This is a genomic window from Fictibacillus enclensis, assembly GCF_001457035.1.
Lineage (GTDB): Bacteria > Bacillota > Bacilli > Bacillales > Fictibacillaceae > Fictibacillus_C > Fictibacillus_C enclensis.
Window position 1 is genome coordinate 1,826,504 of the sequence record NZ_KQ758617.1, and the last position, 56,477, is coordinate 1,882,980.

Annotated in this window: 64 protein-coding genes, 1 tRNA gene and 1 riboswitch (2 of these 66 running past the window's edge); of the genes, 10 read left to right on the plus strand and 55 right to left on the minus strand. The window is 45.5% G+C overall.

Translation table 11 applies throughout. The features are described 5' to 3' along the window. From AS030_RS09400 to AS030_RS09425, 6 genes are all read right to left on the minus strand, one after another. Positions 1–492, minus strand: the start of a protein-coding gene (locus tag AS030_RS09400; RefSeq protein WP_061970908.1) for a thiamine pyrophosphate-dependent dehydrogenase E1 component subunit alpha. It extends 501 nt beyond the left edge of the window; only the first 492 of its 993 coding nucleotides appear in the window; its start codon is at positions 490–492; the stop codon falls past the left edge of the window. Positions 493–511: 19 nt separating this feature from the next. Further along, a complete protein-coding gene (gene lpdA, locus AS030_RS09405; RefSeq protein ID WP_061970910.1) occupies positions 512–1,933 on the minus strand; it encodes a dihydrolipoyl dehydrogenase in 1,422 nt (473 codons plus the stop codon). A 19-nt stretch (positions 1,934–1,952) separates the two neighbouring features. Continuing rightward, the gene (gene buk / locus AS030_RS09410; protein ID WP_061970913.1) at positions 1,953–3,059 is read right to left on the minus strand and encodes a butyrate kinase; all 1,107 of its coding nucleotides are present in this window, start codon (positions 3,057–3,059) and stop codon (positions 1,953–1,955) included. A 25-nt stretch (positions 3,060–3,084) separates the two neighbouring features. Continuing rightward, on the minus strand, positions 3,085–4,185 hold the full coding sequence (gene bcd, locus AS030_RS09415; RefSeq protein ID WP_061970915.1) for a branched-chain amino acid dehydrogenase: 1,101 nt from the start codon (positions 4,183–4,185) through the stop codon (positions 3,085–3,087). A gap of 11 nt (positions 4,186–4,196) precedes the next feature. Continuing rightward, a complete protein-coding gene (gene yqiS, locus AS030_RS09420; RefSeq protein ID WP_061970918.1) occupies positions 4,197–5,102 on the minus strand; it encodes a phosphate butyryltransferase in 906 nt (301 codons plus the stop codon). Between the two features lie 138 nt (positions 5,103–5,240). Continuing rightward, positions 5,241–7,295: a sigma-54 interaction domain-containing protein gene (locus AS030_RS09425; protein ID WP_061970920.1), complete on the minus strand. Its 2,055-nt coding sequence runs from the start codon at positions 7,293–7,295 to the stop codon at positions 5,241–5,243. A gap of 136 nt (positions 7,296–7,431) precedes the next feature. Here AS030_RS09425 and AS030_RS09430 point away from each other — a divergent pair, with 136 nt between their 5' ends. Further along, entirely contained in the window at positions 7,432–7,668 is a 237-nt protein-coding gene (locus tag AS030_RS09430; protein WP_061970922.1) for a DUF2627 domain-containing protein, read from the plus strand. Positions 7,669–7,766: 98 nt separating this feature from the next. Here the strand turns inward: AS030_RS09430 and spo0A are convergent, their stop codons facing one another. The 26 genes from spo0A to AS030_RS09560 form a co-directional block, all read right to left on the minus strand. Further along, positions 7,767–8,573, minus strand: a complete 807-nt coding sequence (gene spo0A, locus AS030_RS09435) for a sporulation transcription factor Spo0A (protein ID WP_061970925.1) — start codon at positions 8,571–8,573, stop codon at positions 7,767–7,769. Between the two features lie 259 nt (positions 8,574–8,832). After that, on the minus strand, positions 8,833–10,134 hold the full coding sequence (gene spoIVB, locus AS030_RS09440; RefSeq protein ID WP_061970927.1) for a SpoIVB peptidase: 1,302 nt from the start codon (positions 10,132–10,134) through the stop codon (positions 8,833–8,835). 141 nt (positions 10,135–10,275) lie between these two features. Then, complete coding sequence (recN, locus tag AS030_RS09445) at positions 10,276–11,985, minus strand: DNA repair protein RecN (protein WP_061970930.1); 1,710 nt, start codon at positions 11,983–11,985, stop codon at positions 10,276–10,278. A gap of 51 nt (positions 11,986–12,036) precedes the next feature. Continuing rightward, positions 12,037–12,486, minus strand: coding sequence for a transcriptional regulator AhrC/ArgR (ahrC, locus tag AS030_RS09450; protein WP_061970932.1), 450 nt, complete (start codon positions 12,484–12,486; stop codon positions 12,037–12,039). Between the two features lie 163 nt (positions 12,487–12,649). Continuing rightward, complete coding sequence (locus AS030_RS09455; RefSeq protein ID WP_061970934.1) at positions 12,650–13,477, minus strand: TlyA family RNA methyltransferase; 828 nt, start codon at positions 13,475–13,477, stop codon at positions 12,650–12,652. Then, entirely contained in the window at positions 13,474–15,375 is a 1,902-nt protein-coding gene (gene dxs / locus AS030_RS09460; protein ID WP_061970936.1) for a 1-deoxy-D-xylulose-5-phosphate synthase, read from the minus strand. The genes AS030_RS09455 and dxs overlap by 4 nt, the downstream gene beginning before the upstream one ends. A 21-nt stretch (positions 15,376–15,396) precedes the next feature. Further along, positions 15,397–15,996 (minus strand): hypothetical protein, encoded by a 600-nt coding sequence (locus AS030_RS09465; protein ID WP_061970938.1) that lies wholly within the window; start codon positions 15,994–15,996, stop codon positions 15,397–15,399. A gap of 730 nt (positions 15,997–16,726) precedes the next feature. Then, positions 16,727–17,605, minus strand: a complete 879-nt coding sequence (locus AS030_RS09470) for a polyprenyl synthetase family protein (RefSeq protein WP_061970940.1) — start codon at positions 17,603–17,605, stop codon at positions 16,727–16,729. Next, the gene (locus AS030_RS09475) at positions 17,606–17,842 is read right to left on the minus strand and encodes an exodeoxyribonuclease VII small subunit (RefSeq protein ID WP_061970942.1); all 237 of its coding nucleotides are present in this window, start codon (positions 17,840–17,842) and stop codon (positions 17,606–17,608) included. Beyond that, the gene (gene xseA, locus AS030_RS09480; RefSeq protein WP_061970944.1) at positions 17,835–19,184 is read right to left on the minus strand and encodes an exodeoxyribonuclease VII large subunit; all 1,350 of its coding nucleotides are present in this window, start codon (positions 19,182–19,184) and stop codon (positions 17,835–17,837) included. Before xseA ends, AS030_RS09475 begins: the two co-directional genes overlap by 8 nt. A gap of 12 nt (positions 19,185–19,196) precedes the next feature. After that, entirely contained in the window at positions 19,197–19,592 is a 396-nt protein-coding gene (gene nusB, locus AS030_RS09485) for a transcription antitermination factor NusB (protein ID WP_061970946.1), read from the minus strand. A 143-nt stretch (positions 19,593–19,735) separates the two neighbouring features. Next, the gene (locus tag AS030_RS09490; RefSeq protein WP_061970948.1) at positions 19,736–20,143 is read right to left on the minus strand and encodes an Asp23/Gls24 family envelope stress response protein; all 408 of its coding nucleotides are present in this window, start codon (positions 20,141–20,143) and stop codon (positions 19,736–19,738) included. Between the two features lie 17 nt (positions 20,144–20,160). Continuing rightward, on the minus strand, positions 20,161–21,522 hold the full coding sequence (accC, locus tag AS030_RS09495; RefSeq protein ID WP_061970950.1) for an acetyl-CoA carboxylase biotin carboxylase subunit: 1,362 nt from the start codon (positions 21,520–21,522) through the stop codon (positions 20,161–20,163). Positions 21,523–21,533: 11 nt separating this feature from the next. Then, positions 21,534–22,034 carry an acetyl-CoA carboxylase biotin carboxyl carrier protein gene (gene accB, locus AS030_RS09500; protein WP_061970953.1) on the minus strand — a complete coding sequence of 167 codons (501 nt, stop codon included), beginning with the start codon at positions 22,032–22,034 and terminating at the stop codon, positions 21,534–21,536. 265 nt (positions 22,035–22,299) lie between these two features. Beyond that, positions 22,300–22,842 (minus strand): SpoIIIAH-like family protein, encoded by a 543-nt coding sequence (locus AS030_RS09505; protein ID WP_061970955.1) that lies wholly within the window; start codon positions 22,840–22,842, stop codon positions 22,300–22,302. Between the two features lie 3 nt (positions 22,843–22,845). Continuing rightward, on the minus strand, positions 22,846–23,499 hold the full coding sequence (gene spoIIIAG, locus AS030_RS09510; RefSeq protein WP_061970957.1) for a stage III sporulation protein AG: 654 nt from the start codon (positions 23,497–23,499) through the stop codon (positions 22,846–22,848). Beyond that, a complete protein-coding gene (gene spoIIIAF / locus AS030_RS09515) occupies positions 23,483–24,121 on the minus strand; it encodes a stage III sporulation protein AF (RefSeq protein ID WP_061970960.1) in 639 nt (212 codons plus the stop codon). The genes spoIIIAG and spoIIIAF overlap by 17 nt, the downstream gene beginning before the upstream one ends. A gap of 12 nt (positions 24,122–24,133) precedes the next feature. After that, positions 24,134–25,300, minus strand: coding sequence for a stage III sporulation protein AE (gene spoIIIAE / locus AS030_RS09520; RefSeq protein ID WP_082635755.1), 1,167 nt, complete (start codon positions 25,298–25,300; stop codon positions 24,134–24,136). A 42-nt stretch (positions 25,301–25,342) separates the two neighbouring features. Beyond that, positions 25,343–25,732 carry a stage III sporulation protein AD gene (gene spoIIIAD / locus AS030_RS09525; protein WP_061971686.1) on the minus strand — a complete coding sequence of 130 codons (390 nt, stop codon included), beginning with the start codon at positions 25,730–25,732 and terminating at the stop codon, positions 25,343–25,345. 14 nt (positions 25,733–25,746) lie between these two features. After that, entirely contained in the window at positions 25,747–25,953 is a 207-nt protein-coding gene (spoIIIAC, locus tag AS030_RS09530) for a stage III sporulation protein AC (RefSeq protein ID WP_061970965.1), read from the minus strand. Between the two features lie 17 nt (positions 25,954–25,970). Then, positions 25,971–26,483, minus strand: coding sequence for a stage III sporulation protein SpoIIIAB (spoIIIAB, locus tag AS030_RS09535; protein ID WP_061970967.1), 513 nt, complete (start codon positions 26,481–26,483; stop codon positions 25,971–25,973). After that, positions 26,480–27,427, minus strand: coding sequence for a stage III sporulation protein AA (spoIIIAA, locus tag AS030_RS09540; RefSeq protein ID WP_061970970.1), 948 nt, complete (start codon positions 27,425–27,427; stop codon positions 26,480–26,482). Before spoIIIAA ends, spoIIIAB begins: the two co-directional genes overlap by 4 nt. A gap of 124 nt (positions 27,428–27,551) precedes the next feature. Next, positions 27,552–28,109, minus strand: coding sequence for an elongation factor P (efp, locus tag AS030_RS09545; RefSeq protein WP_061970972.1), 558 nt, complete (start codon positions 28,107–28,109; stop codon positions 27,552–27,554). A gap of 19 nt (positions 28,110–28,128) precedes the next feature. Continuing rightward, positions 28,129–29,202, minus strand: coding sequence for a M24 family metallopeptidase (locus AS030_RS09550; RefSeq protein WP_061970975.1), 1,074 nt, complete (start codon positions 29,200–29,202; stop codon positions 28,129–28,131). Positions 29,203–29,228: 26 nt separating this feature from the next. After that, complete coding sequence (aroQ, locus tag AS030_RS09555; protein ID WP_061971688.1) at positions 29,229–29,657, minus strand: type II 3-dehydroquinate dehydratase; 429 nt, start codon at positions 29,655–29,657, stop codon at positions 29,229–29,231. A gap of 67 nt (positions 29,658–29,724) precedes the next feature. Beyond that, a complete protein-coding gene (locus AS030_RS09560; RefSeq protein ID WP_061970977.1) occupies positions 29,725–30,225 on the minus strand; it encodes a YqhR family membrane protein in 501 nt (166 codons plus the stop codon). Positions 30,226–30,411: 186 nt separating this feature from the next. Between AS030_RS09560 and AS030_RS09565 the strand changes: the two genes are divergently transcribed. Beyond that, a complete protein-coding gene (locus AS030_RS09565; protein WP_061970979.1) occupies positions 30,412–31,362 on the plus strand; it encodes a DUF1385 domain-containing protein in 951 nt (316 codons plus the stop codon). Between the two features lie 12 nt (positions 31,363–31,374). After that, positions 31,375–31,734, plus strand: a complete 360-nt coding sequence (locus AS030_RS09570) for an SA1362 family protein (RefSeq protein WP_240482246.1) — start codon at positions 31,375–31,377, stop codon at positions 31,732–31,734. On the opposite strand, the gene AS030_RS09575 is transcribed toward AS030_RS09570, so the two are convergent. From AS030_RS09575 to AS030_RS09590, 4 genes are all read right to left on the minus strand, one after another. Further along, the gene (locus AS030_RS09575; RefSeq protein ID WP_338082311.1) at positions 31,731–32,657 is read right to left on the minus strand and encodes a patatin-like phospholipase family protein; all 927 of its coding nucleotides are present in this window, start codon (positions 32,655–32,657) and stop codon (positions 31,731–31,733) included. The genes AS030_RS09570 and AS030_RS09575 overlap by 4 nt on opposite strands. A gap of 81 nt (positions 32,658–32,738) precedes the next feature. Continuing rightward, complete coding sequence (gene mntR, locus AS030_RS09580) at positions 32,739–33,167, minus strand: transcriptional regulator MntR (protein WP_061970987.1); 429 nt, start codon at positions 33,165–33,167, stop codon at positions 32,739–32,741. Positions 33,168–33,310: 143 nt separating this feature from the next. Then, entirely contained in the window at positions 33,311–35,869 is a 2,559-nt protein-coding gene (locus AS030_RS09585; protein ID WP_061970990.1) for a vitamin B12-dependent ribonucleotide reductase, read from the minus strand. Positions 35,870–36,206: 337 nt separating this feature from the next. Further along, positions 36,207–37,043: a lipoate--protein ligase family protein gene (locus AS030_RS09590; protein WP_061970992.1), complete on the minus strand. Its 837-nt coding sequence runs from the start codon at positions 37,041–37,043 to the stop codon at positions 36,207–36,209. A 151-nt stretch (positions 37,044–37,194) separates the two neighbouring features. On the opposite strand from AS030_RS09590, the gene AS030_RS09595 reads away from it, so the two are divergent. Beyond that, complete coding sequence (locus AS030_RS09595; protein ID WP_061970994.1) at positions 37,195–37,572, plus strand: rhodanese-like domain-containing protein; 378 nt, start codon at positions 37,195–37,197, stop codon at positions 37,570–37,572. Between the two features lie 52 nt (positions 37,573–37,624). On the opposite strand, the gene gcvPB is transcribed toward AS030_RS09595, so the two are convergent. From gcvPB to gcvT, 3 genes are read right to left on the minus strand one after another with little or no spacing between them, the layout of a single operon-like run. Further along, positions 37,625–39,082, minus strand: coding sequence for an aminomethyl-transferring glycine dehydrogenase subunit GcvPB (gcvPB, locus tag AS030_RS09600; RefSeq protein ID WP_061970997.1), 1,458 nt, complete (start codon positions 39,080–39,082; stop codon positions 37,625–37,627). Beyond that, positions 39,082–40,422 carry an aminomethyl-transferring glycine dehydrogenase subunit GcvPA gene (gene gcvPA / locus AS030_RS09605; protein WP_061970999.1) on the minus strand — a complete coding sequence of 447 codons (1,341 nt, stop codon included), beginning with the start codon at positions 40,420–40,422 and terminating at the stop codon, positions 39,082–39,084. The genes gcvPB and gcvPA overlap by 1 nt, the downstream gene beginning before the upstream one ends. Positions 40,423–40,449: 27 nt before the next feature. Beyond that, positions 40,450–41,547 (minus strand): glycine cleavage system aminomethyltransferase GcvT, encoded by a 1,098-nt coding sequence (gene gcvT / locus AS030_RS09610; RefSeq protein WP_061971001.1) that lies wholly within the window; start codon positions 41,545–41,547, stop codon positions 40,450–40,452. A 207-nt stretch (positions 41,548–41,754) separates the two neighbouring features. Continuing rightward, positions 41,755–41,840, minus strand: a riboswitch (glycine riboswitch). Positions 41,841–42,004: 164 nt separating this feature from the next. On the opposite strand from gcvT, the gene AS030_RS09615 reads away from it, so the two are divergent. Both AS030_RS09615 and AS030_RS09620 read left to right on the plus strand, forming a co-directional pair. After that, the gene (locus AS030_RS09615; protein WP_061971003.1) at positions 42,005–43,693 is read left to right on the plus strand and encodes a DEAD/DEAH box helicase; all 1,689 of its coding nucleotides are present in this window, start codon (positions 42,005–42,007) and stop codon (positions 43,691–43,693) included. After that, positions 43,662–44,456 (plus strand): YqhG family protein, encoded by a 795-nt coding sequence (locus AS030_RS09620; protein ID WP_061971005.1) that lies wholly within the window; start codon positions 43,662–43,664, stop codon positions 44,454–44,456. The genes AS030_RS09615 and AS030_RS09620 overlap by 32 nt, the downstream gene beginning before the upstream one ends. Positions 44,457–44,483: 27 nt before the next feature. Here the strand turns inward: AS030_RS09620 and moaA are convergent, their stop codons facing one another. From moaA to comGA, 10 genes are all read right to left on the minus strand, one after another. Further along, positions 44,484–45,503, minus strand: coding sequence for a GTP 3',8-cyclase MoaA (gene moaA, locus AS030_RS09625; protein WP_061971008.1), 1,020 nt, complete (start codon positions 45,501–45,503; stop codon positions 44,484–44,486). An 83-nt stretch (positions 45,504–45,586) separates the two neighbouring features. Beyond that, the gene (locus AS030_RS23560; RefSeq protein WP_162264544.1) at positions 45,587–45,763 is read right to left on the minus strand and encodes a YqzE family protein; all 177 of its coding nucleotides are present in this window, start codon (positions 45,761–45,763) and stop codon (positions 45,587–45,589) included. A 17-nt stretch (positions 45,764–45,780) separates the two neighbouring features. Next, positions 45,781–46,308 (minus strand): shikimate kinase, encoded by a 528-nt coding sequence (locus tag AS030_RS09630; RefSeq protein WP_061971010.1) that lies wholly within the window; start codon positions 46,306–46,308, stop codon positions 45,781–45,783. After that, positions 46,305–46,679, minus strand: coding sequence for a competence type IV pilus minor pilin ComGG (comGG, locus tag AS030_RS09635; RefSeq protein ID WP_061971012.1), 375 nt, complete (start codon positions 46,677–46,679; stop codon positions 46,305–46,307). The genes AS030_RS09630 and comGG overlap by 4 nt, the downstream gene beginning before the upstream one ends. Next, complete coding sequence (locus tag AS030_RS09640; RefSeq protein ID WP_061971015.1) at positions 46,676–47,116, minus strand: ComGF family competence protein; 441 nt, start codon at positions 47,114–47,116, stop codon at positions 46,676–46,678. Before AS030_RS09640 ends, comGG begins: the two co-directional genes overlap by 4 nt. Further along, positions 47,074–47,403 (minus strand): type II secretion system protein, encoded by a 330-nt coding sequence (locus AS030_RS09645; protein WP_061971016.1) that lies wholly within the window; start codon positions 47,401–47,403, stop codon positions 47,074–47,076. Before AS030_RS09645 ends, AS030_RS09640 begins: the two co-directional genes overlap by 43 nt. Continuing rightward, on the minus strand, positions 47,387–47,830 hold the full coding sequence (gene comGD, locus AS030_RS09650; RefSeq protein ID WP_061971019.1) for a competence type IV pilus minor pilin ComGD: 444 nt from the start codon (positions 47,828–47,830) through the stop codon (positions 47,387–47,389). Before comGD ends, AS030_RS09645 begins: the two co-directional genes overlap by 17 nt. Next, on the minus strand, positions 47,814–48,119 hold the full coding sequence (gene comGC / locus AS030_RS09655; protein WP_061971021.1) for a competence type IV pilus major pilin ComGC: 306 nt from the start codon (positions 48,117–48,119) through the stop codon (positions 47,814–47,816). Before comGC ends, comGD begins: the two co-directional genes overlap by 17 nt. 13 nt (positions 48,120–48,132) lie before the next feature. Further along, on the minus strand, positions 48,133–49,173 hold the full coding sequence (gene comGB, locus AS030_RS09660) for a competence type IV pilus assembly protein ComGB (RefSeq protein WP_061971024.1): 1,041 nt from the start codon (positions 49,171–49,173) through the stop codon (positions 48,133–48,135). Beyond that, entirely contained in the window at positions 49,170–50,231 is a 1,062-nt protein-coding gene (gene comGA / locus AS030_RS09665; protein WP_074440497.1) for a competence type IV pilus ATPase ComGA, read from the minus strand. Before comGA ends, comGB begins: the two co-directional genes overlap by 4 nt. A 123-nt stretch (positions 50,232–50,354) precedes the next feature. On the opposite strand from comGA, the gene AS030_RS09670 reads away from it, so the two are divergent. Together AS030_RS09670 and AS030_RS09675 are read left to right on the plus strand one after the other, a co-directional pair. Next, positions 50,355–50,429, plus strand: a tRNA-Gln gene (locus AS030_RS09670). A gap of 132 nt (positions 50,430–50,561) precedes the next feature. Beyond that, complete coding sequence (locus AS030_RS09675; RefSeq protein ID WP_061971029.1) at positions 50,562–50,804, plus strand: DUF2626 domain-containing protein; 243 nt, start codon at positions 50,562–50,564, stop codon at positions 50,802–50,804. A 206-nt stretch (positions 50,805–51,010) separates the two neighbouring features. Here the strand turns inward: AS030_RS09675 and AS030_RS09685 are convergent, their stop codons facing one another. Together AS030_RS09685 and AS030_RS09690 are read right to left on the minus strand one after the other, a co-directional pair. Continuing rightward, the gene (locus AS030_RS09685; protein WP_061971034.1) at positions 51,011–52,090 is read right to left on the minus strand and encodes a class I SAM-dependent methyltransferase; all 1,080 of its coding nucleotides are present in this window, start codon (positions 52,088–52,090) and stop codon (positions 51,011–51,013) included. 1 nt (position 52,091) lies between these two features. Beyond that, positions 52,092–52,721 carry an MBL fold metallo-hydrolase gene (locus AS030_RS09690; RefSeq protein WP_061971036.1) on the minus strand — a complete coding sequence of 210 codons (630 nt, stop codon included), beginning with the start codon at positions 52,719–52,721 and terminating at the stop codon, positions 52,092–52,094. A gap of 72 nt (positions 52,722–52,793) precedes the next feature. Between AS030_RS09690 and AS030_RS09695 the strand changes: the two genes are divergently transcribed. Next, positions 52,794–53,276, plus strand: coding sequence for a hypothetical protein (locus AS030_RS09695; protein WP_061971037.1), 483 nt, complete (start codon positions 52,794–52,796; stop codon positions 53,274–53,276). Positions 53,277–53,401: 125 nt separating this feature from the next. Further along, a complete protein-coding gene (locus AS030_RS09700) occupies positions 53,402–53,584 on the plus strand; it encodes a DUF2759 domain-containing protein (protein WP_061971038.1) in 183 nt (60 codons plus the stop codon). A gap of 54 nt (positions 53,585–53,638) precedes the next feature. Here the strand turns inward: AS030_RS09700 and AS030_RS09705 are convergent, their stop codons facing one another. From AS030_RS09705 to AS030_RS09720, 4 genes are all read right to left on the minus strand, one after another. Then, complete coding sequence (locus tag AS030_RS09705) at positions 53,639–53,944, minus strand: MTH1187 family thiamine-binding protein (protein WP_061971039.1); 306 nt, start codon at positions 53,942–53,944, stop codon at positions 53,639–53,641. Between the two features lie 150 nt (positions 53,945–54,094). Further along, the gene (locus tag AS030_RS09710; RefSeq protein ID WP_061971040.1) at positions 54,095–55,285 is read right to left on the minus strand and encodes a M14 family metallopeptidase; all 1,191 of its coding nucleotides are present in this window, start codon (positions 55,283–55,285) and stop codon (positions 54,095–54,097) included. 119 nt (positions 55,286–55,404) lie between these two features. Next, a complete protein-coding gene (locus AS030_RS09715) occupies positions 55,405–56,382 on the minus strand; it encodes an ROK family glucokinase (RefSeq protein WP_061971042.1) in 978 nt (325 codons plus the stop codon). 27 nt (positions 56,383–56,409) lie between these two features. Continuing rightward, positions 56,410–56,477: the 3' portion of a YqgQ family protein gene (locus AS030_RS09720; RefSeq protein ID WP_061971045.1), read on the minus strand. It continues 124 nt past the right edge of the window; the window shows 68 of its 192 coding nt (coding positions 125–192); the start codon falls outside the window, past its right edge; its stop codon occupies positions 56,410–56,412.

Consider the following 56,477-nt stretch of genomic DNA (forward strand, 5'->3'; position numbering starts at 1 on the left):
CTCGTGAAAGTCTCCCTGATTGGATGATCCTTCTCCAAAGGTTGTAAAAGTGACAAGGTCTTTTCCTTCCAGTTTACCGCCAAGCGCCATTCCGACCGCATGAGGAACCTGAGTCGTTACCGGGGACGATCCTGTAACGATGCGGTACTTCTTGCCGCCAAAATGCCCCGGCATCTGCCGGCCGCCGCTGCTCGGATCTTCGGCTTTGGCAAAACCGGAAAGCATGAGGTCTCTGGCCGTCATGCCAAACCAAAGAACGACTCCCATGTCACGGTAATAAGGAAGGACATAGTCTTTTTCACGGTCAAGCGCCATTGCTGCTCCCACTTGGGCAGCTTCCTGACCCTGGCAGGAAATGACGAACGGAATCTTGCCCGCTCGGTTGAGCAGCCACATGCGTTCGTCAATCTTCCTTGCCAAGAGCATTGTTTTATACATTTCGAGGACATTTTCGTCCGTTAATCCTAATCTTTCATGTCGGTTTTCACCCATGATAGCTTCCCTCCTGTTTTTAGAAATGAATCGCCTTTCCATCCACAGCCAATGCCGCCTCTCCAAATACTTCGGACAGCGTTGGGTGAGGATGAACCGTTTGGGCAACCTCCCAAGGTGTAGCGTCAAGCACCCTTGCAAGCCCCGCTTCTGAGATCATATCAGTGACATGAGGGCCTATCATGTGGACGCCGAGCAGATCATCAGTTTTTTCATCCACAACCAGCTTGACAAACCCATCCGACTCACCGTAGACAAGTGCCTTCCCGATGGCTTTGAACGGAAACTTTCCAACCTTGACGCTATATCCTTTTTCTTTGGCTTCTTTCTCAGTATATCCAACACTGGCCATTTCAGGATTAGAGTAGATGCATTTTGAAACCATGGAATAATCCAGCTTGTGAGGCTTCTCGTTGGAGAGATGCTCAACAGCAATCATTCCTTCGTGCGAAGCCACATGAGCCAACTGGAGGCCACCGATTACATCACCAATCGCATAAATATGGCTTTCTGCGGTTTGAAAATATTCATTCGTTTCGATGAAGCCTTTTTCCAACTTTATACTGGTGTTCTCAAGGCCGATGCCTTCCACGTTGGCCTGTCTTCCGACAGAAACAAGTATTTTATCCGCACTGAAGGTTTTCTGACCGTTTTTATGTTCGGCCTCAATTTGCAGGCCGCCTTCTTTTTTCAGTGTTTCAGGCAGAACTTTGGCACCCGTAACCAGTTCAATTCCTTTTTTCTTCAAAATGCGCGCAGCTTCTTTGGAAATTTCCTCGTCTTCAGTAGGCAGAATGCGGTCCGCGTATTCCACCACCGTAACCTCGACGCCAAAATCATTCAGCATTGAAGCCCATTCAATTCCAATGACGCCTCCCCCAATAATGAGGATGCTGGCTGGGAGCTCTTCCATTTTGAGTGCATCATCGGAGGACATGACATGTGTTCCGTCAAGGACCAGACCCGGAAGGTTGCGCGGCCTTGAGCCGGTCGCAATGATAACATTTTGCGGAATAAGCATCTCGTTTTCATCACCGTTGTTTAATTCCACCGAAACGGTTCCCGGCATCGGAGAAAAAATGGAAGGACCCAAAATACGTCCAATGCCTTCATACACCTCAATTTTCCCTTTTTTCATCAGATGTTTGACACCGTTATGAAGCTGGTCCACGATTTTTTGTTTACGCTCCTGGACTTTCATAAAATCAAGCGTAACACCCTCAATGGATACACCGTATTCTGCTGCTTTCTTTGAAGTAGAATACACTTCGGCACTTCTCAGCAGGGCTTTGCTTGGAATGCATCCTTTATGAAGGCAGGTACCGCCAAGCAGCCCTTTTTCAACCACTGCTACTTTTTTCCCAAGCTGAGCGGCGCGAATGGCGGCCACATATCCGCCTGTTCCGCCTCCAAGGATGACTAGATCAAAATCAGTTGCCATACAGTTCTCCTTTGTATCGTTAGTTTGGACTTAATACACCTGTTGCGCCGTATTCTTTGGCTTGTTCCTCGCCTCTCAGGACACGGAGTCCTCCTTCAGCGAGCGCCTGAAGTTCGTTTTCTCCTGGCTGTACAATGACATCCGCTATCCATTCTACACGTTCCATAATTTTTTTCACAAATTCTTTGCCATAAGCAAGTCCCCCAGTGATAATGATGGCGTCCACTTTACCGCCAAGAACTGTGCTTTGAGCTCCTATTTCTTTCGCTACCTGGTAAGCCATTGCGTCATAGATCAATTTGGCCTGTTCATTTCCGCCAGCAATCATTTCTTCTACTTTTACCGCATCATTGGTACCCAGATAGCCGACCAGTCCGCCTTGTCCCACAAGTTTTTTCAGCAGTTCTTCTGCATAGTATTCCCCGGAGAAGCACAGCTCTACCAATTCACCGATCGGCACCGTTCCTGCGCGTTCCGGTGAAAAAGGGCCTTCGCCGTGAAGGCCGTTATTTACATCGATGACTTTGCCCAGCTCATGGGCGCCAACAGTAATGCCACCACCCATATGCGTAACAATTAAATTCAGATCATGGTAGGAACGTCCAAGCTGTGCAGCCACTCTTCTGGCCACGGCTTTTTGGTTTAAAGCATGGAAAATACTTTTACGCTCAATATCCGGGATTCCGGAAATCCTTGCGACTGGCTGGAGCTCATCGACAACAACAGGGTCAACGATCAAGGCAGGAATGTTTAGTCCTGAAGCGATCTCAAAGGCAAGAATGCCGCCCAGATTGGATGCATGCTCGCCTGCGTATCCCTCCCTCAGATCAGCAAGCATAGTCTCATTCACATGATAGGTACCGCCTTCAATCGGCCGAAGCAGCCCGCCGCGGCCAACCACGGCATTCAGCCTGGAAATATTGATCCCTTCATGATCAAGAGTTTCCAGTATCGTTTGTTTGCGAAAAGTATACTGGTCAATAATTTGTTCAAATAAAGCAAGACAATCGCTGTCATGGCGAATTGTTTTTTCAAATACGGCACGTTCATTGTCGAAAATCCCGATTTTGGTAGAGGTTGATCCCGGATTAATGACAAGCAGACGATGTTCTTTCAAAGGCACCATATAAACCTCCAATTCACTAACGCGATTAACGAGTTCTGCTGGACAAAATATGACGTTCATTGAGAAGGAACTGGCTTCTTGAATTGCGCATTCTCTCAATGCGTTCCTCGGCCAGACGGTCTGCCGCCAGATAAGTCGGAATGTGATCGCGCTTTGAGATTTCGATAACTTTGGCAATGTTGTCATAAATGGTTTCTACTTTTTTCATTGCACGGTCCCGGTTGTATCCGTTCAGTTCATCTGCTACGTTAATTACTCCTCCCGCATTGATCACGTAATCGGGTGCATAGACGATTCCCATTTCATGTATGGCATCCCCGTGGCGTGTTTCACGCAGCTGGTTGTTTGCCGCACCTGCGATCACCTTTGCTTTAATTTGACCGATGGTTTGATCATTGATGATGGCTCCAAGTGCACAAGGTGCAAAAATGTCACATTCCACTCCGTAAATCTCATCAGGATCAACGGCTGTTGCGCCAAACTCTCCCACAACACGGTCAACAGCTTCTTTATTAATATCCGTTACAATCAGCTTTGCACCTTCTTCATGCAGGTGGCGGCAAAGATTATAAGCAACGTGTCCCACACCCTGAACAGCAATAATTTTGCCTTCCAAAGAATCTGTTCCAAATGCTTCGTTCGCTGCAGCCTTCATTCCGCGGTAGACGCCATAAGCGGTAACAGGTGAAGGGTTTCCAGAAGAGCCAAACGCCGGAGAAACGCCTGTTACAAAAGGTGTTTCCTGATAAATGATATCCATGTCCTCAACAGTTGTACCAACGTCTTCTGCAGTAATATAACGGCCATTCAACCCTTGGATATAGCGGCCAAAGGCGCGGAACATTTCTTCGTTTTTATCTTTTTTCGGATCTCCGATGATAACCGTTTTTCCGCCACCCAAATTCAGGCCGGCTGCGGCATTCTTATAAGTCATTCCTCTTGCAAGACGAAGTGCATCTTCCAGTGCGTCTTCCTCGGATTTGTACGTCCACATTCTTGTGCCGCCAAGGGCCGGTCCAAGCGTTGTATCGTGAATCACGATAATCGCTTTTAATCCTGATTGTTTATCCTGACAAATCACCATTTGCTCATAATCGTACGTTTCCATGTATTTAAAAATTTCCATTATAATTCCTCCTAGATGTTTTTATATTGTAATGTCTTCACCGCAAGCGCGATGGAGAATAATTTACTTTCTGCACTGTCGGCTCTTGAAGTTAGCACGATGGGTGCACGGGCGCCTGCAATGACTGCACCGACTTTTGCTCCGGAAAAATAAATGAGAGACTTGTACAGGGCGTTGCCCGTTTCAATGGCCGGGACAAGCAGGATGTCCGCCTTGCCCGCCACTTCACCTGTAATACCCTTATGTTCTGCCGCTTCAGGTGATATGGCATTATCCAAGGCGAACGGTCCTTCAACGACACAGTAAGAAATTTGGCCCCGCTTGTTCATTACAGTCAATGCGCTTGCATCAAGCGTTGCCTGCATGGAAGGATTTATCGTTTCAACCGCTGCGAGAACAGCTACTTTCGGCATCTCCACTCCAATTCCTTTGGCAATCAGGGCTGCATTTTCAATGATTTGTGCTTTTTGCTGCAAATCAGGATTAATATTCATGCCTGAATCGGTCACAAAAATCAGACGGTCATAGCCAGGAACCTCAAACGCAGCCACATGGGATAATATTTTACCCGTGCGAAGACCAGCTTCTTTATGAAGAACGGCTTTCAGCAAATCCGAAGTGGGAATCATCCCTTTCATCAGAATGTCTGCTTGTCCGCTGCTTACTCGTCTGACCGCTTCCAATGCTGCCTGATCAGGACCTGCTTCAATAACCTGCAGGTCCGATGCCTCCCCGAAGCTATGCTGTTCCAGCAAAAATTTTATTTTTTCAGCATTCCCGACAAGGATAAAGGATGCGATACCCCGTTCGTAGGCCTGTTTGACAGATGCAATAACTTCTTCATCTTCTGCAGCAGCAACTGCAACTGCTTTCTTATTTTCTGCAGTTATGGAGTTCAGCAGATGTTCTAGTTCCAATGTTCAGCCTCCTTTATGCCGCCCTGCTTATATATTGCAAGAACCGTGCCAAGAAATAAATGTTAATGTATATGGTTTAAATTTCATTTACCCATGAATAGTATTGCACACTATGAAATTTTTTGCATGCAACACACTTCAGTCTTCTGTTTGAATTCCATATTTCTCAAGTTTGTAATACAGATTTCGAAGCGATATACCAAGAGCTTTTGCACACTTTGTTTTATTTCCATCAACCTCCGCAAGCGAGTCAGATAGTATTCTTTTCTCCACTTTGTCCATTTGTACAGATAGCGATTCTATGTCTTTTGGCGAAATCAATCTTTTGTGCGAATCTTCTTGTTTGATTTGTGACGGCAAATCAATATGAACGCCGTTGATTTTTTGTTCATGCGGTTCCATATGAATCATGGCTCTTCCTAAAACGTTCTCCAGTTCCCTTACGTTGCCGGGCCACTCATACTGTTTTAGTATTTCTTCCGCCTGCTCTGTTATTTCTTCAATATTTTTTCCATAATCCTGATTGAGCTTTTTGATCAGATGCTCAGCCAGCATCCGGATGTCCTGTTTACGTGCTCTAAGTGGCGGAATATAAATTGGCATGCGATTCAACCGGTAGTACAAATCCTCGCGAAAAGCACCATCAGCTATCTTTCTTTCAAGGTTAATGTTTGTCGCTGCAATTACCCTTACATTAATGGAAATGGACTTGGTGCCCCCTACTCTCCGAATTTCTTTTTCCTGAAGCACACGAAGCAGTTTTGCCTGCATCGCCGGTGCCAGCTCCCCGATTTCGTCAAGAAAGATACTTCCTCCATTCGCCTCTTCAAACAAGCCTCGTTTTCCACCGCGGAGCGCTCCGGAAAACGCGCCTTCCTCATATCCAAACAGCTCGCTTTCAAGCAGCGATTCAGAGATGGCCGCACAATTGACTCTTATAAATTTGTTGTATTTTCTGCTGCTTCCGTTATGGATGGCATGAGCGAAAAGCTCTTTTCCCGTACCGGATTCCCCCCTGAGCAGGACAGTGGCAGGTGTGGAAGCAGCAAGTCTTGCCTGTTCCACCGCAAATGTCATTTCCTCGGATTCGCCTTTTATGTCTTCAAAAGTATATTTCGCTTCCAAAGTCCGGATAATCTGGCGGGCACGGCTCAATTCTTCTGTCAAAGATTTAATCTCCGAAACGTCGTGAATGACACCCACACTGCCTTTTAGCACCCCGTCAACGATAATGGGAGCCACATTCACTACAACGTCCCTTTTTTGCGGTCCAACCTTCAAACGGGCTCCCCTCACAGGTTTTCGGGTTTTCAGCACCTGCATATGTATACTTTCTCCTTCTGAAATATCAATGGTTGCAGGTTTTCCAATCACCTGATCGGATTTCAGGCCTGTGAGCTTTGTATACGCAGGGTTTATCATGATTCCCTTGCCTTCTTCATCCACGACAGAAATGGCTTCTTCTGATGATTGAATAATCGCATGAAGCATGGACTGAATGCTTTTTAAATTGGTAACCTCCTCAGCCATGTTGATCATTTCCGTGATATCCTTAAACACGGCAAAAGCACCCATTTTATTTCCATATTCATCGATGATCGGAATGCGGGTGGTAATGATTTTGGTACCGTTATCCAATATTTGTTCCTGATTGATTTCTTCTTTCCCCTCGATCATGACACGCGGCAGCTGGCTGGAAGGAATGACATCCTGTACCGGTTTGCCCAACACTCGTTCTTGATCCTGCCCCGTCATTTTCGCGGCACTTTTATTAAAAAGCGTGACGTTAAACTTATCATTTATTGCAATCATTCCATCATGCGTCGAATCCAGAATGGTGTTGATTTTATGAAGCTTATTACGGTAAGAAGGAATGGACCCTTCGCCGCCTGACAAGGAGTGAAAGAATTGCCAGGCGGTGGAAGATGTTACAATGCTAACATTGTTTTTAAAAATATTTATTGTATCATGATGATCCAGCCGGCCGGAAAAATCGATCACCAGTTCAACATCCGAAGCTGCTGCTTCGGAAAGCGTCTCCCTGATCGGAATATCATACTGGTCTGCCAGGCTGCTCAATTCTTTTGTAGATTTTGCAACAATCGAACAAAGTTGCAGCACATGGGAAGATGCGAGTAACTGCACCAAGGATTCAAAATGCTCTCCTGTCCCATAAATGACAGCTTTTTGCATAGGCAACTCCTTCTCTTTGCAATTATTTTCATACTTTTATCATACTGGTTTATGAAAAGGTTTGCAATATCAGTCTTTCCATGTGTACAACCCTTCCAATCTAAAGTACAATGAGGATGGAAAAGGAGAGGACGTTATGCAGCGTTATATCGCCCTGATGATTATGGTCATTCCAGTTGTTGCCGGAGTGATTGGTGTAAAACTGATGAGAGATGTCCTGTTTGGCATTTTGCATCATGGGTTTTTCGCCCTCTGGTTTCAGTTTCTGGCCGGATTGGTTCTTTTTGCAGCTGGTCTTTCGTTTGTCGGAGGCTTCATTTTTTATCGGGACCGGAAGCGAAACAAGGTTCAAAACCGTTTTCAACGCAAATAGTCCACTGAAGATCATTCTTCAGCGGACTATTTATTATGGTCTGTTTGATTATATAAGATAGGGAAGGAATACTGGATTAGGATAACTAACCTTTGGGATTATACGGTCATCCCTGATTTATGCTCAATTCTTAGCTTATCAGCAACCATCGCAATAAATTCGGAATTGGTAGGTTTGGCTTTGGACATGGAAACGGTATACCCAAACAGCGATGAAATGCTGTCAATGTTGCCCCGGCTCCAGGCGACTTCAATCGCATGCCGTATGGCCCGTTCCACCCGGCTGCTGGTGGTGTTAAACTTTTTGGCAATGTCCGGATAAAGAACTTTTGTAATGGATCCAAGAAGCTCTATGTCGTTGTAAACCATGGAAATCGCCTCGCGCAGATACATATATCCTTTAATATGCGCAGGAACGCCAATTTCGTGAATGATACTTGTAATGCTCGCGTCCAGATTACGTGGCGGCTTGGAGGAATTCACCGATGCTGACGATCGTGCTGACGCCGGACGCTGGACAAACGAGTGGTCCGTTCCACAAATTTGGCGGATCTGGCTTGAAAGATTATCCATATCAAACGGTTTCAGGATGAAGTAAGATGCTCCCAGATCCACTGCCTTTTTAGTCACATCTTCCTGACCAAAAGCCGTCAGCATGATAACATTGGGTTGTGGAAGATGTTCACTTGAACGGATCCTCTCAAGAACGGCGAGACCATCAAGATGGGGCATGATGATATCCAAAACGAGTACATCAGGCTGTTTATCTTCAAGGACATTCAGGCATTCCTGGCCATTATAGGCCACACCAATCACTTCCATATCATCCTGGTTTGCCAAATACTCTTTCAGCAAACTGATTAATTCGCGGTTATCATCAGCCAAACAAACTTTTATTTTTTGCACGAATATTCCTCCCTATCCAACATTTTCTCTTTTACACTTTAAGATTTCCACAAAAAACCTGTTTTCCCTTTATTTTTTCTCAAATTATTAATTTTGGTTACTATAGCACATTTTCTCTTCAATTATCTTCGGTTTTCGACATCCTTTTAATTTTTTAACCACGCTTGTCGAATTTTCTTTATACTCACTATTGTACAAAAAATTCATAAAAAAGTCTATGTGCCTTCCGATGAAACGAACAGAAAAAAGCAGAGGCGGATTAGCTCGCCTTCTGCTTTTGCTTTCCATATATATCAATCCCGGCTTCATCAAGCATCCATTCAATGTGAACACCATATCCTGATGTGGGATCATTGACAAATACATGAGTAACGGCTCCAATTAGTTTGCCGTTTTGAATGATCGGACTTCCGCTCATCCCCTGTACGATTCCGCCGGTTGCTTTAAGCAGCCTTGGATCGGTAATTTTAATGACCATTCCTTTTGTAGCTGGAAATTTCTGAGGAATAGAACTGACCACATCTACTTGAAAGGCTTGAACTTTGGTGCCGTTCACGACCGTAAGAATCTTAGCTGGCCCTTCCTTTACCTCATCCGAAAGTGCGACAGGTAATGGTTTGTTCCAATTTCCATTGGATAACCCTTCACTAAGCTTTCCGAAAATCCCAAAGGGACTGTTTCGGGAGATGCTTCCAATGCTTTCGTTTTCATCAGTGAACCGTGCGAGCTTTTCGCCCGGATGTCCGTTGCTTCCCTTTTCAATGCTTGTTACTGTTGACCGGAGTATTTCTCCTTTATTGACGACAATCGGCTGCTTCGTATCCATATCTGAGATCACATGACCGAGAGCTCCGTATTTTTGTGTATCCGGATGATAAAATGTCAGTGTGCCCACACCTGCTGCAGAATCCCTGATATACAAGCCGATGCGATAGGATAAATCATGCTTATCCTGAAGAGGCTGAAGCTGTCTATGATACGTTTTTTTGTTGCGGATCAGTGTTACATCCAGCTTGCTCCCTGTTTTCCCCGCTTGTCTTACGAAAGGAGCGACATCACCCATCCTGGCAATACTTTCTCCGTTAATTTTGGTGATAATATCACCAATTTCAATATTTGCGATTTCACCTGGTGACTTTTGTCCTTTTTTCGTGTCCACTAGATGATGGCCTACGACCAATACACCCAGCGTGTTTAATTTAACCCCGATGGATTGCCCCCCGGGCACAACCCGCAGCTCCGGCAATGCGTTTACCCCAATTTTCTTTAACGGAAAGCCCCCTGCTTCAACTGTGACCACAGAATCACCATCCTCTACTGCATGAACAGAAAATGAGTGCTGGCCTTTTGATTTACCGACCGAGAAAATCGCTTCGTTCTTATCGGATGATACAACATCAGTCCCAGCAGGGAGGTGAGGAACCGCACGTTCCTGCCCATTGAATACCTTTATGGCTGAAGGAAGACCAACATAGTCCTGAACCGGCTTCAAAAAACCGATTCCCACCAGGCATCCAAGGAGAATCACACCAAAAATCCGCCTTATTTTATCTTTAACCATCTTTCACTCTCCTCGCTCCTTACCCACACCTCCAACATGGCTGTACTACTAATTTTGCCTTAGAACTGTAAGATTATAACCGCATAAAAAGAAAAAGCTATCCTGAAATGGATAGCTTTACATACGTATAACAAGAAAGAGCTATGAGGTTTTTTTTATTTCATCCGCCAGATCAAGAAGCTCCCTTGCATGCTGTTTCGTCAATTCGGTAATTTCCACACCTGAAATCATCCGGCCAATTTCGTTGACCTTTTGACTGGTTTCCAGTGATACAACATGAGTGGTGGTGCGCTTGTTGGTGGTTTCTTTTGAAATATGCAAATGGGTATCCGCCATGGCAGCCACCTGCGGCAAATGCGTAATACACAGAACCTGAGAGCCTTCGGACACCCTGAAGATTTTTTCAGCAATCGCCTGTGCGACTCTTCCGCTGACACCGGTATCCACTTCGTCAAAAATGATGGCTGTGATGCCCTGATGCTCTGAAAAAATGGACTTTAATGCAAGAATAACCCGGGAAAGCTCCCCGCCCGATGCCACTTTGGCAAGGGGCTTTAATGGTTCACCGGGATTCGTTGAAATGAAAAACTCTGCATGGTCGCTTCCATACTTTCCAAAATCCTGCTCACGCACTGCACCTTCCTCCCCTAAAGAGGAAATCCTTATGTCAAACACCGTTTTTTCCATATAGAGTGATTTAAGCTCCTGATGAATATCTGCGATCAGGCTTTCTGCAAGTTTTTTTCGTTTTTTACTTAACTTCATGGCGTTTTTATGCAGCTGCTTTTCTTTTTTCTGCAGCTCCTTACGAAGGCTTTCAATATTACCGTCCTTGTTCTGGAGCATGTCGAGTTCTTTTTCAATTTTAGCGGCATAGTCCAGGATCTCATTTACACTGTTGCCGTATTTTCTTTTCAGCTTGCTGATCTCATTTAGCCTTGTTTCAATAAAATCCAGCCTTGCCGGATCAAACTCCATCGTTTCAAAGTAATTGCGAATGGTAAACGCCGCTTCTTCAAGCGCATAAAAGTGATTGGCGACATTTTCCTGCAGCTTATTCAGTTCGTCATCCAGATCGGCCACATTCTGCAAATGGCTTAATGCGACAGATACATTCTCAATCCCTTTGTTTTCTCCGTACAGAGATTCATACGAATCCTGAAGGCTGTTGAACAGCTTTTCGTAATTACCGAGCTTCAGCTTCTCTTCCTGCAGCTCATCATCTTCATTCGCAAGAAGTTCCGCACTGTTGATCTCCTCCAGCTGGTATTGGATTAAATCCAGCCGCTGATTCATCTGCTGTTCATTTTCAGTCAAGTTCCTCAACTGCTTATGAAGATCCTTATAGTTTGCATAAACCGACTGATATTGGGCGATCAATTGCTCCATTTCTTCGCCGCCAAAGCTGTCCAAAAGCGACAAATGCATCTCCGGCTGCATAAGGTATTGGGTTTCATGCTGTCCATGGATATCCACCAGCGATTGCCCAATATCTTTCAGCAGCGTAAGCGTCACAAGCTTGCCATTGATCCGGCATACACTTTTTCCTGATTCCATAATGTCTCTTTTTAAAACCACCATGCCGTCGGGAATATCAATTCCCAACTCTTCCGCCTTCGCATAAACAGGATGCGGAGCATCCACCAAAAACAGGCCTTCGATCTCCGCTTTGGCCGTTCCATAACGCACGAATTCAGAAGATCCTCTTCCTCCTATAAGCAAACCAATAGCGTCAATAATAATGGATTTACCTGCACCTGTTTCACCCGTTAAAACCGTTAATCCTTTATTAAATGAAATGGTTAATGCCTCTATAATCGCAAAATTGCGGATGCTTAATTCTGCCAGCAATACTATCACACCTTACCTTCTATGCTTTTTGCGCCAAATGGCGCCGGGTCGCTACAGCATGTCCAAAAACCGTTGCGAAACATCCGGAGAAACATCCTTTGAACGGCAAATCACGAGGATCGTGTCATCTCCGCAAATCGTTCCCATAATGTCCTCCCAGTCCAATTTGTCAATGAGCGCACCGATGGCATTTGCATTCCCCGGAAGCGTCTTCATAACAATCAGATGGTCAGCCTGATCAATGCTCACAAAGCTGTCAATTAATGTTCTTCTCAGCTTTTGAAGCGGATTGAACCTTTGGTCAGCGGGGAGACTGTATTTATACCTTCCATCCGACATGGGTACCTTTACGAGATGCAGTTCTTTAATATCACGGGAGACCGTTGCCTGCGTCACATTAAAATGAGCATTGCGAAGCTCCTCGACCAGGTCATCTTGTGTTTCAATTTCTTTATGTGTAATGATTTCCCTTATTTTAATATGACGTTGGCCTTTATTCACATCTTTCACCTCATTTACGAACAAATCTGCTCATATTCTTAAGTATCTGCTCTTATCTTATAATATTGTCACTAACTTGTACATTCTTTACAGCTATCCTTACCTTAACCGGTATTTTAGAAAAAAAACCCGTATCACATGTTTGTAATACGGATTTTGTGCATTATTCGCCGTCGTCTGCTTTTTTGAACTGTTGATGAGCTTCTTCCACGACGCGTGAAATCTCTTTCGTTGAAAATAGTTCACCGTCCACTTCTTTTGCTTTAAGATGTACCAGAAATTCGATGTTTCCTTCGCCGCCGGTGATGGGAGAGTGGGAAAGACCGCTGACGCTGTACCCTTCATTTTGCGAAAACTGAATAATCTCCTCGATAACCCTCCGGTGAATAGCAGGATCCCGTACAATGCCTTTTTTCCCAACGTCCTCTCTGCCCGCTTCGAACTGCGGTTTGATCAGCGCCATGACGCTTCCACCAGGCTTGATGATGTTTTTCAGGACAGGAAGAATCAACCGTAACGAAATGAAAGAAACATCAATGGATGCAAAATCTGGAAGCCCCTTATCCAGATTCTCCGGCTTTACATATCTAAAGTTCGTTCGTTCCATAACAGCAACCCGGTCATCCTGGCGAATCTTCCAGGCGAGCTGGTTATAGCCTACATCCAGGGCATACACAAATTCAGCGCCGTTTTGCAGGGCACAATCTGTAAATCCGCCGGTTGAGGCTCCTATATCGAGCACCGTAAGACCCTTCAAATCAAGATCAAAAACTTTAATGGCCTTCTCAAGCTTCAGCCCACCCCTGCTGACATAGGGAATAACATTTCCCTTTACCGACAGAGGGGCTTCCACATCAATCTTTACACCAGGTTTGTCTAAACGTTCACTGCCGGAATAAACCAGTCCCGCCATGATGGAACGTTTTGCTTTTTCTCTTGTTTCGCTTAATCCACGCTCTACGAGCAAAACGTCGATTCGTTCCTTCTTCATGTATACAAACCCTTTTTCTTTTTATCGGAAACCAATTTTTTTGTCCGCTCAACAACAACCTCGGTCGTCATTCCAATTTCTTCGAGAAGCTTTGTCACGCTCCCGTGTTCAATAAAGCAATCCGGAATTCCCATTCTGTCCACAATGGTGGAATGGAATTGATGATCATTGGCATACTCCAGAACGGCGCTTCCAAAGCCGCCCTGCAGCACCGCTTCCTCAATCGTCAAGATGGGAAGGTCCTCCTGCAGGATTCCCATCATCATCTTATGATCAAACGGCTTGATGAACCTTGCATTGACGACTCTCACTGAAATCCCTTGTTTTGCAAGAATCTCCCATGCTTCAAGTGCCATCGGAATGGTCGTTCCAAAGGTTAGAATGACAGCATCACTGCCTTCTTTTAACACTTCCCAGCTGCCAATTGGAATTTCTTCCAAATCAGGATCCATTTCAATGCCTATGCCGTTTCCGCGCGGGTAACGAATTGCAATTGGGCCGTCATCGTATTTTACAGCAGTATTGACGAGATGCTGAAGTTCATTCTCGTCTTTCCCCATCGCAATGACCATATTCGGCACATGGCGCATAAAGGCAATATCAAAGACACCCTGATGAGTTTCTCCATCGGCACCCACAAGTCCGGCGCGGTCGATCGTGAGAATAACGTTCAAATTTTGTCTGGCTACGTCATGCACAAGCTGATCATAAGCCCGCTGAAGGAACGTGGAATAAATCGAAAGCACAGGCTTCATGTGTTGCGTGGCCATCCCGGCTGCCATGGTCATGGCATGTTGTTCCGCAATTCCGACATCAAAAAGCCGGTCTGGGAATTTTTCTGCATATCCCTGCAACTGTGACCCCAAAATCATGGCTGGAGTAATAACGACAATCCGTTCATCGGTCTCAGAGAGCGTGCAAAGCGTATCGCTTACGAGCCTGCTGTAAGAAGGCGCTGCCTGTTTTGCCTTGATTTTCTCACCGGATTCAATCTTGTAGGGCCCTACACCGTGCCAGTGATCAATGATATCCTGTTCCGCGGGTTTGTACCCTTTGCCCTTTTTGGTTAGTACATGAACGATTACGGGACCTTCTGTCTTTTTGGCATAGCGGAGGTTCTCCTCCAGATCTTCCAGATCATGCCCGTCCACTGGTCCAAGATAGGTGTAGCCAAGTTCCTCAAAGAACATGCCAGAAACGAGCATATATTTCAGGCTGTCCTTCACACGTTCGGCCGTGGCTGCCAGCTTCCCGCCAAAGGCAGGAATCTTGCGGATCAGTGATTCGAGTTCATCCTTGGCCTTATTGTACTTCTTGGCGGTTCTCATACGTCCGAGCACACTGTGAAGCGCACCGACATTTGGCGCGATGGACATTTCATTGTCATTTAAGACCACAATCAGGTCTTTCTTTTCATGACCGATATGATTTAAAGCTTCAAGGGCCATGCCTCCTGTTAACGCACCGTCCCCGATGATCGCAACTACCTTTTCATCGGTTCCTTTCAAGTCACGCGCAACCGCCATGCCCATCGCAGCAGAAAGCGATGTGGAGCTATGACCGGTTTCCCAGACATCATGCTCGCTTTCAATGCGTTTCGGAAAACCGCAAAGGCCTTTATACTGGCGTAGTGTATCAAACTGGCCGGTTCTTCCGGTCAGAATTTTGTGGATATACGCTTGATGGCCAACGTCCCAGATCAACTTGTCCTTTGGGCTGTCAAAAATTTTATGAAGAGCAAGAGTCAGCTCAACGACCCCTAGATTTGCCCCAAGATGCCCGCCGGTTACGGATAATTTGCTGATTAAAAACTGCCGAATCTCAAGCGCAAGTTTTTTAAGCTGTTCTTGATCATAATTCTTTAAGAACTGAGGGTTTTGAATCTCTTCCAGTTTCATGGAAAATCCTCACTTTCCAATTTAGTTCCTTCTCTTTCCTCTCTTAGAAGAAGTACCAAATAATCTAATCTTTAATTTTTCCTCAAAAAAATATAATAAACGGCCCACTTGAAAAATAATGGCTGTCGCATGATGGATGGCATAGGACTTGCCGAACGCCTTGCCTCCAACAGTTATGGCCGCAATGATTCCTGTAAATAAAATGGATATGGTATGTTCAAACAACGTTCCCTCTCCATGCCCGAGCGTCATCGTTAATTCAATGATAACCGCTGCGGAGGCCGTACCACTGATAATTCCCGAAATATCGCCGATGACATCATTGCAAAAGTTGGAAACCCTGTCCGCATTCCGGGTGATCTGGATCGCGTGCCGGGAGCCTGGAACTTTTTCTGAAGCCATGGCATGAAAAGGCACTTCGTTGGCTGCTGTGGACGCTACTCCAATAATATCAAAAAACACACCTATAAGAACAATAATTAACACAATCACCATACCCATGCCCCATGATACACCACTTAGCATCAAGGTGGAAGCCACTGAAAAAATTGCCGCTAACACTAGGGTGATAACGGCAATGCCTGTACTCCATTTTATCGATTTATGAAATGAATGCTTCATAAAAAACTCCCGGATAAAATGAATGCCTTACGCTTAACCAGGCGTAAGGCCTCATTTGAATTATGTATGAGGAGTGGTCATTCAAAAAGTAAACGCTGCGGCTTAGGTCCAGTAGGTTTTCCCAAGAGGAAACGAATTTGTCGCCAAATTCGCGGTTTCCCTTTACTTCCTCCTTAACGCAGTCGCCTGGCGTTAGACTGGATTGCCACTTAGTCCGCACTATAATCCTTTTTGAATGTCGGTGGGAACAGTCTAGGAGTTTTCCTCAACAGCCCTTCCCCATTTCCCTAGCCTCTTTTGCAGAGCTGATTTCATATGGCATAAACAAAGATCCAGCGGCCAACCGTCACCCGTTTCCATGTCCATAATCCCCTCAAACTCCACTCAAGGCAGGCTACGCTGCTTGTTTCCGCTCAAGGATTGAGCAGAACAAAAACAGGTTCAAACCCCATTTCACAGCAAGGTATTAGAACACAAGCCGCAAAGATGGGGGCCTCCGCGGAAGCAGGGTCATCGCCCACATGCCATTGTGGATCGCCCTGCGACCTTAACTCCCAGCGTCAACCCAAGGCTGGGCGCCTCAAGCCGGCACCAGGAACTTCATCGATGTGCCCTTTGGCGGATTTTTAGGCCCGCCTTCAGGAATGGGAGACTGACTAGAATACTGCACCACTCCAAAATATTTCTTATCATACCATAAAATCGGACAGCCAACAATAAGCCCAAAACCTTAATGGTTTCTATTTACAATATAATCAGCTATGCCTTCAAGTATGACTGGATCTACATCCGCTTTTCTCAGATTTTCTTTGGAGAGCATAAGATGGCGGGCAAGCTGTTCTTTAGCACCGTCAAGTGTGAGCAGCTTCGGATACGTACTTTTCATATTGTGCTCGTCACTTCCTGCCAATTTCCCCATCAGTTCTGAGTCCCCCATCACATCGAGGATATCGTCCTGAATCTGAAATGCGATGCCAAGATGTCGGCTGAACGCCCTAAGCTGTGCCAAATCGTGTTCGGAGGCATTGGCCAAAATGGCGCCAAAAAGGACGGACGCCTCAAGAAGACGGCCCGTTTTTCTTTCATGTATGGATTGAAGCTCATCGAGAGTAAGATCCATGTTTTCCGATTCCATGTCCACGGTCTGACCCGCCACCATTCCTTCAGCTCCGGCTGCTTCAGCCAATAAGGAAAGAAGTTCAACTTTATGACCGGAGGTATACGTGCTGCTTTGGGCAATCAACTGAAAACTCATGGTCAAAAGGGCATCACCGGCAAGAATAGCGGTCGCTTCTCCGAACATTTTATGATTTGTGGGTTTTCCCCTTCGTAAATCATCATCATCCATGGATGGGAGATCATCATGGATCAAGGAATAGGTATGAACCATTTCAAGCGCACACGCCGCCTCCATCCCTATTTCAGCTCTCTGTCCGAAGGCTTCAAGCACGGAGAGCGTTAAAATGGGGCGAAGCCGTTTCCCTCCAGCTTCAAGCGAGTAAAGCATGGCTTCCTTCAAAGGGGATGGAATGGCTTTATCCTTTATATAAGAAGGAAGGTATTCATCAATCAAATGTTTTTTGTCTTTCAGGTAATCTTGTATCTTCATCTATTGTTCATCGTCCTTAACAAGAAAAGGTTCGGACTCTCCATTGTCTTTCATGATTGTATCCATTTTCTTTTCGATGTTCTGCAATTTGGAATGGCAGACCTTCGATAAAGCCATCCCTTGTTGAAACAAATCGATGCTTTCTTCCAATGGAACGTCTCCTTCTTCCAGACGCTCGACGATTTGCTCCAACTGTTCCATCGCTGCTTCAAATGTAATATTTTTTTGTTCAGCCATTGTTTTTCTCCTCCAATCCCCATACCTGGCAATCCAGTTTTCCATCCTGAAGCCTTACAGTCACTTTATCTCCAGGCTGGACTTGTCCCACACTCTTTACAAGTTGTTCTTCTTCTGTATAGACAAGACTGTAGCCCCTCTCCATAACAGCGAGCGGGCTAAGTGCGTTCAAACGCGACAGCTTCCCCTGGAAGCCTGTCTGGCTGTTTTTTAATTGCTGCAGCATCGAGCGTGAAAGCGATCTTCCCAGCTTCGATTGTCTTTCTTTCCATTTCTGAATCTGATCCGCCGGTGAAAAATAAGAAAGCTGTTTCTGACGCTCACTTATCTTGTTCTTTTGGAAATCAATATTCCGCTGGACTTCCCGTGTCATGGATTCCATCACCCGGTCCAGTTCTACCTCTTTTTGCTTGATGAGTTGATCCGGATAGCGGAAGGCATACGATTTCTGCAGCCGTGACAGCTGTGTTCGGTATTGGGCAATCTGCTCACCCATCGCACGCCTGAGCCTCATCGTCCGCTGCGTAAGCCTGTCTTGAAGTTCATCCATATGGGGCACCGCTAATTCCGCTGCCGCAGTAGGTGTAGGGGCCCGCAAATCCGCGACAAAGTCGGCGATTGTAAAGTCGGTTTCATGGCCGACTGCCGAAATAACAGGGATCACTGACCGGTGAATCGCTCGCGCCACCACTTCCTCATTGAAGGCCCACAGCTCCTCGATTGAACCTCCCCCGCGCCCTACAATAAGTACATGCGCGGAGCCGGCATTCGCCTTTTCAATCGCTGAGGCGATAGAAGCAGCTGCTCCTGCCCCCTGGACCAAAACCGGGTATACCGTCACCTTGGTCACGGGAAATCTCCTCTTGATGGTGGTAATAATATCCCTTACCGCAGCACCGGTCGGCGAAGTAATAACACCAATTTCAGAAGGAAAGGATGGAATTTCTTTTTTGAAGGCAGCATCAAACAGACCTTCTTCTTCCAGCTTCCTTTTCAGCTCTTCATAGGCAAGAAAAAGGTTCCCCACACCATCCTTCTTCATCGATCTGGCATAAAGCTGATACTGTCCCTGAGGTTCATAAACCGACATTTCACCCTGAATCAAAACCTTCATCCCGTTTTCTGGCTGGAAGGAAAGAAAGCGGTTGTTGCCGGCAAACATGACAGCATTCACTCTGCTGTGTTCATCTTTCAGCGTGAAATACAAATGGCCGCGGCTATGTCGTTTCACATTGGACAGTTCTCCGCGGACCCAGACATTATTGAGATTTTGGTCTTCTTCAAATACCCGCTTAATGTAACGGGTAACCGAACTTATCGTTACATAACGGTCATTTTGCACAGAAATGTCTCCTTATTTTGAAAAATGCTGTACGACTTTGACGAGCACGCCATTAACAAAACGCCCTGACTCTTCTCCACCGAAGACCTTTGCAAGTTCAATCGCTTCATTCATGGAGACATTAACCGGAATATCATCAAGAAACTGCATTTCGTAAACAGCGAGACGCAATACCGCTTTTTCCACATTTGCCAGCCGTGAAAAACTCCAGTTTTCCAGATGGCTGGAAATCAGTTCGTCGATTTCCTTTTTGTGTTCCATTGTTCCAAAAACAAGATGGTGAAGGAATTCGTCCTCTCTTTCTCCTTCTTCCAAAACATGCTTTATGGCAGCTTCCGGTTCAATATCACTCACTTCGATTTGAAATAAAGACTGAAATGCCTTTTCTCTTGCAAGTCTACGTTTCATCTTTTACGTCCTTTCTGCTTCGTACCTTAATATAAATGAAATCATATCACATGTAGTAAAAGGTTAACAACGCAGGTTCCAGATTTACTGCAATACAACTCATTTTTCTCAAAAAAATAAAGGGGATATAAGAATCCCCTTCCTCAATATGCTTCAGGTGCTTCCAGCGTCTTCTCTTTGGCTGTGTCAAATTGCACGCCAACGACAAAAATGTTGATTTCACTGGCTTCAAGGGCCGTCATATTCTTCAATCCCTGACGGATATGATCCTGAATATTCTGAGCCACTTCCGGAATGGAAACCCCATAGTTCATGATCACATAAACACTGATGGCGATTCCTTCTTCACCAAGCTCAACTTTCACACCCTTGCTGTGGGACTTCTTGCCGAAACGTTCCGCTACGCCGGTTGCAAAATTCCCTCTCATGGATGCAACACCTTCAACATCCGAGGCTGCAATGCTTGCAATCACTTCAATCACTTCAGGTGAAATTTCCACCCTTCCAAGTTCTGAATGATGTTCTTCCATCTCAAATGTAAGCTCACTCATTGATTACACCTCCATGCCTAATTAACCGACTTTGACGTCAAATCATGAATTTCTAAAAACTTTGTATTAAAGTCGCCGTTTACAAACGTCGCGTGGTTTAAAAGACGCAAGTGGAACGGAATTGTTGTATGCACGCCTTCAATGACAAATTCATTCAACGCCCTTTTCATGCGATCGATCGCTTCTTGTCTCGTTTTTCCGTAAGTGATCACTTTCGCAATCATGGAATCATAATAGGGAGGTATGGTATACCCCGGGTAGGCGGCAGAATCAACCCGGACACCCAAGCCACCGGGAGGAAGATACATTTCGATTTTCCCTGCTGATGGCATAAAGTTTTTATCCGGATTTTCCGCATTGATACGGCATTCAATCGACCATCCCTGAAACTCGATATCTTCCTGTGTAACACTTAGATGTTCACCTGAAGCGACACGAATTTGCTGTTTGATAAGGTCAATGCCTGTTACCATTTCTGTAACGGGATGTTCCACCTGGATCCTTGTGTTCATTTCCATGAAGTAAAAATCACCGGTATTATGGTCAAAAATAAATTCTACTGTGCCGGCACCTGAATAGTTAACAGCCTCTGCAGCCTTAACAGCGGCCGCACCCATTTCTTGGCGTTTTTCCGGAGAAATCGCCGGTGATGGTGTTTCCTCAAGAAGCTTTTGCAGTCTTCTCTGGATGCTGCAATCCCGTTCTCCAAGGTGGATCACGTTCCCATAGTTATCTGCCAGCACCTGGATCTCAACATGGCGGAAATCCTCAATGTATTTTTCAATATAAACTCCCGGATTACCGAATGCTGTAGCGGCTTCCTGCTGGGTGATGTTGATTCCCTTCACCAGTTCAGCTTCTGTTTTCGCAATACGGATTCCTTTTCCGCCTCCGCCGGCTGTTGCTTTTATAATTACAGGATACCCAATTTCTTCCGCAAGTTCAATGGCTTCATCTTTTCCGGAGATGATGCCTTCAGAACCCGGAACAATCGGCACACCTGCTTCTTTCATGGTCGCTCGGGCAACGTCTTTTATGCCCATCTTATTAATGGCATCAGCGCTCGGTCCTACAAACTTCACATTACATTCAGCACAAATTTCCGCGAAATCGGCGTTCTCCGCCAAAAATCCGTAACCCGGATGAATCGCATCGCTACCTGTCAGCATTGCTGCGCTCATGATGTTGGTAAAGTTCAGATAGCTGTCCTTGGATGATTTCGGACCAATGCAATACGCTTCATCGGCCAGGCGGACGTGAAGCGCATCTTTGTCCGCTTCCGAATAGACAGCCACCGTTTCGATATTCAATTCCTTACATGCTCTGATAATCCGGACAGCAATTTCTCCCCGGTTGGCAATTAGCAGCTTTTTAATCATGTTGGACACCTCTATTCCGCTTTAACTAAAAAGAGGGGCTGTCCATATTCAACGAGCTGCCCGTTTTCAACAAGGATTTCAACGATTTCCCCATTTACTTCTGCTTCAATTTCGTTAAACAGCTTCATCGCTTCAATGATGCAAACGATGGAGTCTTTGCTGACCTTATCTCCTATTTTCACATAGGCAGGGTTTTCTGGTGAAGGTGATGCATAAAAGGTACCTACCATCGGAGATTCCACTTTATGTAAATTCGCATCTTCCTGTGTCTTTTCCGCAGCTGAAGCCTCAGGCGTTTCTTGGGGGGCTGGCTGTGCCGGTACGGATGGCGCCGTTTGTGCTGGAGGCGCAAAAGGAACTGCGGCAGGAGCTTGCGGTTCAGCAGCCTGCTGAATTTTTACTTCATTTTTCTTCAGGACAATTTTTTCTCCGTCATTTTCAAATTGAAATTCATCAATACTGGATTTGTCAATTAGTTTAATCAATTCTCGGATTTCTTGTATCTTCAACACGCTACTTCCACTCCTTTGTTCATCTATAAACGGTGTTGTAAGCTTTGATTTAGTACCTTCTTTTGTTACCTGGTACTAGCAAAGCATATCATAATCGAGGATCAAATAATAGTTTTAATCGCTCTACAAGTACATACTACACGAAATCAAGCTGTTTTGTAAGCGTTCCCTCCTCATTTTCTCTATTAACAGCTTGACCAACGTTCCGCTTTCACATACCCTGTATAAGAATGGAAAAAGAAAAGCCGGGGATCATTTCCCCGGCTCATTTTGATTTACTTTGAAACTCTACTGCTACCTGTTTGTTGCCCAATTGTTCTTCTGCCTTCTTCATAATGGCTACTGCTTCTTTGGAAGATTTCTTGCCCTTTACTATGATTCTTACTTCATTATCCATCGTATTGACCAATGCATCGTCATATCCCATCGTCTTGATCAGCGTTTCCAGGGTGGATTCCTTCATTGTAAGTGACTGAAGCTCGGAAATCTTGGCAAGCGCTTCTGCCTGAACTTCTGCAGATGCATTCGGTGAGGCAATGGCCGCCGTATACTGGCTGCTCAACTCATCACGGCTTTCATCCCTTTTCATGCGCAACGCTGTAAACAAGTCATCACTGGCAGCAGAGGTGACCGCCGCATCGGAGTTTTTCTTCGATTTTGCTCCCTGCTCCTGCTTGGCCGTGTTTTTCCCTTTTTCAAGGTAGGCCAGATCATCCCCTGATCCCGGGGCCGTAATATAATAGACGGACAAAACAATGATCAAACTGAGCATGGTCAGCAGCCAGACGGTTTGTTTTTTTAATAGCATTCCTTATTCCCCCTCAAATTTTTTCGGTATGACCGAGACTTTGTCGCTTCCAATATCAAATACTTTGGTTACAGCATCGATGATCATTTCCTTGACGCGCAAATTTTCAGCGCCTTCTGCCGCAACGATAACCCCTCGAACCTTTGGTTTCTCTGTTGTAATCACTATGGGTTTTTCTTCATCCCCACTTTTTATGGTCACTACTTCTTCATCGGTTTTATAATCGTTAATTGTGCGTTCTCCCCCGTTTTTATCGGATTCTTTTGTTGTCTGGTTCTGCCTCCTCTCATTCTTTTGAATTTCTTTGATTTCTGTCGTGTCAAGCGTTACCATAACTTTGACTTTTTGCACACCGGATATCTGTTCAAGAATGTCCTTCAGCTGTGTGGCATAAGTGTCTTCAAAGTCCCTGAACTTTTTGGCGGAAGAGGTTCCTGATGATTTAAAGACTGTCTTTGATTCATCCGGCTTTGTTACGGACATGGCAGGAAGGTTGGCCTGATCCCCGGAAGATGGAGTAAAAAGCTTGCTGGCAATCATAATGGCAAATCCCAAGAGCAGCAAAATCCATATATAAGGAGGAGGCCCTTTATTGCTTTTGACTCCCGGAAGCACGTCCATTAATTTCTGAAGCCATCCTTTACTTTTTTTCTCCATGCTCTTCTCCTCCTTCCGTAAAGATCACTACATTTTTTTCTTTCATCTGCCATTTTTTCGCCAGGAACGCTTGCACAGGCTTGGACTGAAATGGTGCCCGTTGTTCCTGGACAGGTTGTTCCGCATTGATTTCCACATTCTTTACAGCAGGAACAGTAATCTGTTTTTCGTTCGCTGCCGCTGCCAGGGTAACCTGAACCGACTGGATATCATCAGGATTCGATGTGTTGCCGGCAGTCTTTTTCGGAACCAGAACAAGATCGGAAATGGTTACTTCATAGCGGGCCTTCAACTCCTCTTTCACCAGGTTCTCCATGTGGACACGCGTTTGTTCTAAAATATATGCAGACTGAGAGTCTTGTATTTCTTTTTTCTTTGTATCTATCGAATTTTTTATCTTGCTCTCTTTGACTTTTGAATCAATGCCAATCTTCTCGAACACCTTGTCGACGTTGGAACCGGCGACTTTCAGGAGTGGATTAAGAATGGCAAGAATGAGAAGAAGGCCGACTACCATTTTGATATATTTCTGAAAGCCATTATTCGGCAAAAGCAGATCGACGATGACAGAAAGCAGAATAATCAGCACGATATTCGAGATCCAGTCGGTCAAAAATTCCATACCCGCCTCCTGCTATCGAATCATTAATGATAGATTGCCCGCAGCGACAATAACAGTAACAGCGATAAAGAACATGATGGATACTGTCGCAAGTGCCGCAAAGATATAAAATACGCTCTTGCCGATAATGCCCAGACATTCAATGATCGGCCCGCCTCCCAGCGGCTGAAGAACGGCGGCTGCAAAGCTGTAGATCAAACCGATGGCCAGCACTTTGATGGCCGGAAACACAGCCAGCAGAAAAAGAATAGCCACACCGGCGATGCCGACTGTATTTTTGAGTAAAACAGATGCGCTCATTACCGTATCGGTCGCATCGGTAAACATCCGCCCCACCACCGGAATAAAATTGCCTGTGATAAACTTTGCGGTTTTCACCGTTATGCCGTCTGCTACAGCCGTCGTAGCCCCCTGAACAGAGATCACACTGAGAAATACGGTGAAAAACACAGCGAGCGCCCCCATGCCAAGAGACCGGAGCAGCTTGGCCAGCTGAGTGACTTTATGGTGTTCGGACAACGTGCTTACAATGCTTAAAAGGGCCGAAAGAAACAACAGTGGAAGTATAAAGCTATTGATCAGAATGGAGCTTGAATTTACGAGAAACACAATAATGGGATGAAAAAAGGCAACGGATGTAATGCTTCCCACCGTTGCCATGAGCGCCAGCAGGAGAGGCACAAGCGCCATCATAAAGTTCATCATGGTTTCAATGGCTTCCTTTGAATACTGCATGGCAACATGAAAGCTGTTCAGGGCCAGGATGATCAGAACCATATAGATAATTGCGTAAGCAACCTTGCTGACACTGTGATGCTCAAAGGCATTTTGGATCGTCTGCAGCAGCATGCTGAACACTGTCAGCAGAATAAGCGTTCCGAGCAGCTTTCCCTGCACAAGAATTTCATAGAATAAATATTTTAAAATGCCAATGGCCCACGCCTTGATGCTAAACTCTTTTTCTCCTTTCACAAATTCGAGCAAGGTGCCCTTTTGTGTCTCCGGCAGAAACCCTCCATATTCATTCATAATGGTTGTCCAATACTCTTTAATATCATCTATCCCAAGCTTGGACAGCTGTTCGTTCATAATGTTCTCGGTCATTGAGGCTGCCTGCACAATTTCCCCGCCGCTGTTCCACAGGTAAAATCCCAAAAGCAAGCAGAGCAGTACAACCACCTTTTTAGGTTTTGTTTTTAACCATGCCGTCTTCCTCACCTCCTATCTGGGGATCAAGTTAATGACCGTTTCAATAATGATAGATAAAATCGGCAACGCCATCACCAGTATCAAAATTTTCCCTGCCAGTTCTATTTTTGCTGCTATAGCCCCCTGGCCCGCATCCTTTGTAATTTGCGCGCCAAATTCTGCGATGTACGCAATGCCGATAATTTTCATGATGGTTTCTACATACATCAAATTAATATGGGCTTCCTCCGCTAGGTGCTGAAGCATTCGTAGTACGAGGGCAATCTGATCGATTAAAAAAAGAAAAATGGAAATTCCGATAACGAGTGTCAGTAAAAAGGCAAAGGAAGTCTTTTGTTCTTTCAGAATGAGGGCAAGAAACGTACCGATCAGGCCTAATCCGACAATTTGAAGAATTTCAATGTTGGATACCCCCTTCAATTTTGAAAAAGAAAAACGCCCTTCACTTTTTGAAATAAATCACTCAAGAGCGAAATGACAATAAAAAGTGCGACGATAAAGCCCAGCAGCGTAACCCAATTCGCATAATCTTCCTTACCCACCATTTTTAAAACACTGTGAAGCATCGCTACCACGATGCCAAGACCGGCGATTTGAAAAACGACATTAACGTCAAAACCCATCTGTTTTCCTCCCATGCCTACACCAATAGAATTATGATCAGCAGCCCCAACAGGATCCCCAGGCTTTTATACATCTTTTCGTGTTTCAGTTGAGCTTCATTCGCTTCAGCGAGTTCCCGCTCCAGGTGAGCCAGCGCGAGCCGGATCTGTTTTTGCTGATTTTCCCGGTCATGCCGTCCCAGCGTTGCTCCAAACTGTCTGAGAATTTCAATCTCTTCTTTTTTAAATGATGAGGCCGCTGACAAGTGAGACAAGCCGTTTTCCCATGCTTCCTGGACCGAAGATACGGACGCTTCAAGCGACTTGCCCGCATGAAGGAAAAATTCAGCCACCGGCCCACTGAGCTGCCTGCTGAGATGCAGAAACGCTTCATCCAGAGGGATAAGCCCGTACATGATCTCAGCTTCCAGCGATTGAAGGCCGACTTTCAGCTGCCTGAGCTGCTTTGGCCGCTCACGCACTTTTTTAGCCAGTTCGAAGCCAATCCATGTGGTTGAAATAAAAATACAGACAGCACCTAGCCAGCTCATAAGCTGCTGCTCCTTTTTTCCATCGGAAGCGGCTTCCTGTCCCTGTCGTAAACTCCCTGAACAGTGCCGGGTCTGCCTGTCCGAGTCAGTTCCACATACCGGTCAAACAATTTCATTTCCGCAAGAGGAAAAATTGCGGGTCTCCTCAGGGCTTCCTCAAGTGAGTAACCATGCACGGTCATCATCATTTGCACACCCGCATTCATTGCTTCAAGGATGGCGTCAACATCTTCTTTTCTCCCGATTTCATCCACAATCAACACTTCCGGGCTCATCGAACGGATCATCATCATCATTCCCTCGGCTTTCGGGCAGGCATCAAGAACATCCACCCGTTCACCCAACACGAATTGCGGGATCCCTTTTACGCTTCCTGCAATCTCGGACCGTTCATCCACAATGCCGACTTTGCTTGAAGGAATATTTTTCGTACGGCAGCCGGCACTGGCCGTTCTGGCCAAATCCCGAAGCAAAGTGGTCTTACCGGTTTGCGGAGCTCCGACAATTAACGTATTAAGCCAGTGTCCATCTTCATAAAGTCTCGATACCAGGCGATCTGCACTTCCGATTTTTTGTCTGGCGATACGGATGTTGTAGGAACCGATATCCCGTATCGCTTTCACTTCTCCTTTTTCTGTGATCACCTTTCCTGCAAGTCCGACCCGATGTCCCCCCTTGATGGTGATATAACCTCTTTTCAGTTCCTCTTCAAGGGCATAGAGGGAATACCGGCTCAGTTTATTAAGAAGCTGTACCCCGTCTTCTGGCTGTATAATATATGGGCCGTCACCTGCAAGGAGAAATTCCGGCCGTCCATTGATAATGAGTTCAAGCGGTTTCAGCAGGCGGAACCGTATTTCTTCGATCCGCTCCTTACGCTCCTCCGGAAGCTGCATGATAAGCTCTCCAACCGCTTCCGGCAATACGGCTAATACCTGTTCCAAGTGCACCACCCCAAAAAGAAATTGCTATTATACCTTATGGCTTGTCATCCCCCAATATGACTCTCAGCCGCAAACAAAAAAGCTTCACTCCCTTTAGGGAATGAAGCTTTAGATCTTTCTTTTTCTATGCTCTTGAAACGTAATCTCCAGAACGTGTATCAATGATTAACCGGTCTCCCTGATTTATGAAGAAAGGCACCTGAACAATTAAACCTGTTTCAAGCGTAGCCGGTTTTGAACCGCCAGAAGCTGTGTCTCCTTTGATGCCAGGCTCGGTTTCCGTTACTTCCAATTCAACCGTGTTTGGCAGCTCAACACCAATGGTTTCTCCTTGATATTGCATGATTTGGACCACCATGTTTTCAAGCAGAAACTTCAATTCGTGCTCAAGCTGTGCAGAGGAAAGCTCGGTTTGCTCATATGATTCGTTATCCATAAACGTATGTGTGTCACCGGAAGCATACAAATATTGCATCTTTCGGTTTTCAATGTGGGCTTTGGCTACTTTTTCACCGCCGCGGAATGTTTTTTCCTGAATGGATCCTGTACGAAGGTTACGAAGCTTGGAACGTACAAACGCTGCTCCTTTTCCTGGCTTCACGTGCTGGAACTCCATTACCTGCCAGATTCCGCCGTCTACTTCAATGGTCAAACCTGTTCTAAAATCGTTTACTGAAATCATCGTTTTTCCTCCTGATTATCTATCCTAAAATAAGAAGCTCTTTTGGAGAATGTGTCAGTGATTCGTTGCCTTCTTTCGTAATCACCGCATCATCCTCAATTCTTACACCGCCAAGACCAGAAATATATATGCCTGGTTCTACAGTTACAATCATTCCCGGCTCCAGTACCACTTCCGAATGGATTGCCAGACTTGGTCCTTCATGGACCTCAAGGCCAATCCCGTGTCCGGTGGAATGACCGAAATGCTCGCCGTAGCCTTTTTCCGTGATATAATCCCTTGTTAAGGCGTCTGCCTGTCTGCCTGTCATTCCCGGTCTAATTCCCTGCATACCCCTTGCCTGTGCTTCATAAACCGTTTCATAAATGGTTTTAAGCTCTTTGGTGATCTCACCAACAGCAACGGTCCGGGTAATATCTGAGCAATAGCCCTTATAGTATGCACCAAAGTCTAGGGTGACCAATTCTCCTTCGCTGATTATCTTCTCCGATGCCCTGCCATGGGGAAGCGCAGACCGGAAGCCTGAAGCAACTATAATATCGAAAGAAGAAGAATCAGCGCCATTTTTCCTCATAAAGAATTCAAGTTCATTTGAAACGTCCAGCTCAGTGACTCCGGGTTTTATGTATGACGTGATATGCGAGAATGCCGCATCCGCAATTTGCGCAGCTTCCTTTAATATCTTAATCTCTGAATTATCCTTAATCAAGCGTAATTTTTCAATGAGACCCGAAACCGCTACAAGCTCTGTCCCAACACCGCCTGCATACTTTTCGTACGTTTTAAATCCTGCAAAGGTAAGGTGATCCTGTTCAAACCCTGCTTTCTGGATGCCCATTTCCTTCAGCGTAGCAGCCACTGTTTCCTGAATGGACGTGCTGTGTCTGATGACTTCAAAATCTTTGGCTTGCTCTGCCGCCTGATCGACATATCTGAAGTCAGTGATCAGCCTTGCTACTTTTTCGGAGATCACAAGAACACCTGAACTTCCAGTGAACCCGCTGAGATACCTTCTGTTAATCGCGGATGTGACAATCAATCCATCGATCTGATGGTTTTCAAAACCATTTCTGAGTTTCTCCAGTTTTGACATGCCTTTTCCTCCCTGCCTCTATTTAATCACATGCCAAGAAGCGCCAATACAGCAAGTTCGTAGCCCTTTACACCCAGTCCTGCGATCTGGCCCGCTGCGACAGGTGCGATGACGGAATGGTGGCGGAACTCTTCTCTTGCATGAATATTTGAAATATGTACCTCAATAACCGGGATATTCACACTGGCAATAGCGTCACGTATTGCATAACTATAATGAGTAAACGCGCCTGCATTCAGCACAATGCCTTCAAACTCGTCCTCTGCAGCGTGAATCCAATCCAGAATATCGCCTTCATGATTGCTTTGCCGGCAAACAGCGGAGGCCCCGTTTTCTTCCGCAAAAGTGATCAGACTCTCTTCAATGGAGGCCAGGTCATTCTTGCCATAGATGCCGGGCTCTCTTTTGCCAAGCCTGTTTAAATTCGGGCCATTTATAACTAGTATCCGTTTCATCGATTGTCCCCTCAAAAAAATAGAATGTTCCATGAACATTCTATCACACCCCTATTTTTTTGAATAGTTAGGTACTTTGTCCGTTTTCGGCTTCTTGTCGTTCCTGATATTCAAAGGAAATGGAATAGCCTACAAATACTCCGTATAAAATGTACAGGCACAACGTGGTGGATATCGTATTCCTGCCTATTTTATTCATTGGCTCAAGGTCAGGGAAAATGGGATGCAGCAAATAGAAAACGAGTACCCAAAGAAGAACTCCGAAGAAAATACCGGCAAACTTACTTTTTATCCGAGAAAAAAGAAACCGGTAAACAATAGCGACCAAAATGGAAAGCAGCGCAATGACCACTACACCGATCAATTGCCCTAACCACTGGCTTTTCCATTTTCCCAATGCCCAGGGAGCGAGGATCATTGCCGGTCCAATTTTGGACAAGTTTAAGTAGTATGCCAAAAAGCCGATGAACCCCCAGAACAGGCCGCCAAAAAAGCCCACACTGACCACCCTGCCCATGAAAGAACTTGGTTCATCCCGCTTGTTTTTATCTCTGTTCATCTCATACATTTATAAAGTACACCTCCATTTTTAGTATGTCCCTTTTTCTTCATCTCTTATCACTATAGGATCTATTAATATTCCGTGTTAAAACTGTATAAAATGGGAAAAATAAAGTTAAAGCACGATTGCCTAGAGGTTTATAGCGTTTTCCTGTAGAATTAAAGTTATAAACAATAAGGTAGAGGTGTAGAAATGACAGATCAGAAGAAACCGGCATACGGCGGCCAGGCGGTCGTCGAAGGGGTTATGTTTGCCGGCAAGCACACATACGTCACCGCCATCCGCAGAAATGATGACAGCATTGATTATTACGAAGTGCTCAAGCCATACAACCCGTGGATGAACAAAATAAAAAAGATTCCTTTCCTCCGCGGAATCGCAGCGATTCTGGAAGCCAGCTCCAACGGCACCAAGCATCTGAACTTTTCCACCGAGCGCTACAATGTAACACCGGGAGAGGAACTAAAAAAGGAAGAACCAGCTTCATCCAAGGCCATGTTCATTTTTAGCCTCGCGGTTGTCGGGGTACTGACTTTCCTCTTTGGAAAATTTGTTTTCACTCTTGTACCCGTATTCCTGGCAGAAGCTTTCCGGCCTTGGGTTCAAAGCCATGTTGGCCAAAACCTGCTGGAAGGATTATTCAAGTTTCTTTTTCTTCTCTCTTATATTTACTTTGTGTCGATGACTCCTACTGTAAAACGGGTATTCCAGTACCATGGGGCCGAACACAAAGTCATTAATGCCTATGAAAACGGCTATGAACTTACCGTGGACAATGTCAAGAAGCAGTCACGTCTGCATTACCGGTGCGGCAGCAGCTTTATACTGTTTACGGTAGTCGTTGGAGTGTTTGTCTATCTGTTTGTACCGTCTGACCCTTTGTGGCAGCGTGTGATATACCGGGTCGTCCTGATCCCTGTGGTCCTTGGCATCTCCTTTGAAGTCCTGCAGATCACAAACAAACTAAGAAACATTCCTGTGTTGCGTTATCTCGGATATCCGGGATTATGTCTTCAGCTTCTCACAACAAAGGAACCTGACCGAAAGCAGACGGAAGTAGCGATTCTTTCTTTTACCGAAATGCTGAAGCGGGATGAGGAGCATGAAAAAAGTAAAATTGAAAACACTACTAAAATCGTTTAATTTTCCAAGGAGGTGAACCTGTTGCACCGAAGATCATTTCATCCAGTGATTTGGGTTATTATCGTGTTGGCAGTAGTTGGACTTGTTTCACAATTGTTTACTTCACCTCGAAATTTATTTACGCAGCTGCTAGTGGCCGGTTTGGTCATAGCTGTCATCTATTTCATTTTCCAGCGGTTCCGCCCGGGGGAAAATGGAAAATATAAAAAGGCTGTCAAGCAGTCCAAACGGAAATACAGCCAAAGCGTTGTTCCGGTCAAAAAAAATACTTCGCCCAATAAACCGGCCGCGTTTAAAAAGCGGAGAAGAGAGCATAACCTTACCGTTATCGAAGGAAAGAAAAATAAGAAAAAAAATCGAGCTTCGTTCTAAGCTCGATTTTTTTGTGGCGTCCATATTTTTTTGCCTGCAATCCAACGGTTCAAAAATGCTGCTCCCTGCAAATAACCAAAATCCATGAGCGCATTTTTGGTTTCTTCCGTCAGATCAAAGTCAACCACGGAAATCTCTTTTACCGGTATGAAAATAATATCCCTGGCATCGTAGTTGGAAATATGCCGGTTATCGTGCGCCTCCATCATTGTCTGAAACAAGGCCTTAAACAGGTTAAACGCGTTGTTTACCTGATGGGCCTGGACCTTTCCATAGGAGCTGCTAAGCTGAAACCCGAGGACAGGCCGCTCTGATGTCCGGTCTTTGCGCTGAAACAGCCACATCGGGAAATTGCTCAACACACCCCCATCGACAATATAGCTTTTTTGACCAATCCGGTTGTATAGCTTGATTGGGTAAAAAAAGTATGGGATGCTGCAACTCATCCGGACCGCACGGGCAATTGGAAACTTTTCTTTTAGCAGGCCGTATTCCTGGAGATCATCTGGCAGCACCACCAGCCGGCCACGAGTGATATCTGACGCTACTATTTTCAGTGAACCTTCGGGAATATCAGCAAAGGTCTCAATGCCCTTTGCCTTTAACAACTCTTTTACCCACTTTTCAAGTGCATCCCCTTTGTACAACCCCAACTTCCAGTATACCTTCAGCCAGTTCATGAATGGCACCGGCACCAGCGATTTTTTTTCGTCCATAAATTGCTTGAGGTCGGCTGTATGAATCAATGTTTTCATTTCACTTGAACTGTACCCTGCGTTCAACAGACAAGCAACCAGCGCCCCTGCACTTGTTCCGGCAATCCGATGGAACGAGATTCCCCGTTCTTCTGCTGCCTGAATGGCTCCGATCAATGCGATAGCTTTAATGCCACCGCCCGAAAATACGCCGTCAACCTTCATCATGCACTCCCCCCATCATTATCCTAATCATGAGGGGAAGTACAATATTCGATAAACGGCGAAATAAAAACAACCACAACAGAGTTATGATTGTTCCTGATTTCTTTGCTGCACTTCTTTTAGTGCTTTAATGCGTTTCGGATCTTCTTCAAAATACTGCAAAAGGTCTCCGATCCTGTCAATGGCATTCCAGCTCAAATGATGCTCGATACCTTCCACATCTTCAAAAATATTCTCTTCATCGACGCCGATGACCTTGAGAAGTCCTTCCAGCAGATCGTGCCGATAAACGAGGCGTTTTCCTAGTTTTTTTCCATTTGGAGTTAATACAAAACCGCGATACTTCTCATAAACGAGGTATTTTCCTTTATCCAGCTTTTGGATCATTTTCGTAACGGAGGAGGGGTGGACTTCCAGGCTTTCGGCAAGATCTGAAACCCTTGCGTATCCCTTTTCTTCAATTAACGCGTATATTCGTTCGATATAATCTTCCATGCTCGGTGTTGGGGGCATGCTGTTCCCTCCGATTCATTCTTTCACTGTTCTGTCTAAAATTTTACTATACAAAAGATAGTGTGACAAGGGAGTTTGGATTTTATGAGTCCCCTGCATAAAAAAAGAGGCAGACCCGTGGGTCTTGCCTCTTCAATAAACGTTTACAGTCCGCATTTCAACTGCGTGTTGCAGTTTGTGCAAGTATTGCAGCCGCCGATTTCTTTAACTTTTCCTTTTCGGCATACAGGGCATGTATTGCCCACTTCGTTTCCGACCGTAACATCGGTGGAGCGAAGATCCGTAATGGTGTCCACCAGAACGACCTTGCTCTTTTCCTCTTCGCCGAGATTCATCTCGGTTTGCTCAAAGGATTCTTCCGCTTTTAGGGTAAGCACCTGTGCATCACGGCTTCCGTCTACATACACCGTTCCGCCTTTTGCTCCGCCCTTGTAAAGGCGCTCATACACTTTTTTCACCTGGTCCACAGAGTAGCCTTTTGGCGCGTTCACTGTTTTACTGATCGAGCTGTCCACCCAGTTTTGGATGACACATTGAGTATCAGCGTGTGCTTCCGGTGAAAGTTCCATGGCTGACACAAAGAATTCAGGCAGGTTGTTTTCATCCGCCTCCGGATTGTTGGCCAGGTATTCATTTACAATGTCAGCCTTCACTTCAATAAATTTGCCCAAACGTCCGCTTCTGAAATAAGAGAAGGAGAAGTAAGGTTCTAATCCTGTGGAGACTCCAACCATGGTTCCTGTGCTTCCAGTTGGCGCCACAGTAAGCAAATGGGAGTTCCTGATGCCGTATTTCAAAATTCCTTGATGGATATCTTCCGGCAGTTTTTTCATATAACCAGTTTTGATAAAGTTTTCACGAAGCTGTTTGGTTTCTGCTTCTGTCTTGCCCACCAAGAACGGAAAGCTGCCTTTTTCTTTGGCCAGCTCAATCGATGTGCGGTAAGCGGTCGTTGCAATAGTTTCAAATATCTTATCAACCATAGCATTTCCTTCTTCAGACCCGTACATCGTTTCGCAATAGATGAGAAGATCGTGAAGACCCATGACTCCAAGACCGACACGGCGCTCGCCAAGAGCCTGTATACGGTTCGGCTCAAGGAAGTACGGAGTCGCATCGATTACGTTATCCTGCATGCGTACGCCAACTTCAACGGTGCGCTCCAGCTTCTCAAAGTCAATCGTTTTATTCACTTTGTCCGCCATGTTGCCAAGGTTAACTGCAGCAAGATTGCAGACAGAGTATGGTGCGAGAGGCTGCTCGCCACATGGGTTTGTTGCGACTACCTTCTGGCCGTAAGCAACGGCATTGGTCTTGTCGTTGGCATTATCGATAAAGAAGATACCAGGCTCAGCAGAATAAGTAGCACAAATGTTAATCAGGTTCCAAAGCTCTCTTGCCTTAATGCGCTTGTAAACACGGATGCTGTAGCCTTTTTCTTCCCAGACACGAACATCTCCTGTTTCATGCCATTCTTCGTTGTAGGCTCTCATTTCTTCCGGTGTGTAATTTTCAACATTTGGGAAGCGTAAGGCATATTCCGCATCCTTTTCTACGGCTTCCATAAAATCTTTAGTAATGGTTACAGAGATGTTTGCCCCAGTAAGGAAATCCGGATTATGGACGCTGTATGTTCCGCCGTCACGAAGCATACGCTCCGCTTCGCGATGAACATCCGCATCAAATCCGCCTGTCCCCGGGATTTCCTTGTAACGGAGAATTCCCTCGTACATTGCTTTTTCCGTTGGAGTAAGCGGCGTAAATTTCAGCTTGTCCTGAGCGACCTGCTTTATCTTTTCATCCTCGGTGTTTTCAATAAGGTAGCGAAGAATTCTTGGGTTTTGCATTTTTGAAATGATGAAATCAATAATATCAGGGTGCCAGTCCGCGAGCATGATCATCTGTGCACCTCTGCGAGACCCGCCCTGCTCTACCAAATGCGTTAGCTTCGCAATATCATCCAGCCATGAAACCGAACCGGACGATTTTCCGTTAACTCCGCGGGCAAGCGCGTTTTTCGGACGGAGGGTGGAACCGTTCGTTCCAACACCGCCTCCGCGGCTCATAATCTCCATCACCTGCTTGCGGTGATCTGAGATTCCTTCACGGGAGTCTCTCACGTATGGCATCACGTAGCAGTTGAAGTACGTAACGTCCGTTTCCGCCCCGGCACCGTACAGAACACGGCCGGCAGGAATGAAGTTCATCTCGGAAAGTTCCTTATAGAACTTCTCAAAGGATTCCAGGCGCTTTTCCTCGGTCGTTTCGACGCTTGCGAGCCCTGTTGCATTCCTCTTGGCAATCTGCTCATAAAAAACCTCAAGCGGCTTGTCCATCACATCAAGCGAACGGTTAATGATGCCTGATTCCGCTTCTTCCGGCTTGTCGAGCACCGCTTTAAATTCATCTTCCACACGCACACGAGCTGTTTTCGCTTCCCAATCGATGCTAACGATGTATCCAAGCCCTCTTGCCGGGAATTTCGGATCTTCTTTTACCGTCAGAACGACAAAGTCTCCTTCCTTTAACGTTTTTCTTTCGGTATCTTTAAAGCTGTATCTGTCCAGCATGACGAGCCGTGATACACCCTTATGTGCTGTTTTCATGTCGCTGGTTACCGGATGTACTTGAGGAAATTGCTCAATATCCTTATTCAGCATTTCAATGTTGATTCCTGAAGGGTCACTTACTGCTACTCCCATCATTCTCCTCCTCGTAAGTAAAATAGAAGACTCTATCTATATGTTGTATGTAGTTTAGTTACCACTATACTATATATAGGTAAACCTGTTGTCAAAATATTTATGTTGTCAAACTAGGAAAACCACGCTTTCGTAAGAAAAACAGTGAATGAATTGTTTTTCTTGTCTCAAACCACCTTAAATCCCATAGATTTAAAGATTGAAAAATGTCCGCTTTGGAAGAACGTTGAAACCACAGGCTTTTTGGAGTTGGGTCAAAAAAAGCCCTGAAATTTTTTTCCGTCTTGACATCCAAAAATAAAAACCGAGACAACAAAATCTTGTCCCGATTTTCGCCTTATCTTCTGAACGTCCACTCTTTGCTTCTATATCTAGTTTCTGCAATCTGTTCAACTTCTCGTTTTTGCTCGTCGCTTAACTGATACGGCTGCAAATCAAGATTCAAACCGGATTCAAAGCCGGCATGAAAAGCTTGTTTAGCCTCATCAGGCGTAACCGGTTTTTCACGGAGCTCATTCATCGCCACCGCTTTGCTTTTAAATGCTCTTTGCATTCTCTCCCTCACCCGGTCGCTTGGATAGACAAACAGGTCAAACAACTTGTTTTCGTCAAGATCCAGCAAGATGGAACCGTGCTGGAGGATCACACCTTTTTGTCGGGTTTGGGCACTGCCGGCGACTTTTCGTCCTTCCACCACGAGCTCATACCAGGAAGGAGCGTCAAAACAGACGGCAGAGCGAGGATTTTTCAAGCCCGCTTTTTCTTCTTCCGTACGGGGAATGGCAAAATAGGCTTCGAGGCCAAGATTACGGAATCCCTGCAGAATACCTTCAGAAATGACACGGTACGCTTCAGTTACCGTTTTTGGCATGTTAGGATGCTCTTCACTCACGATCACACTGTATGTAAGCTCCTTGTCATGGAGAACGCCGCGTCCGCCGGTTGGCCTGCGCACAAAACCAAGTCCGTAGTTTTTTACCGCCTCAAGGTTGATTTCCTTCTCAGCTTTTTGAAAATAACCAATGGACAAGGTTGCGGGATTCCATCCGTAAAACCGGATAACAGGGGGAATCTTTCCTTCGCTGTGCCATGTCAGCAACGCTTCATCCAACGCCATATTGTAGGCTGGATCGCAATTTCCTGAATCAATGAATAACCACTTTTCTCTTTCCATATAACTATCTCCTTTTTGATACCTTACTAGTTTATCAAAACTATACCTTCTGTCAAAACACAAAGTACTGCCAATTTTTAATATTATTCTTTTGATTCTGGCGGTCGGTGAAGATATAATTAAAGGAGATATAAAAAAGGAGTGCAAGCATATGGAATGGATTATCGTTCTTGTTATTTTGGCAGCCATACTTGTTTATCTCGTAGTAACTGCCCTGAACCAAAAAAGATTCTTGAAGACGTTGAGTGAAGAGGAATTTAGAGCTGGCTACCGAAAAGCCCAGCTGATTGATGTGCGTGAACCGGATGAGTTCAAAAAAGGGCATATCCTTGGCGCTAGAAACATTCCCCTTACTCAGATGAAGCAGCGAAAAATGGAAATTCGCCCGGACAAGCCGGTTTATCTATATTGCGAAAGCGGCATGCGCAGCGCCAGAGCGGCCCAATTCTTGCGAAAAAACAAATATACAGATCTTTCTCACTTACGAGGCGGATTTAAAAAATGGACAGGCAAGGTAAAATCTTCATAAACGTAAAAAAAAGGTTCGGGATCAATTCCCCGAACCTTTTTTCTATTACTCTCTACTTAACATGACGTAATACCGGTTTACGGGCAGCCATTGCTTCATCCAGCCGCTTAACGACAGTGGAGTGAGGCGCTTCCTGTACAACCTCCGGTGTCTCTTCTGCTTCTTTTGCGATTTGGATCATAGCATCGATGAATTCATCGAGCGTTTCCTTGGATTCGGTTTCCGTCGGCTCAATCATGATCGCTTCTTCGACAGACAGCGGGAAATAGATCGTAGGCGGGTGATATCCGAAATCAAGCAGGCGTTTCGCCATATCCAAGGTTCGAACACCAAGCTTCTTCTGCCTTTTTCCGGACAAAACAAACTCATGCTTACAATGCTGGGTGAACGGCAGATCAAAATGCGGCTCAAGCCTTCTCATCAAATAGTTGGCATTCAGCACCGCATACTCAGACACCTGTTTCAGTCCAATCGGTCCCATTGTGCGAATATAAGTATACGCCCGAACATTGATGCCAAAGTTTCCATAATACGGTTTTACCCGGCCAATGGACTGTGGACGGTCGTATTCAAACGTAAAACCTTCCCCTTTTTTCATCAATACCGGCTTCGGAAGGAATGGAATCAGATCCTTTTTCACCCCAACAGGTCCGGATCCCGGTCCGCCACCGCCGTGCGGTCCTGTAAAGGTTTTATGCAGGTTAAGATGGACAACATCAAAGCCCATATCCCCCGGACGGGTATAACCCATAATTGCGTTCATATTGGCACCGTCATAATACAGCTTTCCGCCTGCTTCATGAACGATTGCCGCCATCTCAAGGATGTGCTCTTCAAACAAGCCGAGCGTGTTCGGGTTCGTCAGCATAAGTGCAGCTGTATCTTCCCCGACCACACGTCTCAGATCATCGAGATCCACCAATCCGCGGTCATCTGATTTTACAGTGATCGAGTCAAAACCGGCGACTGTTGCAGATGCAGGATTAGTTCCGTGTGCGGAATCGGGTACGATGACCTTCGTGCGCTTTTGATCTCCATTGGCTTCATGGTAGGCACGGATCATCATCAGCCCGGTCCACTCCCCATGGGCACCGGCAGCAGGCTGAAGCGTCACTTCATCCATTCCTGTAATTTCGGCCAGTGACGTTTGCAGGTTATACATCATCTCCATGGCACCTTGAACTGTTTCTTCTTCCTGAAGCGGATGAATTTGTGCAAAACCGGCATAACGGGCCACATCTTCATTGATTTTCGGATTGTATTTCATCGTGCACGAGCCGAGCGGATAAAATCCTGAGTCAACGCCATGATTACGTTTGGAAAGCGCGGTATAGTGACGCATGATTTGCAGCTCGGAAACTTGCGGCAGCTCGGCATGTTCGGTGCGGACGTAATCATCCGGCAGCAGCGAACTGAGGTCTGCTTCCGGAACATCGAGAGCCGGGAGACTGTAACCCACTCTGCCTTCTTTCGATAGTTCAAAAATAAGTAACTGATCTTGAGTGTTCATTATAGCCCCTCCAATACGGTTGCCAGTTTATCAATCTCGCTTTTTGTGCGCAGTTCGGTTACGGCAATCAGCATATGATTTTCGAGTTCAGGAAAGTCCCTTCCAAGGTCATAGCCGCCGATCATTCCGTTTTCAAGCAGCTTTTTATTGATTTCTTTGACCGGACCATTAAGCTTCACGACAAATTCATTGAAAAATGGCGCTTCATATGGAATGTTGAATCCTTTTTCCGAGAGAATGTTTTTAGCATAGTGTGCTTTTTGGATGTTTTGAACAGCAACCTCTTTTATTCCCTGCTTGCCAAGGGCTGTCATGGCAACAGATGCAGCCAGCGCATTCAGCGCCTGGTTGGAACAAATGTTGGACGTCGCCTTATCACGGCGGATATGCTGTTCACGCGCCTGAAGGGTTAAAACAAAACCGCGTTTCCCGTTTTCGTCCACCGTTTGGCCGACAAGCCGTCCCGGCACCTTTCTCATCAGCTTTTTGGTTACAGCAAAATAACCGCAGTGCGGGCCGCCGAACCCCTGAGGAATTCCAAATACTTGGGCATCACCTACAACAATGTCCGCTCCGAATTTTCCAGGAGGCGTCAATACACCGAGAGAAAGCGGATTGCTTGAAACGACAAACATCGCTTTTTGGCTGTGAACGATTTCTTCGATGTCCTTTAGCGGTTCGACCTGACCAAAGAAGTTCGGATATTGAACGAGAACACAGGCTGTTTCATCGTCCACCGTGTTTTTCAATTCTTCCAGATCCGTCAATCCATCCTTGGTGTCCACTTCCACCACTTCAAGTCGCTGTCCGTTGGCATACGTTTGAAGCACTGCAAGTGATTCGGGATGGACACTTTTGGATACGATGATTTTTTTGCGTTTTGTTTGTCCTGCAGAAAGAAGAGCAGCTTCTGCAAAAGCGGTTCCGCCATCATACATCGAGGAATTCGCCACATCCATGCCTGTCAGTTCACAGATCATTGTTTGAAATTCAAAGATTGCCTGCAGCTCCCCTTGCGAGATTTCCGGCTGGTAAGGAGTATAAGCGGTATAAAATTCAGAACGCAATGTCACATGGTTTACAATAGAAGGCGTATAGTGATCATACACCCCGGCTCCCAAAAAGCTTGCATACTCCTTGGTGTTGATGTTTTTCTGCGACAGCATAGACATATATTTTACAAGCTCCGGCTCAGGCAGTGCAGGTTCGATCTGCAAATCGCCTTTAAAACGAACGTTTTCCGGAATGTCTTTAAACAGTTCTTCTGTGGATGAAATGCCGGCCGCTTCCATCATTTCCTTTTTGTCTTGCTCGGTCATTGGCAAATACCGAAATGTCATAACTGTGTCCTCCCTTTGGGGCTTTGATTAGCTGCGTTTATAAAATGGCGATTTTACAACAACCGCCTTCAAGCGTTTTTGTCTGATTTGCACGTCGACTTCGGTTCCTAATTCGGCAAATTCCGTTTTTATGAGCGCGAGGCCCAGATTCTTCTTCAAGGTTGGTGATTGTGTTCCGGTTGTAACCTCACCAATCTGTTCGCCATCCTTGAACACTTCATAATGAGAACGCGGAATCCCTTTATCAATCATCTCAAGCCCGACCAGTTTTCTTGGTGCTCCTTCTTCCTTCTGTTTCTTCAACACGTCTTTGCCGATAAAGTCAGTTTCTTTATCCGTTTTTACCGCAAAACCGATCCCTGCTTCGATCGGAGTAATGTCTTTTGTGAGCTCCTGTCCGTAAAGCGCAAGTTTTGCTTCAAAACGGAGAGTATCACGTGCACCCAATCCGCAAGGAACCACACCCTCTTCTTTGCCCGCTTCAAGAATCATATCCCAAAGCTTCACCGCCGCTTCAGGAGAACAATAAATTTCAAATCCGTCTTCGCCTGTATAGCCCGTGCGCGATACGAGCGCATGGATACCCTGAAGGCTGACATCACGTTTGAATTTAAAAAAGCCAATGGAGGACAGATCGGTCTCTGTCAGCTTTTGCAGAACACGTTCCGCGAGTGGTCCCTGCAACGCAAGCTGGGCCGTTTCTGCAGAAATATTGGAAAGCTCGACCCCTTCACCAAGATGGGACTGTAGCCAGTCAAAGTCCTTTTCGATGTTGGAGGCATTGACAACAAGCAAGTAGTGCTGGTCGCTGTACTTATACACCAACAGGTCATCTACGGTGCCGCCGTTTTCGTAGCACATCACGGTATACTGAGCGCCGCCATCCTTTAATTTGGAAAGGTCATTAGTAAGCATGCGCTGCAAAAAGGCGCTTGCCCCTTCTCCTTTTACTTCAAATTCTCCCATGTGCGAAACGTCAAACAGCCCCGCTTTCGTACGAACCGCTTCGTGTTCCTCACCAATACGGGAAAACTGGACAGGAAGCTCCCAGCCTCCAAAGTCAATCACTTTTCCGCCATGCCCTTTGTAAATGTCAAAAAGTGGTGTGCGCTTTAAGTCCCTCATTACGTTTCCTCCCTTTCATCCATCATTGGTAATATTCGAAAAATTCCAAGTAAATAAACCATCGCCTGCAGAATATGGAATATACAAAAAAGGACAGAGAAATACCATTAGTCAGGTATCCCTCTGTCCTTCAACCAGTAAGTTTGGAAAGGGGCATGCCCCTTCGTTTCTTCGTTGGTGGTCCATAGTGGACGCTCTCCAGAGACGCGTCAAACAAGAGTCTTTTTGCCTGAGAGTTTCGCTCCTGCTTGCTCCTTCGGCGCTACCGAAATAGTCTCTCCTCTTGCTTTCATTCGCAAGTATGTTATTTTTGTCCGTCGTCCATACTAGTAAATAGGTTTTGCCTTGGAAACACATTATTATCCTATCATTATTTTAGTTTAAAAAGCAACGCAATTTTGAGAATTGAAAACCGCAGTGTGCAAGCGGATTATGATACATAGAAAGGAAAGCGGCCATGAATCTTAATATCAACTTTAACCGGGAATGGCATGACGAATTTATTAAACGGATGGATGATGATGGCCCCTGGACAAAATGGGAGTTATATAACCTTGCGCTTGAAGCGGAAAAGAATTTATCCATCCCTGATTTTCTCGGTCTTCAGGCTCCGGGACATCTTCCGCAGCTTACCTTCCTTCCCCATCAGCTTGAGGTTGCAAAAACCGTGATCGAAAAAATGAACGGCAAAGCCATTCTCGCCGATGAGGTCGGGCTTGGAAAAACGATTGAAGCCGGGCTGATCCTGAAGGAATACATGATCAGGGGACTTGCCAAAAAGGTCCTTATCCTCGTACCCGCTTCCCTTGTTCTGCAATGGACAGGAGAATTAAACTCCAAGTTTTTCATTCCTGCGGTGGCGCAAAAAAAATCATACGTTTGGGAGCAGTGCGAGGTGGTCGTATCCTCCATCGATACCGCAAAACGCCAGCCTCACCGTGACATTGTCCTGAACCAGGATTATGACATCATCGTGATCGATGAAGCTCACAAGCTTAAAAACAAAAACACGAAAAACTATGAATTTGTTCAGCATTTAAAAAAGAAATTCTGCCTTCTTCTCACCGCTACACCGGTTCAGAACCGGGTGGAAGAAATCTTTAATCTGGTTTCCTTGTTAAAACCAGGACATCTTGGCAATCAGGAAAACTTTGATAAAGACTTCAGGAACGACAAGCATTCCTTGAAGAACGAGGAAAAGCTGAAGCAGCTCGTAAATAAAGTGATGGTCCGGAACCGAAGAGAAGAAACAGGGCTAAAATGGCCCAAACGGTTTGTTAAAACCATTCCGATCACCCTTTCAGAAACTGAGCGTAATTTGTACAGCAGCATTTCCGAACTTAAGGAATTGCCTCAGTTCAGCCGAAGCAAATTTTCTGTGCTTACCCTGCAGCGCGAAGTCTGCAGTTCTAGAGAAGCCTGCTTCATGACACTGAAGAACATGCTTCAAAAAGACCCTTATTCCGAACATACCATTGTTCCTCTCATGAAAAAAATAGAAGAGGTCACCCAAAATTCCAAGGCGATGAAAACGCTCGAGCTCGTGCAATCGATCAATGACAAAGTGATTATCTTTACCGAATATCGGGCCACCCAGCTCTATCTGCAATGGTATCTGCAGCAGCATGGCATCTCTTCAGTTCCGTTTCGCGGCGGATTTAAACGGAGCAAAAAAGAGTACATGACCCATCTGTTTAAAAACCATGCACAGGTGCTTATCGCCACAGAAGCCGGCGGAGAGGGAATTAACCTCCAATTTTGCCAGCATATCATTAACTACGACCTGCCGTGGAATCCGATGCGCATAGAACAGCGGATCGGCCGGATTCACCGGATCGGACAAAAAGGCGACGTTCATATTTATAATTTCGCAACAGAGAATACCATTGAAGAACGGATATTGAACCTTCTCTACAACAAGATCAATCTGTTTGAAAGCGTAATTGGTGAGCTCGATGAAATACTGGCTAAATTTGAACTAAAAAACATTGAAACTTACATTTCTGATATTATGCTGAACTCGGAAAGTGAAGGGGAGATGAAAGTGAAAATGGACAATCTTGCGTCGCTGATCAATCTCGGCGGAGGCATAAAAAAGAAAGGCTGGGAAGAACATGCAGCAGCACGAGATTCATCATTTTCTTGAACGGTATTTTGAAGCCAATGAATGCACGGTGGAAGCAAGACATCCCAGTTATATGAAGATTCAGCTGACCGTGGAACTCGATAAGCTATTGATGAACCGACCGTTTTACTGGCATTACCTGGAGAAAACCGGGGGCGTTCCCAATCCACTGACCCTCACACTTGTAACGGGCCAGCAAACGCCTCCCGACGGCGGCGGAGAGTTTATCCATTTTGGTTCCCCCCGGCTCCATCAAATTTTTGCTTCCACCAAGAAACTGGGGTCTTTCATTCGGATGTATGAATCCATCACCCAGCATTCCGGGCAAAACATTGCTCTTCATCCGTGGCTGTGTGTGAATATGAAAACCTCTTATCAGTGCGACCGCAAAAAAGACCGTATTTCCTCCTATGGCATCCATCTCATTACGGGACGCATGGTAGAGTCTTTTCATGAGAAGCTCTCAAAGCTTCCGCTGACCCGCAAGATTCCTGACTTCTGTTACACCCTTTCCCCCTTCATCCGGCCCATTAGCGGGTTAAAACGGATCGAATCTCTTGTGGAACAGGAAATCAAGCAGGATGACCACAGCTGGGCGGAAGATGCGAAGGCAAGATGGCGTGAAGACGAAGACCTTTTGGACCGCTTTTATGAAGATGAAGAGGAAAAGCCGGAGTACTACCATGTGGAAAAAGAAGCACTCCGTACCCAGTATGAGCCAATAATCAGCGTGGATATCATAAACGGCGGATTGTTTTATTTGTCTGAGACAGCCCTGTCATAATCGTGGAAACCAAAAAGGAGGCTGCAATCAGCCCCCAATGTAAGACATCTCAATTTTCTTTCTTGTGGCCGCGCCCTTCCGGCGTTCGTCGGAGTAACGGTCAGTACGGTTTTTCCAAATTCGGGAAATAAGTGCATCCAGTTCTAGATCTGTTGCCCCTTCTCGAAGGGGTGTTTTTATGTCGGTTCCGTTCGAAGCAAATAGGCAGGTGTACACCTTGCCGTCAGCAGACAGCCTCGCTCTCGTGCAGGAGGAACAAAAGGAATCGCTGATCGATGAAATGATGCCAATCTCATTTTCTCCATCAGCAAACTGATAGCGGGAAGCAACCTCACCATAATAGTTTTCCGGCACGGTTTGAAGAGGCAGTTCGCTTTGAACGTTCTTAAGAATTTCTTCCTTCGTCACGACTTCTTTCATGTTCCATCCGTTCGTTGTCCCTACATCCATAAATTCAATAAACCGAAGAATATAAGGAGTGGATTTAAAATACTTGGCCATAGGGAGAATTTCCTGTTCGTTCACTCCTTTTCGGACCATCATGTTGACTTTCACTTGCAGGCCCGCTTCATGAGCAGCCCTCATACCTTCAAGCACCGGTTTCACCCCGATTCCCCTGCCGTTAATTCGGCCAAAAAGATCGGAATCAAGAGAATCAAGGCTGACGGTCACTCGATCCATTCCGGCTTTCTTCAGGTCATGGGCGACACGAGGCAAAAGTACACCATTTGTTGTAAGAGCAAGATCTTCGAGCCCCTTGAGCTGGTTCAGTTCCCCAATGAGCTCCGGAAGGTTCTTTCTCATCAGCGGTTCACCGCCCGTGATTCTCAGCTTGGTCACACCTGAAGCAACAAAACGCTCAGCAACCTTTATAATTTCATCAAAGCTTAAGAGCTCTGTCTTTTCCAAAAAAGGATAATCCTTGTCAAAAATTTCTTTCGGCATACAGTACGAACACCGAAAATTGCATTGGTCTGTTACTGAAATCCGCAAATCTTTCAGAGGCCGTTTCAGCCGGTCCAGCAATGTTTTTTCATTTCCCATCATTACCACACTTCTTCATTTTTAGGTTAATTCAACCCTATCATATAATTTTAAAAATGAACAATGTTAGGATTGTGCAGGCAAGACTACTTTTTGTTCTTTTTAAATACCATTCCAAGCGATAACGGAAGCATTCCAAAAAGCGAAACGAGAACTGGCTGTTTTCGCTCCGCTTTTTGCTCTTTCAAATACAGTTTTTCCTCTTGTGTCCGGCTCAGCCGTTTAACAAGAGACTCGATCAAAAATTTAAAATACGCGTTCACGGGAAACCACACCTTTTTTATCGTTTGTCCCCAGTGTATCCCATTTCAGAGCGCTTTAACCTTGCTGCAATGCGTTCGGCCGCTTCCTCTGGGTGGCATCCTCCGGTCTCGAGCGCCCAGTGGCAATCCCGGTAAATCGGAAGCCGCGATTCATATAGCTTTTGCATTTCCTTCTTTTTTTCCTGGTTAAACAGTGGACGGCTTGTGTCTTCTTTCAGCCGTTCAAAAATAGTTTCCAGGGAACAGCTCAAAAAAATGACAAATCCGTTCTCCATCATAAATTTCCGGTTTTCCGCGGAAACCGCAAGACCTCCGCCTGTCGTAATGACGGCATCTTCCTTTGGCAGTTCAGCAAGAATGGCAGCTTCATAGCTTCGGAAAACTGCTTCACCATCTTCGGCGAAGATTTCGGCAACCGTCTTACCGTATGTTTCTTCAATCAAACGGTCCGTATCAATGACCGGCAAGTCCAGCTCTTCACCGAGCAGTGAGCCCACTGTCGTCTTGCCGGACCCCATGAATCCTGTTAAAAATATCGGCTTCAACTTGTACCCTCCACCCACTTGGTAATCGTTTTTGTCTCGCTATTATAATATATAATCACGCTTTTTGTCTGAAGGTTTTTCAAAATGGCCGATAATTTTAGCTCAATCACAGGAAGGCCTGTCCTGTTCATCTGACAGTCCACTACTCCTTCACGGAACTCAAACCGGCTTGCCGGTACATTGTCCTGCTTCAAAGTCAGGAGGAGTTCACTGCTTGTTTTCTCAATCATCTGATCGAGCTGAAAGCGGTGTTTCTGGTCCGCTAAAAATTGCTTTTCTCCCAAATACATAAAGAGCTGATGAGCAGTCAGCATGGAAATGATCAGACAGAACACCAGCACCACCGGAAAAATATATCCTTTTTCATTCATGGAGACAGCCCCGTCTTTCGGACAAAAACGCGCTTATACACATGGGAAGCAGTATCGATAATCACCAATGTAACAGCCGAATCTTTTATGGAAGGCCGGAATTGCTTGACGGAAAACAGCCACGTCTCATATCCTTGTCCATTGATTTGTTTGCGAATTCTGTTTTGATAATAAGAAAAGCTAATCTGCTGGCCGGATTCTGACGAAAGAAGCAACCGGTCAGCATTCGCTGTAACTTGATTGGCTTCCCGGATCAACGGGCCAATGGACATATAGAAAGATTCCAGCTCTTCTGCAGGAACCCTGTTCTCCATTGGAGGGGAAAGAACCTTTATTAAAAGGGGAGAAAGCAAGGCAAGCATCAGAAAAATAGCAAGAGCAATTACCGTTTCGATCAGGGTAAAGCCATTTGGTTGACTCTTTTGATTACACCACATTCACTGTACATCCTTTTATTTTTACCGGTAAATGCAATACAAGGCGCTCCTTCCCGGAAATCCCATTTGAATTCCCCTGTTTCTCCTGCCACTGCCCCTTCTTCCACCTCACTTCCATCACTGAGCTTATTGGCCAGAAGTTCTAACGCTTCCCTTTGCTGCTGAAGGGTGAAGCGTTCATGATAAATCCGGTAAAGCACGGGAGCAGCGGCCCCGATCACGATCGAAAGCACACTCAAGGCAAGCATTGTTTCCAAGAGATAAAAGCCATTACAATCTCTCCACATAAAACCGCCCCTTTCCCAGCAAAAACACTAGTCGGTATTTCCCGGCATCCGTTTTAATCAGCAATGTGCCCGATGAACTGATGTTTCCGTTTTTCGTGTACGTAATTTTCATCGTCATGGTGGAAGATTCCACATCAACCTGATCCGCATATATGATCTCTTTGAATACACTGCTCGTCCCGCTGCCAACCACATAACGATGCTGATCAGGGTAAATATGCAAGAAAACAACCTTTTGCTGCACCACAGCTTGGCGCTGTGTAAAGTACAGATCTCTTTTCAACTGTTCCAGGAAAAAGTGCACCTCCCTGCTTTTGTAGTAGCTTTGCAATGAAACTGCGGTTACTCCAAGCAAAATTCCACCGATCGATAATACGATCAACAGTTCAACCAAGGAGTATCCGTTTACTTCAGTTGCCCGCTTCAACCACTACTCCGTTTTGAAGTTCCAATGCTTTGCCGCTTGGACACTTTACTGTATCTACATAATCTTCTGTTACCAGTGTGCTAAGGTCAGTCAGTTTGGTCCCTTTTTCCGCTTCATATGCGCCAACCTGCCCCTGAACAAGATCAATCGTCGCCTTGCAGCCAATATCCTTTGCAACACCCAGATTCTTTGCCATGCTCGGTAAGGCGATCAAAAGGAGTACAGAAATAATGAGGAGCACAATCATCATTTCGATCAGGGTGAAACCATCTTCGCTTAATTCTTTCATTAACCCACCTCTTTTATTGAATGGAATCCATCATGTTAAACATCGGGAGCAGCATCGACACAAACATAACCAGAATGGTGCTGCCGATAAAAAGGAACAATACCGGCTGCACGATGACAATGTACCTGGACAATTTTTCTTCTGCATAACTCATCAGCATTTCACTATAGTCTATCAACTCTTTGCCGAGCAGCCCCGACGTGTGACCATGCGCAATAATGACAGAGAGTTCCGGAACAAAATAACGTCGCTGTGCAACAATGTCCTCAAACTTTAAACCGTTCAGCAGATCCTGCTTCATCTTAGCGGCCTCATACCGAAAAAAACGCATGTATTGATTATCTTCAAGGATGACGAGCGCATCATTGATCGCCAGCCCGCCTTTCAAAAGACTTCCAATCTGTACGGAAAACTGATGGGTGATCCATACAGCAAGAAGTTTATTAAACAGCGGAATACGGAGAAGAAAGCGGATTTGTCTCGATGGGTGCATATTTTTTGATATAAAAAAATAAACCGTACCAGTTGCTGCAGCTCCTGCTAACATCCATCCCAAAAAGAATGGAAGCTTTTTTAATAAATTGATCATGAAGGTTGTAAACCAGGGGAAATCAATGTTCAATGAGGAATACAGAGCGAGAAAATGAGGAATAAGCAGGCGGAACATAATGAAACAAACGGATAGAACAATAAAAAACAGAAATACAGGATAGCGCACAGCCTTTAAAAACCGTTCTTTTATCTCTTCTTTTTTTCTGAGCATCTTGCCGCCTTCCATTACACTAAAACACAAATCACCATGCTTTTCGGATAGCTCCAAAAACCCTAAAACTTCACTTGAAAACTTTTCTGAAGCCAGTGCTTCATGAAGAGAATATCCTTTAACAAGAGAATCATACACCCGGTACAATCCCTTTTTCATCCACTGATGTTGATGAAGTTTGAGAATGCTGATCGCCTTGGGAAGTGTGTAGCCCTGTTCGAGCAGCCGGCCCAGACGGAGCAAGAAATCTCCCTGCTGCTTTTTGGTCCAACTTCTTTCCCTTTTTCTCATCGGTCCACTCCCCACCTGTGAAGAGTGTTCATCGGCAGAAATCCAAGCGCCATTCCCTGTTTCATAAAATAATTCAGTGTTCGTAAACCATCCGGCCGGTCCGAGTTGCCCCGGATCCATTCCATCCCTTTTTCCAGCCCGGATTCTGACAATAATTCATATAACCCCATTCGTTTGTCATGTCTTCGCATAAAGCAATATGGTTCACAGCGGGTTCCGCAATACGGACAGGTTAGCGAAAGCAGCCGCTGGGAAACAATGCCAAGCAATGTTTGCTCAATTTCCTGAACCGAAAGCCCAAATTCGACCAACCGGTACAGGCAGCCGAGTGCATCTTCCGCATGCACGGTAGACAAGACCAGATGCCCGGTCATTCCCGCCCGGATGACCAGCTTCGCTGTTGCTTCGTCCCGGATTTCTCCGATCATGATCACATCCGGATCATGGCGAAGCAGTGATTTAAATCCTTCACCGTAAGTGATCCCTGCTTTTTCATTGACTTCCATTTGCAAAAACAGATCCATTTTCTTTTCTACCGGATCTTCAAGCGTCAAAATATTTATGGTGTCCTTGGTTTGAAGGTATTGAAGAAGAGAATACATAATTGTAGTTTTGCCCGAGCCGGTCGGCCCAGAAAAGAGGATAAGTCCGCTTGAGCGGTTGAGTAATGAATGAAGGCCTTTCAGGGAGTGAGGAAAAAGAGCAAGCGATTCGAAATGGGCTGGTCCACTTTGGGGGAGCAACCGGATCACTAGACTTTCATGGAAAGCCGTTGGCAGCGTGGAGAGCCGGAGATGAAGCAATGTTCCGTTCAGATCAAGGTCCATCGAGCCGTCCTGGGGCCTGCGCTTTTCTCCAATGTCCATTCCGGCCTTAAATTTAAAATGGGAAACGAGCCGCTCGAAAAACACGTACGGGACTTTTTCAATCGGGTGCAGCTGACCGTCCACCCGAAGCTGGATCATCCCTTGATTGCGCAGGGGTACAAAATGGATATCGGAGGCATTGGTTCTGGAGGCTAGCTGAAGCAATTCTTTGCTTTTTGATTCAATTGGCAATGAACTATCACCTTCTTTCTGTGGTTTCTGATTCAATTCGACAGTATACGAGCATTCCCTTTTAAAAAATCATCTTTTTTTGTATATTTCGTTCGACACGAGCCATACTAGAAGTAGTGCCGATGGGCTATAGCCAAGTGGTAAGGCAACGGACTTTGACTCCGTCACTCGTTGGTTCGAATCCAGCTAGCCCAGCCATCTTTTGTCAAAGAACACCCTACTTTGTGTTCTTTTTTTGTTTTTCCAAATCCAGTTAGATTGGCATTTACAATTGTGTAAAAATTCATATATAATACAGTTGAGTTCTTCGGTGAAAAGGGAGGGATACATATGGCAAGAATGTACAAGGTTTTGGGCTTTTGGACTGGAATTATTGCAGTAATGGCCTATCTTGGAGATCTGACTGACATGTCTCTATTATTTTTGGGCCAAACCATTTTATTTGTTTCATTAAGTTACCTGAATTTATCTGAGCGTATGTATATTTATATTTTTGGCGCTTATTTAACAGTCTTTTTTGTCGGCTTTACATACTGGACAACATTCATGATGACTCCCGGTGGCGGTCACTAAAGAAAAGCGTAAGCGGCCTGTTAAAGTCCGACAAGCGCTGGAGGTCTTACACAACAACACGCTTTTTGTGTTGTGGAGCAAGAGTGAAGCGACCGATGACGAAATGGTATTCAATTTCGTCTTTCGAGGACTTATGCTGAAAACGAGTTTTCAGCCCTGGACGCTGAAGCTGGACATTACTTCTACGAAAAAAAGAAAACGGTTGCTTAAAAGCAGCCGTCTTTTTTTTGGATCAATATTTGAAAATACCGGCTGATGCTGTGGTCCATGATCAACGAGCGGATCGCACGGTTTTTTTTATGTTCAGAAGAAAAAGGATCCCTGCTTACGTTTTCAGCCAGGTGATCCAGTATCCCGTTTTTCAGCAAAAATTCCTGCTGCGATTGGAAGCCGGATGTTGGACATCCATAATCTTCCCCCACTTTTCTGATGCAATCCCAGTGAACATGGGAGGTCAGATCCATCTCTCCAGGATAAGACAGCGGATTTGGAATGAGCTGGTGGCGGTAATAGCCCCGCAAGCTTCCTTCACTAATCTCCGGCTGCCGCCATTCCTCTTCTGAATAACCATAATCAACAAAAACCACATATCCGCGCCCTATCCATTCATACAGCTTACCGAGCCAGCTGGTCATAGCAAGCGGAATTTCCATCGTTTGTCCGGGTTCCAGTTCTCCATGGTATTCCTCGATCCACTTCCTAAGTTGATCATCCGCACGGACAGCAACATCGATAAGATCCCCAGTTTCGTTCAGAGACACCTGAATTTCTTTCAAACCGCTTGATGTTTGCCTGACCACATGAACTGGCATGGCATCGAGCAGCTCATTTCCAAAAACAATGCCATGAAAAAAGGGACACAAGGACTGAAATTCCTCAAGAGTTGAATAGTGCGACCAAGAATGATTTTCGAGCTTCCTGCCGATTTGTTCCGCATGATACGGGCTCGATTCGATCACCACATACTCCAGTGCCGGGTATCCTTTCGCTTGCCATTCGTCAAGAACGCTTCTGGCAAAGGAGCCGTCTCCTGCCCCGATTTCGCATAGGACATATGAAGATAATCCGAGCTCCCTGAACATGAAATAAAAAACATCGGCCCAAACGGCGCCATACACCGCGGAAGCTGAGCTGCTCGTATAAAAATCCCCGTTCCGGCCAATTTTTGTTTTATTCTTTTGATAGTAACCATGTTCCGGATGATACAGAGCCATTTCCATGAATTCCGCATAAGTGATGGAGCCGCCTGGGGCATTTTTTATGCGTTCCCGGATGACGGAGAGCATATCAAAAACCGCTTAAGAAAGGATTGGAGTCCATTTCGGCACCAATGGACGTTTCCGGGCCATGGCCGGAAAGAACGAGCGTTTCTTCAGGAAGATGTAAGAGCTTGTCGTGAATACTTTTTAGTAAAAGCTCGTGGTTGCCGCCGTACAGGTCGGTCCTTCCAATGCTGCCGGAAAAGAGCGCGTCTCCCGAGAAAACAACCTCCTCTTCTTCTGCATAATACGAAACACTTCCCGGGGAATGCCCCGGTGTTTCAAATACTTTAAAGGTAAAGCTGCCGATTTTTAACTCACCCTCCTCTGTAATCAGATGGTCAGCATCCTTGGCGACAATTCGCTGCATAAAATGAGCCGAACCGTTTTTGCTCGTGTCTCCGAGCCAGTCCTCTTCCTTCTTATGTATGTAAACCGGAATGCCCCAATTTTCACGGACTTCATCCACTGCACCAATATGGTCAAAATGCGCATGCGTCAGAAGGATGGCAAGCGGCTTAACTCCCCTTTTTTCGATCAAGGAAATGATTTTCTTGCCTTCACTTCCCGGATCAAAAATGATTCCTTCCTTTTTTTTATTCCACAATACATATGTATTTTCCTGAACAGGGCCGACCGTCAATCGTTCCCAACTCATAGCTATCCCTCCATTGCAATCTGTTTCTCCCTATTTTACACTAAAAACAAAAACGATGTGGAGGAAAGACATGTGACGCTTTGCTATGGGATTGAAATGAAACCGGACATCACCAAAAAGCCGGGTGCTCTTGCCCAGGTGGTCAGAAAGACGGCAAGCCTCGTTTCGGTTTCAGACAGGGACGGTGAGATTGCCATTGTTGAAACCAAGGAAGAAGCGTTGCGGTTAAAGGAGTATTATGAATCACAAGGCATGTTTGAAGATATCCATCCACTACTCCGCATGGAAACGTTCCAGCCGACCGATCGTTTTCACGATTACGGGCTTCTTTCCGCTGCACATCACTATTACCTATATGGGGATCTCACGTTCGGTTTTCACCTTACAAACCCGCAGTCCGGAGAGACGGACCAGTTTTTGTTTCAATTGGAGGAGCATCTGCTTGGAACCGAAAGAAAAAAACAAAAGGAAATCTATTATGCGGACCGGACTGAGCGGGAACTCATTGAAAAATATGCAAGTGCTTACAATGTCTCCATTACGGTAGATTTGTGAAAAAAGGACACTGTACAAACGGTTACAAAACAAGTAAAATAGTACAAGGTAGTATCCGTCTGATTTGCTATACATAGGAAATTTAGGAAGAACTTAGATTACTACAGAGTAAGGGGGCATAGGATATGGGATTAGCCATCATTTTTGCTATTGTAACGATTTTAGCTGCTCTAGGTTTACTGCGTTCTTTAAAAATTAAAAATATGTTAGGTTCCGGTTTTGCATTCCTTACATTGGCCGTATTCGGCTGGTTTACCGTTATGACCTTTATTGATGTGTTCACAGGCGGAGGCTCTTCAGGTCACTAAACCAACTAACAAAAACCCATCGCGCACTTCCTGTGCCGATGGGTTTTTGTTTTTTTATTTCATTTGGGCTCTGACACTCTCAAGCTTCGATTTCATCGTGGATGGCTTGTCTCTGCGGTCATCAATGCGGATATTGGTGGCCACGCGCTCGATCCCCTGAGCAAAAGGAGCCTCATGCATATCTTTGATCACTTGCAGCAGCACCTCCAGCTCCCCTTCAACAATCGTGTTCATGGGTGTCAGTTCATAGTTGATCTTCTCTCCATAGCTTTCCAGTACACGCTGAATTCCGGCCACATACTTGCTGACACTGGGAGTCTCTGTCCCAATCGGAATCACGGTAATATCAATAATGGCCATTTTTCTTACCTCCATAAATATGAATTCCTTATCAGTTTATCATGTTTCCTAGCAATTCGAAAAAACGAACGTAAAGTGAGAGGTTAAGAAAATCAGCAGAAAAAAAGACACCCGGGAAGCCCCTGGTGCCTGGCGGAAGAATCTTCATTTTTACATATAAAGACCCGCAAGAAAAATCCCGAGTGTATCCTCGTAGATTTCATCAAACTGTGAGAGCGGCAGAGGATTGACTCCGTAGCCGAGTTCAATTGTAAAGCCCGGACGGCGAAATTCCTGGATGAACCAGTCTTTATAGCCGGCATAACTGTCAACATACTGTACAGCTTTGTAGCCGCTGACTCTCTCAAACTCCCGGGCAATGTCTTCCGCTTCAGGCGGTTCTTCCTTTTCAAACCCCCAGTAAAACTCCTTCCCCTGTGTATGGAGAGCAATGACCCGGTCAAAATCCTCCTCGAAGGCGAGATCTGCCATCGCCCGGGCTTCCGGCTCGGAAAGCGGATAGTCCCCGGGATAATCCCTTGGGGCCGCTTCCTGCGGCTTCCGAACTTTTTCTTTTTCCCAACGGGCTGGAAGCTGATTATTCAGGTCTACTCCCCGGATATTGGCTTTCCAGTCTTTAAAGTCAATTGACTCCTTATTTAGGGACTTAACAAGACTATGAAAAGGTTCCTGCACAGGCGGTCCATGCAGCACAAGATCCACGCCGTCCGGATCCACCATTGGTACAGCAGACAGTGTTGTTTGTTCATAGAGAGTAAGCATATTCACCCCGCGGATCGGGATGTTGTTGGTAAGGGCGAGCAGGTAATCATTCAAAAAGGTCATTAATATCCCCGTAGTAATCCATTCATTTGCATGAAAAGAAGCATTAACGTGCACTTTTTTTGTTCCTCTTCCCCATTTCAGCTGAACTAGTTCTTTTTTTAAAACCGAGTGTCCAATGATATCACTCTGTATAAAGGGATACAGTTCACATACCTTCCGAAGGTCCTTTTGAAGCGTAGGATAGTCATAAGGTACGCCTGAGGAGACCACTCTTCCTGATGCACGCTTTGGCACGAACAACCTTTCACCAATCTGAAGCGACTGGATATTAACGAGCGGATTCAACAAACATATGGCATCTGGGTGAACACGGCAGGTTTGAGAGATGGAATGTACTGTATCTCCATGATTGATCGGTATACCCTCTGCAAAATATCCAGGCAGCCGTACGAAAGATCCCGGCTGCAACGCGTCCGGATTCAGGTTAGGGTTGGAATCAAGCAGCAGCTGCAAGGGGAGATCGAATAATTGGCTGTAGTAGGAGAACGTATCTCCTTTTCTTACCGTTATCTTCATAAGCTCCTCCTCCTGTATTTCGCTTCTACCTTTCATATTATTCGTCTCACACAGAGGATATGAAAATAAAGAAAACCATGCTTGAGTCATAAGCATGGTTTCTTCTTAACGTTATTTGATTACATTACCGTTTCTTCATGAAGGGTCTTGGCCATATAAGCTCCACCGTAGACACCTGCATCGTTTCCTAAGGAAGCGATCGCAAACTCTGCTCCTTCTTTCACAAGGGGAAGGGCGAACTTTTCAAAGTTTCGTTTAACCGGGTCAAGGATTTTATCCCCTGCTTTTGACACACCGCCGCCAAGAACAATTTTTCCAGGGTTGATGGTACATCCAAGGTTGGCAAGCATAAAGCCGAGGTGATAACCGACAAGCTCAAGCACATAAAGAGCCAGCTCATCTTTTTGGTCAGCCGCATCAAAAACATCCTTGGCCGTGATACCGCCTTCCTTTTCCTCTTCCTTGTGCAAGAGCGAGTCAGGATAATTGTGCAGTCCTTCTCTGGCTAAACGGCAGATGCCTGTTGCCGAGGCCACTGTTTCGATACATCCTGTCTTTCCGCAATTGCATGGAGCACCACCTTCAGGAATCGCTGTGATGTGGCCGATTTCCCCGCCCATGCCGTTTTTGCCGTGAACAATTTTTCCGTTGGAAACGATTCCGCCGCCGACTCCCGTTCCGAGCGTGACACAGAGAAGATCTTTCGCACCATCTCCGGCGCCTCTCCACATCTCGCCTACAGCAGCCAGGTTAGCGTCATTGTCCACGACTACCGGAAGACCGGTTTCCATTTCCAAGCGTTCTTTTAACGGAAAGTTCACCCAGCCGATATTGACCGCGTGGTAAATGAATCCTCTCGACAAGTCAATAAATCCAGGGGCACCCATTCCAATGCCATGGAGTCTCGACTTGCTGGCTCCAAGCTCGTCCAGCACAGAATCAATGCTCTTGGCGATGTCCTTTGTGATGTTCTTTCCTTTTTCCGAAATATCCGTAGGAATTTCCCATTTTTTAATCAGGTCGCCATAATCGCTGATGAATGCCATCTTGATTGTCGTTCCGCCCAAATCTACGCCTACATACCATTTCTCATCCATTGCTGTCACCCTTTATATGAATTTTAATTACCTGTATTGGTGCATGTTTGACTTGATCACAAGAAGCGCCATCTTATAATCCTGCGGATCCATCA

Excerpts from the sequence above, each read along its gene's own strand:
- AS030_RS09425 (WP_061970920.1), bottom strand. The coding sequence starts at position 7,295 with ATGCAAAAAGCTGTCATTTATGGGACAGGAGAGCATTTTGAATCCTTG.
- AS030_RS09455 (WP_061970934.1), bottom strand. The coding sequence starts at position 13,477 with ATGAAGAAGGAACGAATCGACGTTTTGCTCGTAGAGCGTGGATTAAGC.
- AS030_RS09645 (WP_061971016.1), bottom strand. The coding sequence starts at position 47,403 with ATGTGGAGAGATTGTAATGGCTTTTATCTCTTGGAAACAATGCTTGCC.
- AS030_RS09685 (WP_061971034.1), bottom strand. The coding sequence starts at position 52,090 with ATGCTCTCCGTCATCCGGGAACGCATAAAAAATGCCCCAGGCGGCTCC.
- AS030_RS09475 (WP_061970942.1), bottom strand. The coding sequence starts at position 17,842 with ATGGCTGAACAAAAAAATATTACATTTGAAGCAGCGATGGAACAGTTG.
- AS030_RS09640 (WP_061971015.1), bottom strand. The coding sequence starts at position 47,116 with ATGTGGTGTAATCAAAAGAGTCAACCAAATGGCTTTACCCTGATCGAA.
- AS030_RS09595 (WP_061970994.1), top strand. The coding sequence starts at position 37,195 with ATGGAATGGATTATCGTTCTTGTTATTTTGGCAGCCATACTTGTTTAT.
- spoIIIAG (WP_061970957.1), bottom strand. The coding sequence starts at position 23,499 with ATGGAGAAAAAAAGTAAAGGATGGCTTCAGAAATTAATGGACGTGCTT.
- AS030_RS09585 (WP_061970990.1), bottom strand. The coding sequence starts at position 35,869 with ATGGGAGTAGCAGTAAGTGACCCTTCAGGAATCAACATTGAAATGCTG.
- AS030_RS09710 (WP_061971040.1), bottom strand. The coding sequence starts at position 55,285 with ATGAAGATAACGGTAAGAAAAGGAGATACGTTCTCCTACTACAGCCAA.
- spoIIIAC (WP_061970965.1), bottom strand. The coding sequence starts at position 25,953 with ATGGGTTTTGACGTTAATGTCGTTTTTCAAATCGCCGGTCTTGGCATC.
- gcvPB (WP_061970997.1), bottom strand. The coding sequence starts at position 39,082 with ATGAACACTCAAGATCAGTTACTTATTTTTGAACTATCGAAAGAAGGC.
- AS030_RS09620 (WP_061971005.1), top strand. The coding sequence starts at position 43,662 with ATGCAGCAGCACGAGATTCATCATTTTCTTGAACGGTATTTTGAAGCC.
- AS030_RS09550 (WP_061970975.1), bottom strand. The coding sequence starts at position 29,202 with ATGTCAAAACTGGAGAAACTCAGAAATGGTTTTGAAAACCATCAGATC.
- comGB (WP_061971024.1), bottom strand. The coding sequence starts at position 49,173 with ATGAGAAAAAGGGAAAGAAGTTGGACCAAAAAGCAGCAGGGAGATTTC.
- mntR (WP_061970987.1), bottom strand. The coding sequence starts at position 33,167 with ATGCCCCCAACACCGAGCATGGAAGATTATATCGAACGAATATACGCG.
- AS030_RS09465 (WP_061970938.1), bottom strand. The coding sequence starts at position 15,996 with ATGAAGCATTCATTTCATAAATCGATAAAATGGAGTACAGGCATTGCC.
- AS030_RS09575 (WP_338082311.1), bottom strand. The coding sequence starts at position 32,657 with ATGATGAAGGTTGACGGCGTATTTTCGGGCGGTGGCATTAAAGCTATC.
- gcvT (WP_061971001.1), bottom strand. The coding sequence starts at position 41,547 with ATGAGGGACTTAAAGCGCACACCACTTTTTGACATTTACAAAGGGCAT.
- spoIIIAB (WP_061970967.1), bottom strand. The coding sequence starts at position 26,483 with ATGAGCTGGCTAGGTGCTGTCTGTATTTTTATTTCAACCACATGGATT.
- bcd (WP_061970915.1), bottom strand. The coding sequence starts at position 4,185 with ATGGAAATTTTTAAATACATGGAAACGTACGATTATGAGCAAATGGTG.
- AS030_RS09690 (WP_061971036.1), bottom strand. The coding sequence starts at position 52,721 with ATGAGTTGGGAACGATTGACGGTCGGCCCTGTTCAGGAAAATACATAT.
- AS030_RS09430 (WP_061970922.1), top strand. The coding sequence starts at position 7,432 with ATGCAGCGTTATATCGCCCTGATGATTATGGTCATTCCAGTTGTTGCC.
- AS030_RS09505 (WP_061970955.1), bottom strand. The coding sequence starts at position 22,842 with ATGCTATTAAAAAAACAAACCGTCTGGCTGCTGACCATGCTCAGTTTG.
- AS030_RS09675 (WP_061971029.1), top strand. The coding sequence starts at position 50,562 with ATGGCAAGAATGTACAAGGTTTTGGGCTTTTGGACTGGAATTATTGCA.
- gcvPA (WP_061970999.1), bottom strand. The coding sequence starts at position 40,422 with ATGACATTTCGGTATTTGCCAATGACCGAGCAAGACAAAAAGGAAATG.
- dxs (WP_061970936.1), bottom strand. The coding sequence starts at position 15,375 with ATGAAACTGGAAGAGATTCAAAACCCTCAGTTCTTAAAGAATTATGAT.
- AS030_RS09590 (WP_061970992.1), bottom strand. The coding sequence starts at position 37,043 with ATGGAAAGAGAAAAGTGGTTATTCATTGATTCAGGAAATTGCGATCCA.
- AS030_RS09470 (WP_061970940.1), bottom strand. The coding sequence starts at position 17,605 with ATGAAGATACAAGATTACCTGAAAGACAAAAAACATTTGATTGATGAA.
- comGG (WP_061971012.1), bottom strand. The coding sequence starts at position 46,679 with ATGAATGAAAAAGGATATATTTTTCCGGTGGTGCTGGTGTTCTGTCTG.
- AS030_RS09490 (WP_061970948.1), bottom strand. The coding sequence starts at position 20,143 with ATGAGTGAGCTTACATTTGAGATGGAAGAACATCATTCAGAACTTGGA.
- aroQ (WP_061971688.1), bottom strand. The coding sequence starts at position 29,657 with ATGAAACGGATACTAGTTATAAATGGCCCGAATTTAAACAGGCTTGGC.
- nusB (WP_061970946.1), bottom strand. The coding sequence starts at position 19,592 with ATGAAACGTAGACTTGCAAGAGAAAAGGCATTTCAGTCTTTATTTCAA.
- buk (WP_061970913.1), bottom strand. The coding sequence starts at position 3,059 with ATGGTGCCTTTGAAAGAACATCGTCTGCTTGTCATTAATCCGGGATCA.
- AS030_RS09565 (WP_061970979.1), top strand. The coding sequence starts at position 30,412 with ATGACAGATCAGAAGAAACCGGCATACGGCGGCCAGGCGGTCGTCGAA.
- AS030_RS09705 (WP_061971039.1), bottom strand. The coding sequence starts at position 53,944 with ATGGCCATTATTGATATTACCGTGATTCCGATTGGGACAGAGACTCCC.
- AS030_RS09700 (WP_061971038.1), top strand. The coding sequence starts at position 53,402 with ATGGGATTAGCCATCATTTTTGCTATTGTAACGATTTTAGCTGCTCTA.
- AS030_RS09715 (WP_061971042.1), bottom strand. The coding sequence starts at position 56,382 with ATGGATGAGAAATGGTATGTAGGCGTAGATTTGGGCGGAACGACAATC.
- comGC (WP_061971021.1), bottom strand. The coding sequence starts at position 48,119 with ATGAAAGAATTAAGCGAAGATGGTTTCACCCTGATCGAAATGATGATT.
- spoIIIAF (WP_061970960.1), bottom strand. The coding sequence starts at position 24,121 with ATGGAATTTTTGACCGACTGGATCTCGAATATCGTGCTGATTATTCTG.
- AS030_RS09560 (WP_061970977.1), bottom strand. The coding sequence starts at position 30,225 with ATGTATGAGATGAACAGAGATAAAAACAAGCGGGATGAACCAAGTTCT.
- spoIVB (WP_061970927.1), bottom strand. The coding sequence starts at position 10,134 with ATGGTTAAAGATAAAATAAGGCGGATTTTTGGTGTGATTCTCCTTGGA.
- accC (WP_061970950.1), bottom strand. The coding sequence starts at position 21,522 with ATGATTAAAAAGCTGCTAATTGCCAACCGGGGAGAAATTGCTGTCCGG.
- moaA (WP_061971008.1), bottom strand. The coding sequence starts at position 45,503 with ATGATGGGAAATGAAAAAACATTGCTGGACCGGCTGAAACGGCCTCTG.
- AS030_RS09615 (WP_061971003.1), top strand. The coding sequence starts at position 42,005 with ATGAATCTTAATATCAACTTTAACCGGGAATGGCATGACGAATTTATT.
- lpdA (WP_061970910.1), bottom strand. The coding sequence starts at position 1,933 with ATGGCAACTGATTTTGATCTAGTCATCCTTGGAGGCGGAACAGGCGGA.
- efp (WP_061970972.1), bottom strand. The coding sequence starts at position 28,109 with ATGATTTCAGTAAACGATTTTAGAACAGGTTTGACCATTGAAGTAGAC.